52 protein-coding genes and 1 pseudogene (2 of these 53 cut by a window edge) are annotated in these 56,204 nt (G+C 70.9%); 31 read left to right on the top strand and 22 right to left on the bottom strand.

From position 1 onward, the window contains the following. Window positions 1-357, bottom strand: partial view of a hypothetical protein gene (locus WMF39_RS39775; protein WP_437741666.1) — the 5' end (the start) only. Its footprint begins 585 nt before the window's first position; 357 of the gene's 942 nt are visible here — the first part of the coding sequence; its start codon is at window positions 355-357; its stop codon lies beyond the left edge, outside the window. After that, window positions 354-1,256, bottom strand: a complete 903-nt coding sequence (locus WMF39_RS39770) for an SPFH domain-containing protein (protein WP_437741665.1) — start codon at window positions 1,254-1,256, stop codon at window positions 354-356. The genes WMF39_RS39775 and WMF39_RS39770 overlap by 4 nt, the downstream gene beginning before the upstream one ends. A gap of 146 nt (window positions 1,257-1,402) precedes the next feature. Here WMF39_RS39770 and WMF39_RS39765 point away from each other — a divergent pair, with 146 nt between their 5' ends. Continuing rightward, window positions 1,403-2,812: a serine/threonine protein kinase gene (locus WMF39_RS39765; protein WP_437741664.1), complete on the top strand. Its 1,410-nt coding sequence runs from the start codon at window positions 1,403-1,405 to the stop codon at window positions 2,810-2,812. A gap of 34 nt (window positions 2,813-2,846) precedes the next feature. On the opposite strand, the gene WMF39_RS39760 is transcribed toward WMF39_RS39765, so the two are convergent. Further along, complete coding sequence (locus WMF39_RS39760) at window positions 2,847-3,569, bottom strand: polyprenol monophosphomannose synthase (protein ID WP_437741663.1); 723 nt, start codon at window positions 3,567-3,569, stop codon at window positions 2,847-2,849. 362 nt (window positions 3,570-3,931) lie between these two features. Here WMF39_RS39760 and trxA point away from each other — a divergent pair, with 362 nt between their 5' ends. From trxA to WMF39_RS39680, 16 genes are all read left to right on the top strand, one after another. Further along, a complete protein-coding gene (trxA, locus tag WMF39_RS39755; RefSeq protein WP_272102748.1) occupies window positions 3,932-4,255 on the top strand; it encodes a thioredoxin in 324 nt (107 codons plus the stop codon). Window positions 4,256-4,515: 260 nt separating this feature from the next. Next, the gene (gene gap, locus WMF39_RS39750) at window positions 4,516-5,541 is read left to right on the top strand and encodes a type I glyceraldehyde-3-phosphate dehydrogenase (protein ID WP_272102749.1); all 1,026 of its coding nucleotides are present in this window, start codon (window positions 4,516-4,518) and stop codon (window positions 5,539-5,541) included. Window positions 5,542-5,545: 4 nt separating this feature from the next. Then, a complete protein-coding gene (locus tag WMF39_RS39745) occupies window positions 5,546-6,781 on the top strand; it encodes a phosphoglycerate kinase (RefSeq protein ID WP_437741662.1) in 1,236 nt (411 codons plus the stop codon). Then, the gene (gene tpiA, locus WMF39_RS39740) at window positions 6,778-7,620 is read left to right on the top strand and encodes a triose-phosphate isomerase (RefSeq protein ID WP_437741661.1); all 843 of its coding nucleotides are present in this window, start codon (window positions 6,778-6,780) and stop codon (window positions 7,618-7,620) included. Before WMF39_RS39745 ends, tpiA begins: the two co-directional genes overlap by 4 nt. 98 nt (window positions 7,621-7,718) lie before the next feature. Beyond that, window positions 7,719-7,991, top strand: a complete 273-nt coding sequence (secG, locus tag WMF39_RS39735; RefSeq protein WP_104985237.1) for a preprotein translocase subunit SecG — start codon at window positions 7,719-7,721, stop codon at window positions 7,989-7,991. Window positions 7,992-7,997: 6 nt separating this feature from the next. Next, entirely contained in the window at window positions 7,998-9,659 is a 1,662-nt protein-coding gene (locus WMF39_RS39730; protein WP_437741660.1) for a hypothetical protein, read from the top strand. Then, window positions 9,656-10,330 (top strand): acyltransferase, encoded by a 675-nt coding sequence (locus WMF39_RS39725; protein WP_437741659.1) that lies wholly within the window; start codon window positions 9,656-9,658, stop codon window positions 10,328-10,330. Before WMF39_RS39730 ends, WMF39_RS39725 begins: the two co-directional genes overlap by 4 nt. After that, entirely contained in the window at window positions 10,327-11,445 is a 1,119-nt protein-coding gene (locus tag WMF39_RS39720) for a DegT/DnrJ/EryC1/StrS family aminotransferase (protein ID WP_437741658.1), read from the top strand. The genes WMF39_RS39725 and WMF39_RS39720 overlap by 4 nt, the downstream gene beginning before the upstream one ends. Window positions 11,446-11,579: 134 nt before the next feature. Beyond that, window positions 11,580-12,686: a hypothetical protein gene (locus WMF39_RS39715; protein WP_437741657.1), complete on the top strand. Its 1,107-nt coding sequence runs from the start codon at window positions 11,580-11,582 to the stop codon at window positions 12,684-12,686. After that, window positions 12,683-13,240: a hypothetical protein gene (locus WMF39_RS39710; RefSeq protein ID WP_012239950.1), complete on the top strand. Its 558-nt coding sequence runs from the start codon at window positions 12,683-12,685 to the stop codon at window positions 13,238-13,240. Before WMF39_RS39715 ends, WMF39_RS39710 begins: the two co-directional genes overlap by 4 nt. Further along, a complete protein-coding gene (locus WMF39_RS39705; RefSeq protein WP_437741656.1) occupies window positions 13,222-14,022 on the top strand; it encodes a formyl transferase in 801 nt (266 codons plus the stop codon). Before WMF39_RS39710 ends, WMF39_RS39705 begins: the two co-directional genes overlap by 19 nt. A gap of 163 nt (window positions 14,023-14,185) precedes the next feature. Then, window positions 14,186-15,136, top strand: coding sequence for a LysR substrate-binding domain-containing protein (locus tag WMF39_RS39700; RefSeq protein ID WP_437741655.1), 951 nt, complete (start codon window positions 14,186-14,188; stop codon window positions 15,134-15,136). Window positions 15,137-15,247: 111 nt separating this feature from the next. Beyond that, window positions 15,248-16,339, top strand: a complete 1,092-nt coding sequence (ychF, locus tag WMF39_RS39695; protein ID WP_437741654.1) for a redox-regulated ATPase YchF — start codon at window positions 15,248-15,250, stop codon at window positions 16,337-16,339. Between the two features lie 179 nt (window positions 16,340-16,518). Beyond that, window positions 16,519-16,923, top strand: coding sequence for a hypothetical protein (locus WMF39_RS39690; RefSeq protein WP_437741653.1), 405 nt, complete (start codon window positions 16,519-16,521; stop codon window positions 16,921-16,923). Between the two features lie 161 nt (window positions 16,924-17,084). Continuing rightward, entirely contained in the window at window positions 17,085-17,723 is a 639-nt protein-coding gene (locus WMF39_RS39685; protein WP_437741652.1) for a hypothetical protein, read from the top strand. Next, window positions 17,720-18,346 (top strand): hypothetical protein, encoded by a 627-nt coding sequence (locus tag WMF39_RS39680; protein ID WP_437295126.1) that lies wholly within the window; start codon window positions 17,720-17,722, stop codon window positions 18,344-18,346. The genes WMF39_RS39685 and WMF39_RS39680 overlap by 4 nt, the downstream gene beginning before the upstream one ends. Window positions 18,347-18,407: 61 nt before the next feature. Here WMF39_RS39680 and WMF39_RS39675 read toward each other — a convergent pair whose 3' ends face one another. Beyond that, entirely contained in the window at window positions 18,408-18,848 is a 441-nt protein-coding gene (locus WMF39_RS39675) for a DUF4142 domain-containing protein (RefSeq protein WP_437741651.1), read from the bottom strand. Window positions 18,849-18,897: 49 nt separating this feature from the next. On the opposite strand from WMF39_RS39675, the gene tnpA reads away from it, so the two are divergent. The 5 genes and pseudogenes from tnpA (at window position 18,898) to WMF39_RS39650 (ending at window position 22,346) form a co-directional block, all read left to right on the top strand. Continuing rightward, window positions 18,898-19,239 (top strand): IS66 family insertion sequence element accessory protein TnpA, encoded by a 342-nt coding sequence (tnpA, locus tag WMF39_RS39670; protein WP_437740545.1) that lies wholly within the window; start codon window positions 18,898-18,900, stop codon window positions 19,237-19,239. After that, on the top strand, window positions 19,236-19,607 hold the full coding sequence (gene tnpB, locus WMF39_RS39665; protein WP_437740544.1) for an IS66 family insertion sequence element accessory protein TnpB: 372 nt from the start codon (window positions 19,236-19,238) through the stop codon (window positions 19,605-19,607). The genes tnpA and tnpB overlap by 4 nt, the downstream gene beginning before the upstream one ends. Window positions 19,608-19,726: 119 nt before the next feature. Then, a pseudogene (locus tag WMF39_RS39660) lies at window positions 19,727-20,029 on the top strand (IS66 family transposase); the annotation flags it as partial. 199 nt (window positions 20,030-20,228) lie between these two features. After that, complete coding sequence (gene tnpC / locus WMF39_RS39655) at window positions 20,229-21,332, top strand: IS66 family transposase (RefSeq protein WP_437741650.1); 1,104 nt, start codon at window positions 20,229-20,231, stop codon at window positions 21,330-21,332. A 738-nt stretch (window positions 21,333-22,070) separates the two neighbouring features. Further along, window positions 22,071-22,346, top strand: coding sequence for a hypothetical protein (locus WMF39_RS39650; RefSeq protein WP_437741649.1), 276 nt, complete (start codon window positions 22,071-22,073; stop codon window positions 22,344-22,346). Window positions 22,347-22,413: 67 nt separating this feature from the next. Here WMF39_RS39650 and WMF39_RS39645 read toward each other — a convergent pair whose 3' ends face one another. The 7 genes from WMF39_RS39645 to WMF39_RS39615 all read right to left on the bottom strand — a co-directional run bounded on the left by WMF39_RS39645 (window position 22,414) and on the right by WMF39_RS39615 (window position 28,199). Beyond that, a complete protein-coding gene (locus tag WMF39_RS39645) occupies window positions 22,414-22,770 on the bottom strand; it encodes a 2Fe-2S iron-sulfur cluster-binding protein (RefSeq protein WP_437295123.1) in 357 nt (118 codons plus the stop codon). Next, the gene (gene hscA / locus WMF39_RS39640; RefSeq protein WP_437741648.1) at window positions 22,770-24,776 is read right to left on the bottom strand and encodes a Fe-S protein assembly chaperone HscA; all 2,007 of its coding nucleotides are present in this window, start codon (window positions 24,774-24,776) and stop codon (window positions 22,770-22,772) included. Before hscA ends, WMF39_RS39645 begins: the two co-directional genes overlap by 1 nt. Further along, a complete protein-coding gene (gene hscB / locus WMF39_RS39635; protein WP_437741647.1) occupies window positions 24,773-25,309 on the bottom strand; it encodes a Fe-S protein assembly co-chaperone HscB in 537 nt (178 codons plus the stop codon). Before hscB ends, hscA begins: the two co-directional genes overlap by 4 nt. A gap of 54 nt (window positions 25,310-25,363) precedes the next feature. Next, the gene (locus WMF39_RS39630; protein ID WP_437741646.1) at window positions 25,364-25,840 is read right to left on the bottom strand and encodes a HesB/IscA family protein; all 477 of its coding nucleotides are present in this window, start codon (window positions 25,838-25,840) and stop codon (window positions 25,364-25,366) included. 73 nt (window positions 25,841-25,913) lie between these two features. Then, complete coding sequence (gene iscU, locus WMF39_RS39625) at window positions 25,914-26,363, bottom strand: Fe-S cluster assembly scaffold IscU (RefSeq protein WP_437741645.1); 450 nt, start codon at window positions 26,361-26,363, stop codon at window positions 25,914-25,916. A gap of 72 nt (window positions 26,364-26,435) precedes the next feature. Continuing rightward, on the bottom strand, window positions 26,436-27,653 hold the full coding sequence (locus tag WMF39_RS39620; protein WP_437748091.1) for an IscS subfamily cysteine desulfurase: 1,218 nt from the start codon (window positions 27,651-27,653) through the stop codon (window positions 26,436-26,438). A gap of 18 nt (window positions 27,654-27,671) precedes the next feature. Further along, window positions 27,672-28,199: a MerR family transcriptional regulator gene (locus tag WMF39_RS39615; RefSeq protein WP_437741644.1), complete on the bottom strand. Its 528-nt coding sequence runs from the start codon at window positions 28,197-28,199 to the stop codon at window positions 27,672-27,674. 512 nt (window positions 28,200-28,711) lie between these two features. Here WMF39_RS39615 and WMF39_RS39610 point away from each other — a divergent pair. The 5 genes from WMF39_RS39610 (at window position 28,712) to WMF39_RS39590 (ending at window position 34,121) form a co-directional block, all read left to right on the top strand. After that, window positions 28,712-29,818 (top strand): glycosyltransferase family 4 protein, encoded by a 1,107-nt coding sequence (locus tag WMF39_RS39610; RefSeq protein ID WP_437741643.1) that lies wholly within the window; start codon window positions 28,712-28,714, stop codon window positions 29,816-29,818. Beyond that, window positions 29,815-30,279: a serine O-acetyltransferase gene (locus tag WMF39_RS39605; RefSeq protein WP_437741642.1), complete on the top strand. Its 465-nt coding sequence runs from the start codon at window positions 29,815-29,817 to the stop codon at window positions 30,277-30,279. The genes WMF39_RS39610 and WMF39_RS39605 overlap by 4 nt, the downstream gene beginning before the upstream one ends. A gap of 256 nt (window positions 30,280-30,535) precedes the next feature. Then, window positions 30,536-31,348 carry a class I SAM-dependent methyltransferase gene (locus tag WMF39_RS39600; RefSeq protein WP_437741641.1) on the top strand — a complete coding sequence of 271 codons (813 nt, stop codon included), beginning with the start codon at window positions 30,536-30,538 and terminating at the stop codon, window positions 31,346-31,348. 405 nt (window positions 31,349-31,753) lie between these two features. Further along, window positions 31,754-33,319, top strand: a complete 1,566-nt coding sequence (locus WMF39_RS39595; protein WP_437741640.1) for a glycosyltransferase family 4 protein — start codon at window positions 31,754-31,756, stop codon at window positions 33,317-33,319. Between the two features lie 55 nt (window positions 33,320-33,374). After that, window positions 33,375-34,121 (top strand): class I SAM-dependent methyltransferase, encoded by a 747-nt coding sequence (locus WMF39_RS39590; RefSeq protein ID WP_437741639.1) that lies wholly within the window; start codon window positions 33,375-33,377, stop codon window positions 34,119-34,121. Window positions 34,122-34,292: 171 nt separating this feature from the next. On the opposite strand, the gene WMF39_RS39585 is transcribed toward WMF39_RS39590, so the two are convergent. From WMF39_RS39585 to WMF39_RS39565, 5 genes are all read right to left on the bottom strand, one after another. After that, window positions 34,293-35,849: a heparinase II/III domain-containing protein gene (locus WMF39_RS39585; protein ID WP_437741638.1), complete on the bottom strand. Its 1,557-nt coding sequence runs from the start codon at window positions 35,847-35,849 to the stop codon at window positions 34,293-34,295. Then, window positions 35,846-37,111, bottom strand: a complete 1,266-nt coding sequence (locus WMF39_RS39580; RefSeq protein WP_437741637.1) for a glycosyltransferase family 4 protein — start codon at window positions 37,109-37,111, stop codon at window positions 35,846-35,848. The genes WMF39_RS39585 and WMF39_RS39580 overlap by 4 nt, the downstream gene beginning before the upstream one ends. Before the next feature lie 59 nt (window positions 37,112-37,170). Beyond that, on the bottom strand, window positions 37,171-37,980 hold the full coding sequence (locus tag WMF39_RS39575) for a hypothetical protein (RefSeq protein WP_437741636.1): 810 nt from the start codon (window positions 37,978-37,980) through the stop codon (window positions 37,171-37,173). 169 nt (window positions 37,981-38,149) lie between these two features. After that, window positions 38,150-39,703 carry a hypothetical protein gene (locus tag WMF39_RS39570; RefSeq protein WP_437741635.1) on the bottom strand — a complete coding sequence of 518 codons (1,554 nt, stop codon included), beginning with the start codon at window positions 39,701-39,703 and terminating at the stop codon, window positions 38,150-38,152. Between the two features lie 12 nt (window positions 39,704-39,715). Then, window positions 39,716-42,016: a GumC family protein gene (locus WMF39_RS39565; RefSeq protein WP_437741634.1), complete on the bottom strand. Its 2,301-nt coding sequence runs from the start codon at window positions 42,014-42,016 to the stop codon at window positions 39,716-39,718. Window positions 42,017-42,281: 265 nt separating this feature from the next. Here WMF39_RS39565 and WMF39_RS39560 point away from each other — a divergent pair, with 265 nt between their 5' ends. Continuing rightward, window positions 42,282-45,761, top strand: coding sequence for an FG-GAP-like repeat-containing protein (locus WMF39_RS39560; protein ID WP_437741633.1), 3,480 nt, complete (start codon window positions 42,282-42,284; stop codon window positions 45,759-45,761). Here the strand turns inward: WMF39_RS39560 and WMF39_RS39555 are convergent. Beyond that, entirely contained in the window at window positions 45,758-47,020 is a 1,263-nt protein-coding gene (locus WMF39_RS39555) for a hypothetical protein (RefSeq protein WP_437741632.1), read from the bottom strand. The genes WMF39_RS39560 and WMF39_RS39555 overlap by 4 nt on opposite strands. Window positions 47,021-47,078: 58 nt before the next feature. After that, entirely contained in the window at window positions 47,079-49,757 is a 2,679-nt protein-coding gene (locus tag WMF39_RS39550; RefSeq protein ID WP_437741631.1) for an O-antigen ligase family protein, read from the bottom strand. A gap of 332 nt (window positions 49,758-50,089) precedes the next feature. Here WMF39_RS39550 and WMF39_RS39545 point away from each other — a divergent pair, with 332 nt between their 5' ends. Beyond that, window positions 50,090-50,725 (top strand): phenylalanine--tRNA ligase beta subunit-related protein, encoded by a 636-nt coding sequence (locus WMF39_RS39545; RefSeq protein WP_437748090.1) that lies wholly within the window; start codon window positions 50,090-50,092, stop codon window positions 50,723-50,725. Between the two features lie 64 nt (window positions 50,726-50,789). Here WMF39_RS39545 and WMF39_RS39540 read toward each other — a convergent pair whose 3' ends face one another. Beyond that, window positions 50,790-52,097, bottom strand: coding sequence for a hypothetical protein (locus WMF39_RS39540; protein WP_437741630.1), 1,308 nt, complete (start codon window positions 52,095-52,097; stop codon window positions 50,790-50,792). A gap of 322 nt (window positions 52,098-52,419) precedes the next feature. Continuing rightward, complete coding sequence (metK, locus tag WMF39_RS39535; protein WP_437741629.1) at window positions 52,420-53,670, bottom strand: methionine adenosyltransferase; 1,251 nt, start codon at window positions 53,668-53,670, stop codon at window positions 52,420-52,422. Window positions 53,671-53,915: 245 nt separating this feature from the next. Between metK and WMF39_RS39530 the strand changes: the two genes are divergently transcribed. Beyond that, entirely contained in the window at window positions 53,916-54,311 is a 396-nt protein-coding gene (locus tag WMF39_RS39530; RefSeq protein WP_437741628.1) for a YbjN domain-containing protein, read from the top strand. An 18-nt stretch (window positions 54,312-54,329) separates the two neighbouring features. Here WMF39_RS39530 and WMF39_RS39525 read toward each other — a convergent pair whose 3' ends face one another. Further along, complete coding sequence (locus tag WMF39_RS39525; protein WP_231864455.1) at window positions 54,330-54,698, bottom strand: PDZ domain-containing protein; 369 nt, start codon at window positions 54,696-54,698, stop codon at window positions 54,330-54,332. Window positions 54,699-55,102: 404 nt separating this feature from the next. Between WMF39_RS39525 and WMF39_RS39520 the strand changes: the two genes are divergently transcribed. Then, window positions 55,103-56,056: a CDP-alcohol phosphatidyltransferase family protein gene (locus tag WMF39_RS39520; RefSeq protein ID WP_437741627.1), complete on the top strand. Its 954-nt coding sequence runs from the start codon at window positions 55,103-55,105 to the stop codon at window positions 56,054-56,056. 60 nt (window positions 56,057-56,116) lie between these two features. Here WMF39_RS39520 and WMF39_RS39515 read toward each other — a convergent pair whose 3' ends face one another. Next, a protein-coding gene (locus WMF39_RS39515) for an NTP transferase domain-containing protein (protein ID WP_437741626.1) crosses the window boundary here: on the bottom strand, window positions 56,117-56,204 show its end. The gene runs 620 nt beyond the window's last position; only the last 88 of its 708 coding nucleotides appear in the window; its start codon lies beyond the right edge, outside the window; its stop codon occupies window positions 56,117-56,119.

The raw sequence follows: 56,204 nt of genomic DNA, 5'->3' as shown, positions 1-56,204 counted from the left end.
CGCCGCCGGGAGGGCGGCCTCCCGGTAGATCTGGCTCCACCCGCGCCCGACGCCGGGCAGGCGCAGCACCAGCGACAGATCGGCGAGCTCCGTCTCCGGCGTGCGGACCGCGCTCGCGAACGCCTCCTTCACCGCCGCGAGGCGGCTCGGATCCGCGGTGAGCGCCGCGAACTCGGGCGCGTCGACGGCCAGCGAGAGGCGCGACGCGCTCACCTCGCGCGACCCCAGCGTCCACCGCTGGGGCGGGGCGGCGAGCGCGAGCTCCCCGCCGGCGACGAGGGCGGCGAGCCCGCGCTCGCCGCGCGCCTCGAGCAGCGCCGCGACCGCGGCCTTGAGCGCGGTCAGCGCCGGGATCACGCCCCGCCCATGCGCCCGCGCCGCGCCGTCCGCTGCTCCTCGAGCGCCGCCTCCTCCTCGAGGGCCGCCTCGGCCTCGCGCTGCGCCTCGGCGTCGACCGCGCGTTGCCCCTGCTGGACGCGCACGGGCTTCGCCTCGGTGACCGCCGCCTCGGCCATCGCGACCGCCGCGTGCCGCACGTCGTCGTACGGCTTCGCGAGGTCGAAGATCACCTTGGTGTTGCCCTGGCTCAGGTTCGCCAGCGCCTCGAAGCGGCGCAGCTCCATCGCCCCGGGCGAGCGCGCGAGGATGCCCGCCGCCTCCGCGAAGTTCTTCGCGCTCTCCACGTCGGCCTCGCTCTTGATGACCACGTAGCGCCGATCGCGCTCGGCGATCGCGCCCTTCGCGAGCACCTCCTGCATCTGGGGCGGCAGCGCGATGTCCTGGAGGCCGATCATCTCCACGTGCAGGCCCCACGCGGCCGCCACCGCCTCGACCTGCGCGCGCACCTTGGCGGCGACCTCCTCGCGGTGCGCGAGCAGCTCGTCGAGCCGCGTCTCGCCCACCACGTCGCGCAGCACGACCTTCGCGCGATCCTTCATCGCGTTCTCGTAGTTCTCGACGGCCAGCGTGGCCTTCTCCGGATCGACGACGCGGTAATAGACGACCGCATCGACCATCGTGGTCACGTTGTCGCGGGTGATCACCATCTGCTGGAGGAGATCGCGGTTCTTCATCCGCGTGTCGATGCGCCGCAGCTCCTGGATCCCCGGGAGGAACAGCGTCACCCCGGGGGATACGCGGCCGGTCAGCTTGCCGAGCGTGAAGCGCAGCGCGGCTTCCCATTGGTTGATCTGCCGCAGCCCCGACAGCAGGTAGAGCACGGCAAACAGCCCGAGCACGGTGAGGATCAGCGACATCGCTCGCGACTCTAGCAGAGCGGATGGCGCGGGCCGCGCGAGCGGTGCGCGCCGGCGGGCGTCCGGACGTTCGCGCGCGCTCGCGGGCGCCCAGGCGCGGCTTCGACCTGGTGTCGTTGCCCCGGCGGTGTACTCTCGCTCCCTCGATGGGTGCCGAGCCGAGCCAGGCGTTGCGCGACGGCCGCTACGTGATCACGCGCGCCCTCGGCGAAGGGGCTCAGGGGCACACGCTCGAGGCCGTCGACAAGCGGCTCGGCAAGCTCGTCGCGATCAAGCGGTTCCAGATCCGCGGCGCCTCGAGCTGGAAGAGCGTGGAGCTCGCCGAGCGCGAGGCCCGGGTGCTCGCGTCGCTCTCGCACCCGAGCCTGCCAGGCTACCTCGATCATTTCGAGGAGGACGGAGCTCTCTTCCTGGTGATGGAGAAGATCGAGGGCGAGAGCCTGGGCGCGATGCGCCGTCGCCGCGCGGTGCTCGGGCGGGACGACATCCTCCGCTTCCTGCGGGACGCCTCGGCCGTGCTCGACTACCTGCACGGCCGCGCGCCGCCGGTCATCCACCGCGACATCAAGCCGAACAACGTGATCCGCCGGCCCGACGGCTCCTTCGCGATCGTCGACTTCGGCGCGGTCCGCGATCGCATGCGTCCCGAGGGCGGGAGCACCGTGGTCGGCACGTTCGGGTACATGGCGCCGGAGCAGTTCCAGGGCCGCGCGCTGCCCGCGTCGGACGTCTATGCGGTCGGCGCGACCGCGCTCTGCCTGCTCACCGGCGAGGAGCCGGAGAACCTGCCGCACCGAGGGCTCGCGATCGACGTGCCCGCTGCCCTCGGCGATCGAGCCGATCCGCGCCTCGTCCGGGCGCTCTCCGCGATGCTGGAGCCCGACCCGGACCGCCGCGCCGCGCGCATCGCTCCGCTCCTTTCGGGGCTCGAAGCGGGCGGCGCGCCCCCGCGTACGCCGCGCGCTGGCGAGCCTGCGGAGGGCTCCGCGGAGCGCGGGGCGCGCAAGGAGGAGCGGCGCACGCGCAAGGACGAGCGCAAGGAAGAGAAGCGCGCGCGCAAGGACGAGCGCAAGGAAGAGAAGCGCGCGCGCAAGGAGGAGCGGCGCGCGCGCCGGCACGAGGGGCGCCCGTCGCTCGATCGCGGCCTGGTGGGCCTGCCGCTCGTGGCCGCGCTGTTCGGCCTCACCGTCGCGCGCATCGCCGTCGGCCTCGCGCTCGGGGTGATCGTCCCGACGGTGCTGACGCTGCTGTCCCTGGTGTTCGGCCGCGTGCTGCGCGAGAAGGCCGCGCCGAACGTGCGCAGGGCCGGGCGGGTCGCCGATCTCGCGCTGCGCCGCGCCACACGCGTCGTCCGCGGGCACCCGGCGCCAGAGGACGCTGCCCAGCGCGGCCAGGCCGCGGCGGCGCGCGTGCGCTTCGAGGAGCAGGAGGCCCCCGGTCGATCGCGCATCCACGACGGCGACGCCGCGCTGGACGAGGAGCTCGACGAGCTGGAGAGCGACGAGCCGGGCCGCACGCACGCCGCCTCGCGGCCGCCTCGCGCGGGGGAGCGCTGAGCGCAGCGCGCGCTCGCGCTCCGGGGCCGCGCGATCAGATGCGACCGCGCGCGGCGTCGAGCTTCAGGCGGAAGACCTCGACGATCGCCTCGGCGAAGATCCGGCGGCTCATCTTCGAGCGGCCTGCGCGGCGGTCGACGAACACGATCGGCACCTCGACCACGCGCAGCCCTTTGCGCAGCGCGCGGTAGGTCGTCTCGATCTGGAACGCGTAGCCGTTCGAGCGCACGCTGCCGAGATCGAGCGAGAGGAGCGCGCGCCGCGTGAACGCCTTGTAGCCGGTCGTGAGGTCGCGGATGCCGACGCCCAGGATGGTCCGCGCGTAGAGGGAGCCGCCCTTCGAGAGCACGTGCCGCCCGAGGCCCCAGCCCTCGACGCCGCCTCCCGGCATGTTGCGCGAGCCGAGCACGACGTCGGCGCCTTGCGCGATCGCGTCGAGGAACGCCGGCAGGTGGCGCGGGTCGTGCGAGAGGTCGGCGTCCATCTCGAACGCGACGTCGTAGCCGCCGTCCAGGGCGCGCTGGAAGCCCTCCAGGTAGGCCGTGCCGAGCCCGCGCTTCGCCGCCCGGTGGAGCACGCGGACGCGCTCGTCGCGCGCGGCGAGCTCGTCGCCGAGGGCGCCTGTCCCGTCGGGCGACGCGTCGTCGACGACGAGCACGTGCGCCTCCGGGGCCGCCGCGAGGACGGAGCTCACGAACTCGGCGAGGTTGTCTCGCTCGTTGTACGTCGGCGTGATGATGAGGGTTCGGGGGGCCATCCTGGCTCGGCGCCGCGCGAGCGGGCGCTCGCACGCGGGATCGTGCGCGCCGTGCAGCGTCGCGCGCCAGGTCCGCGGGCGTCCGCTCGCGCTCAGGCCTCCGCTGCGTCGGCCAGCACGGGCGCTCCGGCGCCGGGCGATCTACCAAAACGACGGCGCAGGCGGAAGGTTCCGCGGGTGCGCCGCGAGCGCCTTGTGGGTTGCCGGAGGCGTGCGCGCCGGGTACTTTCCTTTCCCGACAGGGCGGTCCGCTCTGCATCGGGCCGACAGGCCGGCGCGGCCTCGGTCAACTCACGGGGCGCGCCCCGCGCACGACAGGCGCGGCCCCGAACATGAACAGCGCGGCACCGACGGAGACAATCATGGCAGGCGAGCACGTCGTCACCTTCACCAACGAGAATTTCGAGTCCGAGGTCATCAACTCCCCGATCCCGGTGCTCGTGGACTTCACGGCCACCTGGTGCGGACCCTGCAAGCAGCTCGCGCCGATCGTCGAGACGATCGCCAAGGAGTCCCAGGGCACGCTGAAGGTCGGCAAGCTCGACATCGACGCGGCGCCCAAGCTCGCCCAGAAATACAACGTCCGCGCCGTTCCGACGTGCATCCTGTTCCGGGGCGGCGAGAAGGCGGGCTCGTACACCGGCGTCGCGAGCAAGGAAAAGCTCCTCCGGGAGCTCGGCGTCTGATCCGCGGCCGCGCGTGACGCCGGCGTGACAGCGCCCGGCGCGACAGAGCCCGAGCGCGCCGGCGCTCCCCTTCCCACAGACCGAAACCACCCCAAATACCGACCGAAAGCCCTCCCGGCGAGGCGCCGCTCCGGCCAGCCGGCCGCGGCCCCGCCGCCGCCGGCGCTCCACGTCGCCGGCGCCCCGTGGCTGAGGCTTTGCTTGACCGTCGCGCGCGAGGTGACTACGACTCGCGCCGGCCACTTTCCCAGGAGTTCGTGATGGCGACGAAGATCGCAATTAACGGTTTTGGGCGCATCGGACGCTGCATTGTCCGCGCGCTTTACGAGCGCGGCGTGAAGGATATCGAGCTGGTCGCCATCAACGACCTGACGGATCCGGCGACGCTCGCCCACCTCTTCCAGTACGACTCGATCCACCGCGAGTTCAAGGCGGCGAAGGTCGGTCACGGCGACAAGCACATCAGCATCGGCGATCGGAAGATCGAGGTCCTCGCGCTGAAGGATCCGGCCGAGCTGCCGTGGAAGAGCCTCGGCGTCGACATCGTCCTCGAGTGCACGGGCCTCTTCACGGACAAGGCGAAGGCCGCCGGCCACATCAACGCGGGCGCCAAGCGCGTGATCATCAGCGCGCCGGCCAAGGGCCACGACCTCACGGTCGTGATGGGCGTGAACGACGAGCTCTACGACGCGCAGAAGCACACGGTCATCTCGTGCGGCTCCTGCACGACGAACTGCCTCGCCCCCATCGCCAAGGTGATGCTCGACAACTTCGGCATCGTCCGCGGCCTGATGACGACGGTCCACTCGTACACGAACGACCAGCACCTGCTCGACATCCCGCACCGCAAGGGCGACCTGCGCCGCGCGCGCGCCGCCGCGGTCAACATGATCCCCTCGAGCACCGGCGCCGCGAAGGCGCTGTCCGAGGTCATCCCGGCGCTCAAGGGCAAGTTCGACGGGCTCGCGATCCGCGTCCCCACGGTCGACGTCTCGCTCGTGGACCTCACCCTCGAGACCGAGAAGCCGATCACGAAGGAGAGCATCCACGCCGCGATGAAGCAGGCCGCCGAGCAGGGGCCGATGAAGGACGTCCTCAACTACACCGATCGGGAGCTCGTCTCGGGCGACTTCATCGGCTCGCCCGCGTCCAGCACCTTCGACTCGACCATGACGTCGGTCCTCGGCGATCGCTTCGCGAAGATCTTCTCGTGGTACGACAACGAGTGGGGCTTCTCGAACCGCATGATCGACCTCGCGCAGCTCGTGGCGAGGAAGGGCGTCTAGCGCCGTGAAGCTCACCGGAATCCGCTCCGTCGAAGACCTCGCCGCCGCCGGGGACGCTGCTGGCCTCAGCGGCAAGCGCGTCTTCATCCGCGTCGACTTCAACGTCCCGCTCGACAAGAAGACGGGCAAGATCACGGACGACTCGCGCATCCGCGAGGCGATCCCGACGATCAAGCTCGTCATGGAGGCGGGCGCGAAGGTGATCCTCGCGTCGCACCTCGGCCGCCCGAAGCCGGGCAAGACCGAGGGGCTCTCGCTGGAGCCGTGCGGGGGGCGGCTCAGTGAGCTCACGGGCTACGAGGTCCACCTGCCGGACGACTGTGTCGGCGACTCGCCCAAGAAGGTCATCTACGACCTCAGGGCGGGCCAGATCTGCCTCCTCGAGAACCTCCGCTTCCACGAGGAGGAGGAGAAGGACGACGAGGGGTTCGCGCGCCAGCTCGCCGAGCTCTGCGACGTCTACGTCGACGACGCCTTCGGCGCCGTGCACCGCGCCCACGCGTCGGTGCACGCGCTGCCGCGCCTCATGCGCGAGCGCGCCGCCGGCCTCCTCCTCCAGAAGGAGCTCAAGGCGCTGACCCGGCTCGTCGATCGCCCGGAGAAGCCTTACGTCGCCGTCCTCGGCGGCGCCAAGGTCTCCGACAAGATCGACGTCGTCGAGGCGCTCCTCAACGTGGTCGACACCCTGTGCATCGGCGGCGCGATGGCGAACACCTTCCTCGCCGCGCAGGGCAAGAACCTGCAGAAGAGCCGGATCGAGGAGGACAAGCTCCCGCTGGCGCGCACGATCATGAGCAAGGCGCGCGATCGGGGCATCCAGCTCCTCCTGCCCGTCGACGCCGTCGTCGCCACGAGCATCGACGCGACGCAGGGCGCGCCCGCGTCCGTCGACGCGATCCCCGAGGGCACGATGGCGCTCGACATCGGCCCCCGCTCGATCGAGCAGTTCGGCCAGGCGATCGAGCGGGCGAAGACGGTGTTCTGGAACGGCCCGATGGGCCTCTTCGAGACGCCGGCCTTCTCCAAGGGCACGTTCGACGTCGCGCGCATCATGAGCGGCGCCTCCGGCTTCACGGTGGTCGGCGGCGGCGACAGCGCGGCGGCGGTCAAGCAGGCCGGCGAGCACATCGCCAAGGGCTTCGATCACATCTCGACCGGCGGCGGCGCTTCGCTCGAGCTCATCGAGGGCAAGCGTCTCCCTGGCGTCGAGGCGCTCCGGTCGGCCGAGGTGAGCGAGTGAAGCCCGGGAACGATGGGGGCACGTCCGCGGAGGCGGGCGCCGCCCCGCGGGCGGCCTCGCGTCGTCCGCTCATCGCCGGCAACTGGAAGATGAACGCCGGGGGCCAGGACGCGTGTCCTCTCTCGGCGGCCGTCGCCAAGGCGACGCGCGAGCTCACCCGGGTCGAGGTGGTGGTCGCTCCGCCGTTCACGGCGATCGCCGCCGTGGCCCACGAGCTCGCGGAGGCGAAGAGCGAGGTCGGCATCGCCGCGCAGAACATGAGCGCCGAGGTCTCCGGGGCGTTCACCGGCGAGGTCTCCTCGGGCATGCTCAAGGACGCGGGCGCGACCTGGGTGATCCTCGGGCACAGCGAGCGGCGGCAGCTGTTCGCCGAGACCGACGAGTCGGTCGCCCGGAAGGTCGCCTCGGCGATGGCCGCCGAGCTGCGCCCCATCGTCTGCGTCGGCGAGACGCTCGAGCAGCGCGAGGCGGGTGAGACGCTCGCCGTGGTCGAGCGGCAGGTCCGCGCCGTCCTCGACGAGCTCGCGAAGCAGCCCGGCTTCGGCGTCATCGCCTACGAGCCGGTCTGGGCGATCGGGACCGGCAAGGTCGCGCGCGCCGAGGACGCCCAGGAGGTGCACGCGTTCATCCGCGGCCTGCTCGCGAAGGCCTCGGAGGACCTCGCGGGCGTCACGCGCATCCTCTACGGCGGCAGCGTCAAGGCCGACAACGCCGAGGCGCTGCTCGCCCAGGACGATATCGACGGCGCGCTGGTCGGCGGAGCTTCGCTCGACGCCGCTGGCTTCGCCAAGATCGTCGACGCCGCTCACCGACTGGCGGAGCGCGCGGAACAGGGGTAGATCGCAGGCCGCTCCCGTCTCGCCGCGGGAGCGCCGGCCTGCCCACTTGCCCCTTGGACCCCTCGCGCGGTCCAGACTCACCCAGCTGAAAGACGCCGATGCTTCACACGTTCCTCAACATCGTGCACGTGTTCGTCTGTCTGTTCCTGATCCTCGTCGTGCTCCTCCAGCAGGGCCGCGGGGGCGGGATGGGCTCGGCCATGGGCGGCGCGACGGCGCAGGTGTTCGGCGGCCGCGGCGCCGGCAACTTCATGACCCGCCTCACGGCCATCTGCGCCGCCGTCTTCATGGCGACGAGCGTGTCGCTCGCCTACCTCTCGTCGGCAGGCGACCGCGAGCTGCGCGAGTTCGAGAAATCCCAGGAAAAGTAGGCTCGCGTGCTAGGGCCCGCCCCCGCGCCGGGGAGGGAAGCGGGTAGGGCGCTCGACGCGAGGCCGTCCGTGGAGGCGGCGTCGGCCGTCTCCGTCCCTTTCGCGCGCGACCTTGCCCTCGTCGCCCTTGCCAAGGCGGTCGTTTCCGCCCTGGTCCTCGCGCTCGGCTTCCGGGCGGTGAGCGATGACGACTTCGCGCGCGTGGTCCTCGCGCAGGCGTGGGCCCACGCGCCCCGGCTCGACCCGACGGGGACGAGCTGGCTGCCTGTCCCTTTCTGGCTCAACGGCGCGCTCTTCTGCGTTCTTGGGCGCCTCTTCGCGCCGACCCTCGAGGTCGCCCGCGCCATCGCGTTCGCCCTCGGCCTGGCTTCGGCCGCGCTCGTCCACCTCGCCGCCCGCTGGATCACGGGTGACCGCCGCGCCGCGCTCGCCGGCGCGCTGCTCGCCGGCGCCTTCCCCTGGAGCGCTTGCCTCGGCGTGGCGACGGTCCCCGAGCTGCCGACCGCCGCCCTCTCGCTGTTCGCGGTGGCGTCGCTCGTCACGCCGCCGGCCGGGCCTGCGCCCCCGGCTGGGCGCGCCCTCCTCGGCGCGTTCGCGCTCGTGCTCGCGACGCTCTCCCGCTACGAACCCTGGTCCGTCGCCGTCGCCTTCGCGGCGATGGCGCTGCTCGCTGCCGCCCGCCTCGGCCAGGGCCGCGGCGCGCAGGCGAAGCTCGCGCTCGCCGCGCTCTTCGCGCTCGCCGGGCCCGCCGCGTGGATCGCGTGGAACCGCGTCGCTCACGGCGACGCGCTGCATTTCCTGGCCCGCGTCGCCTCCTACCGCAACGCGATCGGCCCGGGCGGCGACGGCTCGCTGCTGCGGCTCTTCGCGTACCCTGCCGCGATGGTCCGCGAGGAGCCGGAGCTCTTCGTGTGGCCCATCGCCATCGCCCTCGTCGCATGGCGTGCCCGCCGCGGCGCTGCGCCGGCGGCGGCCCGACCGCTTCCACCGCTCCTTCGCGCGGCCCGTCCGTACGCGCTCCCCGGCGCCGTCGCCGCCTTCCAGATCGCGGCGCTCTCGCTCGCCCTCGTGCGCGACGGCGCGCCCACCCACCACCCCGAGCGAGCGACCCTCCTCGCGTTGCTCTTGCTCGCCCTCGCCGTCGGAGATCTCTCGGCGCGCGCCTTCCGGGGCGCCTCGGCCGGCGCGCGGCGCGCCCTCGGCGGCGCGCTGCTGGTGGTGCTGGCCCTCGGCGCCCTCTTCCGCCCGCACCTGCGCCGCGAGCACTTCAATCCGCGGAGGGACGAGGTCGCCATCGGCCGCGCCGCCGCGGAGCTCACGCCTCCTTCCGCGCCCCTCCTCCTCGAGGTCGTCGACTATGGCCACCTCGCGGCGCTCGCCGCCCTGGGGCGTCCCGAGGGGGTGCACCCCGATCGCTCGATCGATCCCCGTGATCCGCCTGTCCGCTCGAGCTTCGAGGACCCCGCCTCGCTCGCGCGCCGCGCCGCGGGCCTGGGCGCCGCCTACCTCATCGGGCGCGTCAGGCCGCCCGTCATCGATTTCGCCGGCCCGCCGCTCGCGACGCGCGGCGCCTGGGGGATCTGGCCGGTGCCGGCAGGCGGCGCGCTCGGGGCCTTGCCGGAGGGTGGCTCCAGGGGCCCCGCGCACCCGGCGGACAGGGCGCCATGAGCGAGCCCGCAAAGCCCTTCTTCGCGCACCCGTCTGCGTGCATCGACGAGCCCTGCGACATCGGCGAGGGGACGAAGGTGTGGCACTTCTGCCATGTCTCGGCGGGGGCGCGGATCGGCCGCGCTTGCGTCCTCGGCCAGAACGTCTTCGTCGCGGGTACCGCCGTCATCGGCGATGGCGTCCGGATCCAGAACAACGTGTCTCTTTATGACGGCACGCTGGTCGAGGACGACGTGTTCCTCGGCCCGTCCGCGGTGCTCACCAACGTCGTCAACCCGCGTGCCCCGATCGACCGACGCGCGTTCCTCGACACGACGCGCATCCGTCGCGGCGCCACCGTGGGCGCCAATGCCACCATCGTCTGCGGCGTCACGATAGGGCGCCATGCGTTCGTCGGCGCCGGCGCGGTCGTCACGCGCGACGTGCCCGACTATGCGCTCGTCACCGGCGTGCCGGCCCGGCGTACCGGCTGGATGAGCCGCCACGGTCACAAGCTCGTCGCCTCGCGCGACGGCCTCCTGCGCTGCCCCGAGAGCGGCTATCGCTACGAGCGCCGCGGCGACATCGTCCGTTGTCTCGATCTCGACGAGGACGCGCCGCTCGCCACGACCCGCGCCGCGGCCACGCGCCATTACCGCGATCCCCTCTCCGCGGAGGACACCGACGGATGACCGCGCCTGTTCCCTTCTTCGATCGGGCCCGCGGCGATCTCGCCATGCAGGACGAGCTCTCCGCCGTGTTCCAGTCGGTCCTCCGGAGCGGCCACTACATCCTCGGTCCGGAGGTCGAGGCCTTCGAGTCGGAGTGCGCCGCGTACCTCGGCGTCCGGCACGCGATCGGCGTCTCTTCCGGCACCGACGCGCTGCTCGTCGCGCTGATGGCGCTCGGCGTCGGCGCGGGCGACGAGGTCGTGTGTCCCGCCTACACGTTCTTCGCGACCGCGGGCGCCATCCATCGCACCGGCGCCACGCCGGTCTTCGCGGACGTGCTCCCTGGCTCGTTGAACCTCGACCCCGCCTCCACGGCGCGCGCCGTGACGGAGCGCACCCGGGCGATCCTCGCCGTCCACCTCTTCGGCGGCTGCGCGCCCATGGACGAGCTCCTCGCGATCGCGGGCGGCCGCGGCCTGCCGGTCATCGAGGACGCGGCCCAGGCGTTCGGCGCCGAGCGCGGCGGCCGCCGCGCCGGGGCGCTCGGGCTCATGGGGTGCTTCTCGTTCTTCCCGACCAAGAACCTCGGCGGTTTCGGCGATGGCGGGCTCGTGACCACCGATCACGACGAGCTCGCGGAGCGCGTCCGGGCGCTCAGGGCGCAGGGCGCTCGGAAGAAGCACCATCACACCCGCGTCGGCGGCAACTTCCGGCTCGACGCGCTCCAGGCGGCGCTCCTCCGGCGCAAGCTCCCGCGGCTCGACGCGCTCCTCGAGCGGCGGCGCGAGCACGCCGCGCGGTATGCCGCGCTGCTCGGCGGGCGAGATCTGCCCCTCGCGCTGCCGGACGCCGGCGCTGCGGGGCGCACGTTCAATCAGTATGTGATTCGCCTGAAGGATGCCTCTCTGCGCGATCCGCTGCGGAGCTCGCTTGCGGAGCAGGGCATCGGCACCGAGATCTATTATCCCGCGCCGCTCCACCTCCAGCCCTGCTTCGCGCGCCTTGGCCCGCCGGAGGGCTCCCTTCCGGTCGCTGAGGCGGCGGCGCGCGACACGCTCGCGCTCCCCATCTTTCCCGAGCTCACGGGCGAGGAGGTCGCCCGCGTGGCGGCCGCTATCGCCTCGTTCTTCGGTTGAGCCGGGCGCCTCGGCGCAGCGGCGTCAAGGCACCTCGGCTGCACCTCGCGTCGAGAGCGGCGCGCGTGCGCCATGGCGCCGGGCTTCGGCTTGCCGGATCGCGCGAGCGGGTGCTAGCGTGCGCCGCGCTGACGATGTTGCCGGCTCGCGCCATCACCCCGACTCCTTCCAGCGATCACCTCGCGCTGGGGGTCTCTGTACGGGAGCGGGCTCCGGCGGTCTCGACCGTGCACCACCTCGACGCCGACGGCACGGTCTGGGCGAGCCATGGGCGCGTCGTGCTGCGCCGCGCCCGCGGCGTCGGCGCGTTCGAGCCGTTTTGCCGGTTTCCCGCGGCGATGCCGCGTGACGCCATGGCGTTCCAGCGCCTGCTCGTCCGGGCGGCGCGCGCCGACAAGTGCAATGTGTACCGCACGTCGCGCGGAGTCGTCATCGGGGTTCGCGCGGGGACGATTTACCGGCTCGAGGAGGGGCGCGATCCGGCGCCGCTGGGCGCGATCGCTGGCGACTGCGTCCTGCACCGCGGGATCGCGGAGGACCCTCTCGGCGCCGCGTACCTCGGCGAGTACACGAGGAACGAGCGCCGTGGTCCGGTGCGCGTTCACCGGGTCGCCCCTGACGGCGACCGCGTCGATGTAGCCCACGAGTTCTCCGCGGGGTCGGTGCGGCATGTTCATGGCATCTTCGCCGACCCGTTCGACGTCGGCGCGGCGTGGGTGACCACCGGTGATCTCGACGGCGAGTGCTACCTGTGGCGAACGCGCGACTGGTTCCGCACGATCGAGAGGTTCGGGGACGGCACGCAGCGCTGGCGCGCCGTGCAGCTGTTCTTCACCGCGGACCACGTGTGCTGGTTGACCGACTCCGAGGTGACGCAGAACCATGCATGCCGCGCCGATCGACGCTCGCTCGCCCTCGAGGTGGGCTGTGCGATCCCCGCCTCGGCGTGGCACGGGGCCCAGCTCCCAGGTCCGGTGCTCATCGCGCTCACGGTCGTCGAGCGCGGCGCCGGGGTTCACCGCGACACGGCCGCCGTCCTCGCGAGCCGCGACGGGATCACCTGGCGGGAGCTCGCCTGCTTCCGCAAGGATCGATGGAGTCCTTACTGGTTGTTCAAGAACGGTGTCCTCACGCTGCCGTCTGGACATCTGCGTCAGGACGATCTCTGGTTGAGCGGAGAGGCGCTCGTGGGGCTGGACGGGAGCAGCGTGCGTATCGCGATCGACGGGGGCTTGCCGTGACCCTGCGCGATCGCGTGCTGGCGGGCGTCCGCGCCGCCGCGGTGTGGCTCGATGATCCCGCCCGGGGGCGCGAGCGCCGGAGCCGCCTCGAGGCCGCGCTGCGACGGGCGGCGTCCGGGGTGACCCGCGCCGCGCCGGCGCGCGCCGAGGGCGCCCTCCGCCCGGCGCTGGAGCAGCGCCGGTGGCGCGCTGGCGCGTGCGCCGACATCGAGGCGGCGCTCGCCGCAGGCGACGCTCGGGGAGCCGAGGAGCTCGAGCGGCTGCTTCGTCATGTCGAGCTGCGTCGCGGCGACGCCTTGGCGGAGATCGAGCCGCCGCAGGATCGCGCCGGCGTCGCGCGTGAGCGCGCCGCGGTCTGCTCGCTGCTCGCGCGGCAGGCGCCAGCGCGCCGCGACTGGCGGCTGCTCAACGCCGCCCTCAAGCTCGCGGATCGGTTCGCGCCGGGGATGTCGCGGCGGGTCGGACCCGAGGTCGCCGCGGACTGGGCTGCGGCGCTCCGCGACGTCGAATCCGCCCTCGCGGAGCTGGAGGCGCAATGCGCATCGCGCTCCTAGCGCCCGTGCACACAAGCATGTACGCGCGGCTGCTCGCGTGGCGGCTCGGTCGCACCGACGGCATCGAGCTGACCGACGTCCTGCTGCGAGCGCCTTACCAGCTCGACCGGCTCCGCGACGAGCTTCGCCTCACCACGCCCGGCCGCGTGCTCGCCAAGGTCACCGGCAAGGTCCTGGTCGGCAGCCTCTCGTCCCCTCGCGAGGGGGAGCGATCGGTGCGGGACATCGCCGCCGAGGAGGGGCTCCCGGGGGCGTCCCTGCGAGACGTCGCTGCGGCGATCGGCGCGCGGTTCCACGTGGTCCAGAACCACAACGACGACCGGTCGCTCGCCGCGCTCCGGGCCGCCGCGCCCGACCTGATCGTGTTCGCGGGCGGCGGCCTGCTTCGCGCTCCGCTGCTGGCGATTCCCAGGATCGGTGTCCTCAACGCCCATGCGGGCGTCTTGCCCAGGTACCGTGGCATGGACGTCGCGCTGTGGCCCTTCCTCGAGGACGGCCCGCCCGAGCTCGGGGTCACCGTGCACCTCATCGACACGGGCGTCGACACAGGGCCCGTCCTGCTGGTCGAGCGGTTCGCGCTCGAGCCCGGAGACGACCACCCGGCCGTGATGAGGCGCGTCGAGCGCGTCGGGCTCGAGCTCATGTGTCGCGCGGTGCGCGGCCTGCGCGACGGGACCTTGACGCCTGCCCCCCAGGCCGCCGACGCGGGGCGCCAGCATTTCGTGCTGCACCCTGCGATCGCGGCGATCGCGGCGCGGCGGCTCCGGGCGCTCGCCCGCTGATCACGCCCCCGCATCGCACGCGCACCGCCGGCTCCTCGGCTGCGAGATGCTCCCCCTCGCCGGGGCCCCGGGTCGATGACCCGCCGCGCGCCCTCATCCGGCGGCTCCTTCGCGCGGCGCTTCGCGACCGGTGAACCTGAGCCCCGGAGCGTACAATCGGCGCGTGAAGGCGAGGATTCGTGAGCTCGGTTCATCGATCGACCCGTCCGAGGCCGCGCACGCCCTGCGGCTCCTGGTGGCGATCGCGGATCTGCGCTCGTTCTCCGCGGCGGCCGAGCGGCTGGGTCTCACGCCCTCGGCGGTGAGCAAGGCCGTCTCCCACGCCGAGGCTCGGCTCGGCGTGCAGCTCGTGCAGCGCACGACGCGCCGGGACTCGCTGACCGATCTCGGCGAAGCGTACGTCGCGCGCGGCCGGCAGCTCCTCGCCGACGTCGAGTCGCTCGAGCGCGACATCGCCGCGCGCGACCAGGCGGTGCGCGGTCCGCTGCGCGTCGCGGCGCCCGCGGTCTACGGCGCGTGCCGCGTCGCCCCGCTCTGCGCGCGCTTCCAGGCCGAGCACCCGGGCGTCACCGTGGATCTCCGCTGCGGCGATCGGCTCGCCGATCTGGTCGAGGAGCGCATCGACGTCGCGGTGCGCATGCTCTCCGCGCTCCCGGCCGAGCTCGTCGCGCGGCCGCTCGAGGACGACCGGCGCGGGCTCTACGCGAGCCCGGGCTACCTCCGCCGCCACCGCGCGCCGCGCGCCGCGGCGGAGCTCGGATCACACGCCGGGCTCCGCTACGGCGCGGGCGGCGCGTCGCACGTCGCGTTTCGTCTCGTCGAGCCCGGCGGCGCCGCGGCGACGGCGCGCTTGCCCGCGGTCTTCTCGAGCGACAGCGTCCTCGCCGTGCTCGAGGCGACGCGCGCCGGCCTCGGCCTGGCCGAGCTGCCCGCGTACCTCGCCGCGCCCGACGTCGCCGCGGGCAGGCTGCGCGAGGTGCTCGCCGGGTGGCTCTCGGTGCGCCGCCAGGTCGTCGCGGTGTACCTCCCGTCGCGCTTCCTGCCCGCGCGGGTGCGCGCGTTCGTCGACCACCTCGTCGGCGCCCTCCGCGCGCCCGGCCGCGCGCGGCGCTGACGGCGGACGGCGGCGCGGGCAAACCGGGAATCTCGTTTGGCGTTTGGCGCTGCGGCGGTGCTGCCCACGGGGCCGGGCCGCGCGACCCTGCCTGTGCTAGACGTGCGCGCCATGAGCGTCGAGGTTGGCATCGTCGGACTGCCCAACGTGGGCAAGAGCACCCTGTTCAACGCGCTGACGGCCGCCAAGGCCGAGGCGCAGAATTACCCCTTCTGCACGATCGAGCCCAACGTCGGCGCCGTCCCTGTCCCTGACGACCGGCTCACGACGCTCGCGAAGTTCATCAAGACCGAGAAGATCATCCCTGCCATGGTGCAGGTGGTCGACATCGCCGGGCTCGTGCGCGGCGCGAGCACGGGCGAGGGGCTCGGGAACAAATTCCTGAGTCATATCCGTGAGGTAGATGCCATCCTCCACGTGGTCCGCTGCTTCACGCTCGCGGACGTCGTGCACGTCGACGGCGGGGTCGACCCGCTCCGCGACATCGACACGATCGAGACGGAGCTGATGCTGGCCGACCTCGGCTCCCTCGAGGGGATGCTGGAGCGCACGCGGAAGCAGGCCAAGGGCGACAAGGAGCTCCTCCCGAAGATCGCGCTCATGGAGAAGTGCCTCGAGGCGCTCCAGGCCGGCAAGCCCGTCCGTGGGCTCTCCTTCGACGACGAGCAGCGGAAGGTCGTGAAGACGTTCGGCCTGATCACGGCGAAGAAGGTCCTCTACGTGGCGAACGTCGACGAGTCCGACGTCTCCGGCACGGGCCCGCTCGCGACGAAGGTGCGCGAGCGGGCCGCCTCCGAGGGCAGCGGCGTCGTGCCGGTCTGCAGCAAGCTCGAGGCGGAGCTGAACGAGCTCGCGCCCGACGAGCGCAAGGAGATGCTCGAGAGCCTCGGCATGAAGGAGCCCGCGCTCTCGACGCTCGCGCGCGAGGCCTACCGGCTGCTCGGCCTCCAGAGCTACTTCACGGCCGGTCCCAAGGAGATCCGCGCCTGGACGATCCCGATCGGGTGTACGGCGCCGCAGGCCGCGGGGGTCATCCACACCGATTTCGAGAAGGGCTTCATCCGGGCGGAGGTCTACAAGGTGGACGACCTCGTCGAGCACAGGACCGAGGCCGCCATCCGCGCCGCTGGCAAGCTGCGCGTCGAGGGCAAGACGTACGTCTTCCAGGACGCCGACGTCGCGCACTTCCTCTTCAACGTCTGAACCGTCCGTCCCACGAGCGCGCCCGCCGCCGTCGCTCTCCCTGAGCGCGCCCGGTGCGCCCCTGCTTCGCGGGCGGCGCGGCATCGCCGTTGCTCCTCCGGCGTTCGCGCAGGCGCGGTGTGCCGGCCACGACCGCCGGCGCTCCGCGGACCTCGCGCTTCTCGGACGGAGGCAGGACGGTGCCCAGGGCGAGCGTCGGCGCGTGGTGTGTGCTGGTTCTCCTCTCCTCGTGGGGGAGCGCCGCGGCGGGCTGCGTCGCGGATGCCACCGACGTCCCGCCCGAGGAGGCGGGCGCCCCGGACCCGGGCGGCGGCGCGGCGCGGGCGCCTGTTCCGCCCGCGCTATGCGATTTGCCGCGCGGGTTCTCGGAGGGCGCGCCGCCCCGCTTTCCAGCGGTGCCCGCGCCGGCCATCGGCCACAGGCCATCTGCGGAGCCCGGCGACGACGTCTTCGGCCGCTTCCTGCGATCCACCGTCGTCTTCTGTGGGCCCGACGAGCAGCCGTATTTCCTTCACTATCGCTTTTACCTCACTGGCCCGTTCTCGGGCCGCTGGCTGCGCCCGCCGCTGGTCCAGCCGCTCTGACCGCGCCCCACTGCCCAGCCCGCCTGGCGGCCGGAACCGTCGCCGTTCGTCGCCGTTCTTTGGACGATCGCGCCGATGGCCGCGGCGCCACGTCCGGTTTTTTGACCCCCTGGATCCGCTCGGCTACCTCCTTCGCCTTCACGGGACGAAAGGACGATCATTTGGGCGCACTCAAAGGATCCATCTCATTCTCGAAGTTCTATGTCCGCGGCGAGCTCACCGAGGGGTTCCGCGACAGGTTCGTCGAGCGAATCCAGCTCCGCGCGTTCCGGCCGCTCACGGTCGAAGAGGACGCGGAGCAGCGCGCCGGGTGGTGCTCCATCGAGAATCCGCTCGACTGCGAGCTCGATCACGGCAAGATCTTCTTCAACTCGTACATCAACCTCGGGCTCAGGACCGATCGCTGGCAGGTGCCCTCGGCGCTCTTCAAGGCGCATTTCGCCGAGGCGGAGCGGGAGCACCTCGCGAAGCGCGGGCGCGAAAAGCTCGGGCGGCGCGAGAAGGAGGAGCTCCGGGCCGTCGTGTCGAGGAAGCTCCGCGCGCAGCTCATGCCGGTGATGAAGGTCGTGGATCTGTCCTGGAACCTGGAGGCCGGCGTCGTCCGGTTCTGGAACCAGTCGCCGCGCGCGCACGAGGGGCTCTCGGAGCTCTTCGAAGAGACCTTCGAGCTCGATCTCGTGCCGGAGAGCCCGTATACCGCCGCCCGTGAGCTCGGCTTGTCGGCCGAGCAGCTGGCCGCGTTCGAGCTGCTCAAGCCCACGGTCTTCCACGCTGAATCGACCCTTGGAGGTGCCCTGTGAGCCTCGCTGAGCTGATCGAGCAGCGCCGGTTCGTCGGCCGCGAATTCCTTGTCTGGCTCTGGTTCGAGAGCGAGCTCTTCGAGGGCCGCTTCTCCCTGGACGCCCTCGGCGTCTGCGAGCTCTGGCTCGAGGGGCAGATCACGCTCGTCCAGGAGAAGGAGCAGAGCCGGCTCAAGGGCGCGGCGCCGAGCAGCGCCCCCGAGGCCCACGAGGCGCTGCGCCAGGGCAAGCTCCCGTCGCACGCGCGCGTCCGCGTCACGCGCGGAGAGCTCGAGTATGCCTTCCTGTTCAACGCCGACGCGTTCTCGCTCTCGGGCGTGAAGATCCCGAGCGTCGTCAAGGACGCCGCGGACGAGCAGTTCTACGAGCGCATGTACCTCATCGAGGAGCTCGAGACGCTCTTCACCGCGCTCTACGGCGAGTTCCTCGCGCTCCGCCTCGGCGCCGCCTGGGAGTCCGGGGTGGCGCCGTTCATCCGCACCTGGGTCCGGGGCGAGCCCGTCGACACGGCCGCGTATCAGAAGCTCCGGGGCAAGCTCGCGCCCGTCCGCGGCGCGGCGAGGTCGAGGACGACCCCGCCGCCAGCGGAGAGGCCCGAGCGCGCGGCGCGCGTCGTCGCCTGAGCGCGCCGGCCGCCGTGCGCCGGCCACGCCGCGCAGGGCCGGCGCGCTCGCGCAGCCACGTCTACTTCACCTTGTCATAGACCTGCCTCGCCATCGCGAGGTGCTCCCGCAGCAGCGGCAGCCCCGTGGCGGCGAAGCGCCTCACGTCGGCGTCCTTCGCCTCCTTCGTGGCCTCCTTGAACTCCTCGACGTCGTCCTCGTGGTCGTCGACCATCTCGCTCATGTACTTCCGGTCGAACTCGGCCCCTGTCTTCCTGGACAGCTCGTCGACCTCCTCGCGCTGTTCCTGAGAGAGCTCCTGCGGCACGGGCACGCCCTTCTGCTGCGCGAGCGCCGCGAGCCGCTTGTTCATCGCCGAGTGGTCGTCGATCATCCGCTGCGCGAAGCGCTTCACGTCCGGGCTCGCGGCGCGCTGCTGCGCGAGCTGCCCGAGCCGCACCTCCAGCAGCCCTCCCTGGCCGGCCTCCTCCACGAACTCCCGTACGCGTTCTGCGGACCACATCCTGTCTTCGAGCCTCTGCGCCGCTTAGAAACCCGCGCCGGAGGTACCGATGGACGAGAGCACACGCACCTGGCGCGACCGCGTGGCGCGCTGGCACAAGAGCGGGCACTCCGCCCGCGTGTTCGCGGAGCAGGAGGGGGTCAACGCCGGCACACTGTACTCCTGGAGCCGCCGACTGGGCATGAAGCGGAGCGAGTACCGGCAGCGCTCGGAGAAGGCGACGCTTCCGACGCTGCTGCCCGTGGTGGTCGCCCCGCCAGCATCCACGACGCCCTCGCCGGGCGCGGCGCTGGAGATCGTCTTGCCGGACGGGGCGGTCGTCCGCGTCCCGCCGTCGTTCGACGAGGTTACGCTGGCGCGCGTTGTTCGTGCGCTCGGGGGGGCGCGATGATCCCTGGCCGCGTCTCGATCTACGTTGCCACCGAGCCGCTCGATCTACGGCGCTCGTTCGATGGTCTCGCTGCCGTCGTGCGCGAGGTGCTGCGACAAGACCCGCTCTCCGGAGCGCTGTTTCTCTTTTTCAACCGGGCAGCCGATCGCTGCAAGGCCCTTTGGTGGGACCGCAGCGGGTACTGTCTACTTTACAAAAGGCTCGAGCGTGGGGCGTTTCGAGCCCCGCGTGCCGTCACTCCGGGAGCCACGAGCGTCCTCATTGACGCCGCCGAGCTCGCGAAGATCCTGGAAGGCATCGCCCTGTCGCCTTCGAAGTTGCGGCGAGCGGTCCCGTTCGCCGAGACCGCACCGCCTCCGGTCCCCTGATCTCGCCTGACAGCCTCGCACGCTCCTGGGTAGCCCCACGGTTGCATTGCCTCGAGCGACATAAATTTTCCTCCACAAGCCCCTTCAAAAAGCAAGAGCTCACGAGTACTTACCGCGCCGTGAGCAAGCCGGTCGAAGAGCAGATTCGCGAGCTCAAGGACAAGCTCGCGCGCGCTGCCCACGAGCGGGACGAGTACCGCAAGCTCTACGAGCTCGCCAGCATCGAGCTGGAGCGGCTTCGCCGGCACATCTTCGGCCAGAAGGCCGAGCACGTCGACCCCGGGCAGATGCAGCTCGCCTTCGATGCGATCGTGCAGATGCTCGCGGGCACCGGGGCGCAGCCGGATGCGGGCGCGACCGGCTCACCCGACGGTCGCGATGGCGCGGCGCCGAACGGCTCCTCCGGAGGCGGGGACAAGGGGCGCCAAGCTCGCCCGCACGGGCGGCAACGGCTGCCCGAGCATCTGCCGGTCGAGCGGATCGAGCTGTTGCCGCCGGAGGCGCAGGACGAGCGCGCGACCGCGCTTGTCCGCATCGGCGAGGAGGTGTCGGAGACGCTGGAGTGGCGGCCCGCGAGCTTCGTGCGACTGCAGATCGTGAGGCCGAAGTTCGCGGTCAAAGGTGAGCCCGAGCAAGGCGATCACGATCGCCGACGTCCCCGACAGCCCTGTCCCGCGCAGCCTCGCCGGTCCGGGGTTGCTCGCGCACGTGCTGGTGAGCAAGTACGCCGACCACTTGCCGCTTCACCGGCAGGAGAAGATGTTCGAGCGCTGGGGCCTTCACCTCTCGCGCTCGACGCTGTGCGGCTGGGTCGAATCGTGCGCCGGCAAGCTCGCGATCGTCGTCGAGGCGATGGCCAAGGACGCCCTGAACGCGCACTGCATAGCCATCGACGCCACCGGCGTGCTCGTGCAAGCAAAGGAGAAGTGTCGGCGGGGCCACTTCTGGGTCCTGGTGGCGGACCGAGATCACGTCCTGTTCCGTTTCACGCCGCATCACAACCAGGATGGTCCGAAGGAGTTCCTTCGCGGCTACAAGGGCTATGTCCAGGCCGACGCCTCGAACGTCTACGAGCAGCTCTTCCGCACCGAGGGGGTGACCGAGGTCGGTTGCTGGGCCCATTGCCGGCGAAAGTTCTTCGAGGCGATGACCTCCGACCGGGACCGCGCGACGGTAGCCATCGGCTTCATTCGCAAGCTCTACGCGATCGACAAGGCGACCAAGGAGCTGGCTCCGAACCGTCGAACCGAGCAGCGCCGGACGGATGCCGAGCCCGTGCTCGTGGCCTTCCGCGCGTGGCTTGAGACAGAGGACCTGCTCGTCCTCCCGAGGAGCCCCATCGCAGGCGCCATCGGCTACGCGCTCAACCAATGGACCGCGCTCACTCGCTTCCTCGAGGATGGTCGGCTCCGCCTGGACAACAACCGGAGCGAGCTTGAGCTCCGCCGTGAAGCCGTGGGCCGTAAGAACTGGCTCTTCGTGGGCAGCAAGGACGGTGCCGAGTGGAACGCCACCATCGTGTCGCTCATCGCCTCCTGCGCGCTGCACGGCATCGAGCCCTGGGCCTACTTGCGCGACGTGCTGATCCTGCTGCCCACCTGGCCTCCCGAGCGGGTCATCGAGCTCGCTCCCAAGTCCTGGAAGCAGACCCTCGAGAACGCCGACGCTCGGCAACGGCTCGCGGCCAGTCCGTGGCCCCGGGCGCCGGACGCGACGCCCAGCTGATCGCTCCTCAGCGTCGCCGTCCGCTGCCGTGGGCAACGTCGCCGCCTTGCCGCCCGCCGGGCGCACCGGTCGCCGGCTTTGGCGCGCTGGTGCCGGCTCTTCGGCGCTTGCGCGGTCGACGCGTGGCTTCCGGCGCCTTGTCAACGATTCGGGCCCGGCAGAGGCATCGGCGGCGCGCGGCTTCGCCGCCGCACGCCTGCGGGCGACTTGCACGCGGGCGGCGACGTCGGCGTCGACTGCCGGTTCCCCGACTCGCTGGGCCAAGCCCCCCTTCGTCGCAGGCCGCTCTTGCTCTCGCATCGCGTCGCGAATCTACGGTGACGGCGCGCACCTCGCGACGATGTGGTCTACAGAACGGATACAACTCCCGATCCGATTCGTTGAGCTTGGTCTGGTTGGCTCGGGCTTGCTCCCCTGCCGGGCGCTGCCCCTCTGCAGCTGTGGAGACCGGCAAGGACGCTGCCGCCATCATGATGGTGAATAGAACAGGCTTGAGCATCTCCTTCCCTCCTTGTCCTGGCGGTCGTCCACGACCGCGCGGCCGCGCCGAGCGCTCCATCGTCCCGCGACGGCCGCGCTCCACGGCTCGGCGCCTCCGGTCGAGCCGCCCGCCGTTTGTCGTGAGGTCGGGGCGCTCTGGCAAGGGGCGCAGCGAGCAGGTGATCGCCTCCGACTGGAAGGGCAAAAGGCTCCCGAGAACTGGGCCCCGGCCGATCGCTCCATCTACGGTTGGCGCCTGTGGTCGGCGAGTTCTTCAAGCGCCTCACGAACGGCGTCGTCTTCCTCCTCGCCGCCCTGACCTTCTTCCTCGTCCCCATCGGCAGGAAGACGGCCGCGCAGCACCTCGTCGCGATCGTCTCGACACCGCCGGCCAGGGAGGCCGCCTCGGCCTTCGCCCACATCGCTCGGCGCATCGCCACCGAGGCGAGCACCGAGCTGGACAAGCTCCGCCGCCCGCCGCCCTCGCAGCGCGAGCCGAAGCCGGCGACCGCGAAGGTGAGGCCGCCGCCGTAGCCGTCCCCGCCGTCGTTGCGGGTTGATCGCGCCGGGCGGCTCGCGCTGCTCGGCCCGCGCCGGGGGCTCAGCCCTTGCGCGGATCCTTCACGTTCGGGTGCTCGTTGTAGAAAGCGTCGAGGCTCTCGCGGGAGATCTCCGCCTCGATATCGCCGTCTTTCAAGATCTTCGCCTGACAGCCGAGGCGGCTCGTCGACCGGACGTCGAAGGCCTTGTCGAGGATGTCCTCCTCGTCCTCCTCGGCCTCGCTGAGGAGCTCGCGCCCCTTCGTGACGTAGACGTGGCAGGTGGAGCACGCGCAGACGCCGCCGCACGCGTCGCCCTCGGGCGCGCCCACGGACTTCGACGCCTGGAGGACGGACGAGCCCACCGGGGCCTCGACCTCCCACGCGCGTCCGTGCGCCAGAAATCGGACCTTGGCCATCAGCTCCTCCTCGCCTCGACGCCGGCCTTCGCCGCGCCAGCGCCGCCCGCCTCGACCTGCGCGTGGCTCGCGTCGTCCCCGCCGTGCTCGGCCAGGTGCGCGTCCACGCCCTTCGCCGCGGCGACCTTCGCCTCGACGTCCTCGACCTGCTTGCCCGCGATCGCCCTGGCCACGGCGCGGTCCATCCGCCGCCCCGCCCACCCGTGCGTCGCCTCGTCGAGCGCCTCCGTGCGCGCCAGGATCAGCCCCGGCTTGTCCCCGCGGATCGCCGCGTCGAGGCCCTTCAGCGCGCCCTCGATCGCCTCGCGCTCACCGGGATCGAGCAGATCGGCGTCCGCGGAGAGCGCCTTGCGCGTCGCCATCGCCACGCGCTCGCCCTCGACCCGCGCCTCGACCAGTCGGCGCTTGAGAAGGTCCTCCTCCCCGTGGTCCAGCGCCGCGAGGAGCATGGTCTCGACCTCCTCGTCCGTCAGCCCGTAGCTCGGCTTGACCTCGACCTTCTGCTCGACCCCCGTCGTCTGCTCGCGCGCGGTCACGCCGAGCAGGCCGTCGGCGTCCACGCGGAACGTCACCTCGAGCCGCGCCATGCCCGCGGGCATCGGCGGGATCCCCTTCAGCACGAAGCGCGCGAGCGAACGGCAGTCGGCGGCGAGCTCCCGCTCGCCCTGCACGATGTGCAGATCGAACCCGGTCTGGTTGTCCGCGTAGGTCGTGAAGACCTGCCGCGCCCCCGCCGGGATCGTCGTGTTCCTCGGCAGGATCTTCTCGGCGACGCCGCCCATCGTCTCGATGCCGAGCGACAGCGGCAGCACGTCGAGCAGGAGCACCTCGTCCGCGCGATCCATCGAGCCGGCCAGGATGTCGGCCTGGATGGCCGCGCCCAGCGCGACGACCTCCTCCGGATCGATGTCCTTGAGCGGCTCCTTGCCGAAGAGGCGCGCCACGTAGTCGCGCACGTGGGGCACGCGCGTCGCGCCGCCCACGAGGATCACGCCGTCGAGGTCCGCGGCCTGGACGCCCGCGTCGCGGAGCGCGCGGCGGCACGCGACGCCGGTGCGCTCCAGGAGCGGCGTGATGAGCGCGTTCAGCTCGTCGCGGGTCACGGTGACCAGCTTCGACGCCGGGCCGCCCGTCGCCTCGGCCGCCTGCACGGGCAGCTCGATCTCGATCTGCGTCGCATCGGTCAGCGCGTGCTTGATGCTGCGGGCGGTGTCGAGCGCGAGCCGCACCACCTCGGGCGTGCGCCGCGTCGCGCCCATCTCCTCGAGCAGCCGCTCCGCGAGCGCCCTGTCCATGTCGTCGCCGCCGAGCGAGCTGTCGCCCCCCGTGGACTTCACCTGGAAGACCCCGTTGTCGAGCAGGAGGACGGTGACGTCGAACGTCCCGCCGCCGAGGTCGTACACCGCGAACAGGCCGTTCTGCTGCTTGTCGAGCCCGTACGCGAGCGCCGCGGCGGTCGGCTCGTTGAGCAGGCGCAGCACCTCCAGCCCAGCCAGCCTGCCGGCGTCCTTGGTCGCCTGCCGCTGGGCGTCGTCGAAGTACGCCGGCACCGTGATCACCGCGCCGCCCACGGAGCGGAGCTCGCGCTCCGCCGAGGTGCGGAGCTCCTTCAAGATCTCCGCCGACACCTCGACGGGCGTCACGACCGCGTCCCGCACCTTGAAGCGCACGCTCTTCGCGTCGTCGGGGCCCTTCGGCTCCGCGAACTCGTACGGCCCGAGCCGCCGCGTCTCCGGATCGTTCGCGCCGCGGCCCATGAAGCGCTTCACGCTGACGATGGTCTCGCGGGGGTGGCTCTGCGCGAGCCGCCGCGCGCTGTCGCCCACGACCGCGCGGCCGCGCTCGTCGTAGTGCACGACCGACGGCACCAGCCGCTCTCCATTGCAGTCGTCGATGACCACCGGGCGGCCGTCGCGCACGCGGGCGACGAGCGAGTTCGTCGTCCCGAGATCGATGCCGATCGGGCTGGGCCTTGCCTTGGGGTCGAAAATTTCGAGGAGGGTCATTTCAAATCTGCGAGCTCTTCTTCGATGGCGCTCACTTCTTCGAGGAACCGCCGGATGTAGCGGAGCTCGCTGAGCAAGGCGAGCACGCCCTGCAGCTGCTCCGGATCATTCCCTGCGGCGGCGAAGGCGCCCTGGATCGCCGTGAGGGTCGCCTGCTCGCGCGCGAGCATCGCCTCGCCGAGCCGCGCGATCCGCGCGGGATCGCGCCCCTTCGCCGCCTCGGCGAGCTCTTCGCGCGACTCCATCATCTCCATGAGCAGGGCGGGGGAGGCCTTCTGCTCGCCCTCCTCGCCCCGCGCGACCCCGGCGCGCTGGAGCAGCGCCTCGGCCCGGCGGATCGGATCCTTGAGGACGCGCAGGGCGTCGTTCGCCTCGATCGCGCGGCCGAGCGCGAGCCGGCGCTCGGCCGCTGGGGCGCCCGCGTAGCGATCGGGGTGGAGCGCGCGGGAGAGATCGCGGTGGCGCTGCTCCAGCGCGCGCAGGTCGAGGTCGAACCGCGGCTCGACGCCCAGGGTATCGAAGGGATCGGTCATGGCGTGCTCTGGGGAAGGCGCCTCGGAGACGGGGCGGGCGCTCCCTGCGGCGGCTCAGGCCACCGTGAACGAGTGCCCGCAGCCGCAGCGCGTCGCCTCGTGCGGGTTCTTGAACTTGAAGCCCTGGAACATGAGCGTCTTCTCCCAGTCGAGCACCGAGCCGCCCAGGTAGAGGATGCTCTTCTTGTCGCAGAAGACGCGCACGGTCGCCTTGTCCGGCTCGGCGAACTCCAGGACGAGGTCGCCGGACCGGGGCGGCTTGTCCTCGAACTCGATGACGTAGGAGAACCCGGAGCAGCCGCCGCCGCGGATCCCGACCCGGATGGCGCCCTCGGGCGTGCCGCGCTTGGCGAGCTGCGCCCGGATGGCCTGCACCGCGGCGTCGCTCACCGAGAGCGTCCGCTTCGACTTTGCCTCCGGCTCGCCCGAGGCCCCGTCGCTGCGCGCGGGCGCGCCGTCGGCCGTCGCGGCGGGCGCGGCGTGCGGCCCGGTGTCCGCCGCCTTGGTCGTGGTCTGCTCACTGCTCTGCATGCGTCGTTCCTTCTCCGGTTCCGGTTCCGGTTCCGGTGCTGTGGGCCGCCTCCGCCCCGAAGCCCCGGCGCTGTTACTCCGCGCTCGCCGTCGCGGCGGCCGCGGCGGGGACCGAAGGCGCCGCGCCCGCGAGCTCCCTCTTCGCCTGCTGCTTGGCGCGGAAATCGGCGATGGCGCTCTTGATCGCGTCCTCGGCGAGGACCGAGCAATGGATCTTCACCGGAGGCAGGTGGAGCTCCTCGGCGATCATGCTGTTCTTGATCGTCTCGGCCTCGTCGATCGTCTTGCCCTTCAGCCACTCGGTGGCGAGCGACGACGACGCGATGGCCGACCCGCAGCCGAACGTCTTGAACTTCGCGTCCTCGATGACGCCGCCCTCGCCGACCTTGATCTGCAAGCGCATGACGTCGCCGCAGGCCGGAGCGCCGACGAGCCCGGTGCCGACGCTCTCGTCATTCTTGTCGAGCGTGCCGACGTTGTGGGGGTTCTCGTAGTGCTCGATGACCTTATCGCTGTATGCCATGGCTCTCTCCTCGACCGTTTCCTTTCGTCTCGAAACCTTGCTCTGTCGGGCCGGCGGCGCCCGCGCCGCTCGTCAGTGGGCCGCCCACTGCACGGTGTTCAGGTCGATCCCCTCTTTGTGCATCTCGTAGAGGGGCGACATGTCGCGCAGCTTGTTCACCTTCCGGATCACGAGGTCAGCCACGTAGTCGACCTCCTCCTCGGTGGTGAAGCGCCCGAGCCCGAACCGGATGGACGAGTGGGCGAGGTCGTCGCCGATGCCCATCGCGTGGAGGACGTAGGAGGGCTCCAGGCTGGCGCTCGTGCACGCCGAGCCGCTCGAGACCGCCACGTCCTTGATCGCCATCATCATGGCCTCGCCCTCGACGAAGCTGAACGACACGTTGAGGTTGCCCGGCAGCCGCCGATCGGGCGAGCCGTTCAGCTGGATGGCGTCGAGCTCCTTCCAGAGCCGGTTCCTGAGCCGCTCGCGCAGCGACAGGATGCGCGCCGACTCCGCCTCGCCCTCCTCCAGGAGGATCTCGGCTGCCCTGGCGAACCCGACGATGCCGGGCACGTTGAGCGTGCCGGACCGCATGCCGAACTCGTGGCCGCCGCCGTCCATCTGCGCGGTGATGCGGACGCGCGGCTTCGACCTGCGCACGTACAGGAAGCCGATGCCCTTCGGGCCGTAGATCTTGTGGGCCGTCACCGACGCGAGGTCGACCCCCATCTGCTCGACGTTGAACGGGACCTTCCCGACCCCCTGCACCGCGTCGGAGTGGAGGAGGATGCCCTTCGATTTCGTGATCTTTCCGATCTCGGCGATGGGCTGGACGGTGCCGACCTCGTTGTTGGCCAGCATGATCGAGACAAGGATCGTCTTGTCGGTGATCGCCCGGGCGACGTCGTCCGGGTCGACCATCCCGTACTTGTCGACCTTGAGGTAGGTGACCTCGTAGCCCTGTTTCTCGAGCCGCTTGCAGGTGTCGAGCACCGCCTTGTGCTCGATGACGCTCGTGATGATGTGGTTGCCCTTGTCCTTGTAGAACTCGGCGACCCCCTTGATGGCGATGTTGTCGCTCTCGGTCGCGCCGGAGGTGAAGACGATCTCCTTGGGGTTCGAGGCGCCGATGAACCTGGCGAGCGTCTCGCGAGCGTGGCCGACCGCCTCCTCGGCCGTCCAGCCGAAGACGTGGCTCCGGCTCGCGGCGTTGCCGAATTTGCCGTTGAAATACGGCAACATCGCGTCGAGGACACGCTGATCGACGGGCGTCGTCGCGTGGTAGTCCATGTAGATCGGAAGCTGGATAGCCATGATGTTTCTCGCTCAGCGGTGATTCGAGCCGTGGCGGCAATGCCCATTGCCGCGGATCCCGGCGACGAGCTCGGGCTCAGCCGTGCTCTTGTCGTGGAGGTTACAGTTCGTACAGGCGGCGACGAGCTCTGCCGGGTCGCACGCCTCGCAGGTGTCGAGGTAGGCGAGGCTCGCCACGAGCTCGTGCTCGAGGGTCTTGAGGTGCGCGACCTGCTCCCGCACCTCTTCGAGCTTCTGCTGGTAGACGTGGCGGATCTGCGCCATCGCGCCGGGGGCCGAGGGGGACGACTCCCAGGTCGAGACGATCTGCTGGATCTGGCTCAGCGACAGGCCGAGGTCGTGGAGCTTGCCGATCCACCGGACGCGGGTCAGGGCCGCGTGATCGTAGAGCCGGTAGCGCCCCTTGGAGCGGGCGTGCGGCGTGAGCAGCCCCACCTCTTCGTAGTGGTGGATCGCCCGCACAGTTTTCCCGGTTGCCTTGGCGATGTCCCCCACCTGAAGGAGGCGCTCCTCCTCCTCGGCGCCACCGAGAGCCCCCATCAGGTCGTCCGTTCGGGACGTGCCGGACGTGACGGGCCCCGCGATGCTTTGCTCGTGGGCTAGCGGAAGGTGGTGGCGGGTGGTCATCGGGTGGTCATCGGCCCGTCGCGCTCGAAACCGTGCTCGGTTGAAACCATGACCCTTACGTGCGCGTGAGGGTTGGGGACCTTGTAGGTCGGAGCGCCAAGACTGTCAACCGGGTCGTACGGGGCCAGCGTGAAACAGCGGAAGGAGGCGGAATCGGTGGCCGCTCGAGGTGCCGGAGGGCAACGTCACGGGCCACCGGCCGCGGCCGCGAGAGGCGGCCGCGCCGCGGCTGGTCGGGGCGGCGGGAGGGCGCGCCTGCAGAGCCCGCCTCCACCGCCCTGTGCCGAGGCAGGCTGGCTGCTTTCCTGGGGTCGCGGGCCGTTCGGCGCCGATCCGGTGCTGTCGGCCCGGCGCTCGGCGAACGGGCGTTCCCGCCATCCATCGCCGCACAGGTATGGTATCACCTCCGCGACGATAGCGACGCGATGGCAGACAAGAAACGAATCCTGTTCGTGGGCTCGTTCAATCCCCCGGCTGACGGGAAGATGGGTGGGCAGTACTTTGCTTGTCGCTCTCTGATCGAGAGCGATCTGAAAGACGATTTCGATTTCCTCCTCGTCGACTCCACCCTCGACAGCATCCGGGTGCAATCGGCGCGCCGCAGGCTGCACAGGATCGCGCCGAGGGTGCTGAGGTGCGTCAGGGCGCTGCTCTTCTCGAGGGTGGATGCGGTCCTCTTGTTCTCGAGCTCGGGGCTGAGCTTCGTCGAGAAGGGATCGATCGGGCTCCTCGGTAAGCTGCTCGGCAAGAAGGTCGTCATCTTCCCTCGCTCGGGGCCGATCGTCGACAACGTCGCCAGGAGCAGGCTGTACAGGTCGTACCTGAGCGCCGTCGTGAGATCCTGCGATGTCGTGATATGCCAGAGCGAAACCTGGCGGAGCTTCTTCCAGAGCCTGGTCCCCGAGGCGTACGGGGACAAACTCGTCGTCATCGAGAACTGGCTGCCCGACTCCAGCTTCGGCGACGTGGGACACAAGGCATACCCTCGGGCCATGGACAGGCCCTTGAGGCTGCTCTATTTCAACCGGATCGAGAGGCAGAAGGGTATTTACGATTTCCTCGAGGCCATGCTCCTCTTGCAGCGGGCGAACGCCTCGGTCAGCGCCAAGATCTACGGAGACGGAAGCGAGCTGGACAACGTGCGCAGGTTCATTGCCGAGAACCAGCTCGCGAACACCGAGTACATGGGCTGGCTCTCGACGGACAAGAACGAGGTCATCTCGTCTTTCGATCTGTGCGTGTTCACCTCGCACAGCGAAGGGTTCCCGAACGCCTTGCTCGAGGTCATGGCCCTCGGGGTCCCCGTCGTGTCCAGCAGGGTGGGCGCCGTGAACGATCTCGTGGTGTCCGGGAGAAATGGGCTCCTGGTGGACGTCGGGAGCCCGGGCCAGATCGCCGAGGCGGTCCTGACCGTCCTCCGCGAGCCGGCGCTGCTGGAGGAGTTCTCGCGGCGCTCGCTCGAGAGGGTGAGGCAGACCAACAGGATGGGTCATGCCGTGACCAAGTTCAGAGACCTGTTATCGACGCTATGAAGAACCCTTCTGTGCTGCTGTATCGGCTGGGAAACTTCTTTTATCGAAACAACCTGACCTTCGTCGCCACGCTCATCACGTGGTTGAACAGGTTCGTGTTCGCGGTCTTCGTTCCCTCCTCGGCCACGATCGGGGCGAATTTCAGGCTCGCTTACTGGGGGCTCGGGGTCGTGATCCACACGAGGACGGTCATCGGCGACAACTGCCTCGTCTGCCAGAACGTCACGATAGGGAGAAACTTCGGCAGCCAGGGCGTCCCGCGCCTGGGCAACGACGTCTATGTCGGAGCGGGGAGCGCGATCTTCGGCGACATCGCCATCGGGGATAACGTGATCATCGGAGCCAACAGCGTCGTGAACAAGGACGTGCCGTCCAACTCCGTCGTCGCCGGGAATCCGTTCAGGATCATCGCGTCCGACAGGAAGCTCAAGTACTACGAGCTGGATAACCCGAGCGCCTGATCCGCAGGATCGGGTCGGCCGGACCGCGTGACCGGGCGCATCTCCACGCGCGCCCTGTTCCATGGCGCGCGTCCATGGCGCGCGTGGCCCGCGCGCGCCTGCATCGCCACGGGCGCCCTGGCTTCGCCGGGCCGGGGAGCGCCCGGGGCGACGCGCTGCGACATTCGTCCAGATTTGTCCTGGACCGAGCTGGGAAACCGTGATTCCTTTCGCGAGGCACCCGCCCCGCCGGCGGCCCTGCCCTAGCGAGGACGTGATGAGCAACGCGGCGTCGTCGGCCGGAGACAAGGCAGGAAAAGCGCATTGGAATCAAGTGTGGTCGAACCGGTCGCTCCCGAAGCCGGTGGATCCGCACGCGCGTGGGCTTCGGCAATACGTGCGCCAGGCATTTCATCGGGAGTTCGTTCGCGCGTTCGAGGGCATGGGCACGAAGGGGCAACGCCTGCTGGAGATCGGCTGTGGTCGTTCCGCCTGGCTCCCCTACCTCGCGCGTGAGTTTGGCTTTCAGGTCAGCGGGCTCGACTATACCGAGATTGGATGCGCGCAGGAGCGGGACATCCTCGCGAGCGCCGGCATCCCTGGCGAGATCGTGTGCGCCGATCTGTTCGAGCCTCCGGAGCGCTTCGTGGGCGCCTTCGACGCGGTGGTGTCGCTCGGCGTGGTCGAGCACTTCGAGGACACGGCGGGCTGCCTCCGCGCATGCGCGCGCTACCTGCGCCCGGGCGGGCGCATCGTCACGGAGATCCCGAACATGCGCGGGCTCGTGGGGTGGGTGGCCAAGGTCACCGACAGGCCCACCTACGACGTTCATGTTCCGCTGGATCGCGAGGCGCTGGTGAAGGCGCATCGCGACGCGGGCCTCCATGTGCTGCGGAGCGACTACATCCTTCCGCTGGACGTCAGCCTCTTCGGCGTGGGCAGCATCGGGTCGCGCTGGCTCCGCCTGCCGGCGGTCGGCGCTGCCTCCGCCGTTGCTGAGCTCGTCTGGGCGCTCGACGCGCGCGGCCTGGCTCCCCGACCGAACGCCGTCACGTCCCCGTACATCTTCTGCGTCGCCGAAAAGAGCTGATGGCCCGACTCCATCACACCATGGAGTCTCGGGCCAGAAAGCGCACACCAGGCGCGGGCTCCATCGCTGTTATGGAGCGCCACGCGCCTCGCGAGGGGCTCCAAGCCTTGCGGGGACGAAAAGGGCCCGCCGAGGCCGCGTCTCTGTCCCGATGAAGGCGTTTCCGCTTTCACGGCAAGCCCCGCCACGGCCGAGTCCGGCATAACGACATTGTCACCAGGTCGACGCACCATGGTAGACACTCACAGGTAAAATTGTTCGATGTGACTGTAAATTGTAGGCGGCGGCAGAATATTCCAGATGCTCGCCGCATTCCAAAGCCTGCTCCTGGGTTGTTCCGTGTGCTGACTTGGGGTACTAGGTGCGCACCAACAACGGGCTGTCCGCCATGGTGATAAGCTATGAATGTCGCCCGCCGCGCCGCACCTTAGGGGTGCGGGATTTCCAGAGGAGCGAGCGATGGTAAGTACGCTCACGGCGGTCATTCTGGCGCTGGTGCTCTCGTGGGCAGCGACGCCGCTCGCGCGCCGCTTGGCGGTGACGGTGGGGGCAGTGGATGAACCGACCGCGCGACGCGTACACACGCGGCGCGTCCCGCGCCTGGGCGGGCTCGCGATCGTGGCGGGTTTCGTGCTGCCGCTGTTCATCCTGGTCGCGCTGAGGACGCAGATCGGGCTGATGTGGTTCTCGCAGCGCTCGCTGGTGGTGGGGCTGCTGGCTGGAGGGCTGGCGATCGCCGCGGTCGGCGCCTGGGACGATACGAAGGGAATGCGCGCGCGGCACAAGCTGGCCGCGCAGGTCCTCGTCGCGTCGATCGCCTGGGCCTTCGGGCTCCGCCTCGAGTGCGTGACGCTGCCGTACTTCGGGCATGTATCGTTCTGGCCGCTCTCGTTCCTGGTGACGATTCCGTGGTTCGTCGCCATCATCAACGCGGTCAACCTGATCGACGGGCTCGACGGGCTCGCGGCGGGCGTCGGCTTCTTCGCCTGCGTCGCGAACTTCATCACCGCGTACCTCGGCGGCTACCCCGGCAACATGGTGATCTGCCTGCTCGCGGCGACGCTCGCGGGCGCGATCGTGGGGTTCCTGTTTCACAACTTTCACCCCGCGACGATCTTCATGGGGGACACCGGGAGCATGTTCCTTGGGTTCATGCTGGCCGCGATCCCTCTCTTCGGCGTGGGCACGCACAAGGGCGGCACTGCGCTCGCCGTCATGGTGCCGCTGCTCGCGCTGGGCCTGCCGATCTTCGACATGATCTCGGCGATGGTGCGGCGTTATGTCGCTCGCCGGCCGATCTTCTCCGCCGATCGTTCGCACATCCACCACAAGCTGCTCGACAAGGGCCACTCCCATCGCAGCGCGGTGCTGATCCTGTATGGGCTCAGCCTGCTGTTCACCGTTGTCGCGCTGGTGGCGTATGTCGGCCGCTCGCTCGAGATCGGGTTCGCCCTCGTCGCCTGCAGCGTGGTGCTCTTCATCGTGGTGCGCACGGCGGGCTCGCTCCCGCTCTTCGGGGCGCAGCCGCAGGACCCCCGGCGCGCCCGCGAGGCCACCGTGGAGGCGCTGCGCCGCGCTGTGCCGTGGGCGCTGATGGAGATCGAGGCCGCGAGCGGCGTGGACAAGCTGCGCCCGGTGCTCGAGCGCTTTGCGGAGGAGGCGAAGCTCGTCGCGCTCGAGGTGAGCTCCGCCGGGGCCAACGGCAGCGCGCGCGTGAAGCCCTGGAGCTGGGAGCAGGACGCGGCGACGGCGCAGCAGCTCCGCGAGGCGGTGGTCGCGGTGTTCCCGATCCAGCTCGAGGGCGAGACCGTCGAGCTGCGCTTCCGCTGGGATAGCGAGGAGTGCGCGGTCAATCCGCAGGCCGACATGCTGCTGCAGCTCGTCGTGGACTCTGCAGAGCGCCTGCTGCTGCGCCGGCCGCCGCCCCGCACGCGGGATTCGCGCCCGCACGGGCGCTTCTCGGTGGTGTGAGGGCCGCTATCCCGCGCTGATGTGTTCGTGCCGCCGGACTGATTGAGGAGATATCGTGGATATTGCCCGCAAGATCGTTGGTCTCAACTGCAAGACGAACGAGCTCTATTATCGTTTCAGCGATCATGCGCATTACTGGAAGGTCTACCAGGGCATCGTGGACGAGGCGGTCGCGCCGGCGACGGACATCATCCACCTCGGCTGCGGGCCGCTGTGGTTCGGCAAGGTCGCGACGGTGCCTCTCGACGGCAAGACCATCTACGCGGTCGATCCGGATGAGGAGGCGCTCGCGCGCAACCCGGCGCAGCGGCATATCTGCGCGTACGGCGAGTCGATCCCGCTGCCCGACGGCTGCGCGGACGTGATCGCCGCGGACCACCTGCTCGAGCACCTCGAGCGGCCCGAGGCGGTGCTGCGCGAGGCGCACCGCCTGCTGCGGCCGGGAGGGCGGTTCGTGTTCACGGCGCCGAACCTCCTCTCCTATTCGGGCCTCGCGACCCACCTCACGCCGCACTGGTTTCATACGCTCTACGTCGGGATGCTGCGCGGGACGAGCGGCAGCGACAATGCCAAGCCGTACCCGACGTACTTCCGCATGAACACGGTCTGGGCCGTGAAGCGCCTCGCGAAGGCCGCGGGCTTCCGCGTCGACAAGCTCGCTACCGGGGTCGACCACCCGAGCTACACGGTGTTGATCCCCGGGCTCCACCAGGCTGCGCTGGCGCTGCACCTCGTGCTCGACAAGGTCGAGGCGCTCGCGCCTTTCCGCATCACGCTCACAGGCAGCCTCGTCCGCGAATAGCGCACGGCCTGCAGCGGTTTCCGCCCCCCTCTGCACCATGCCGAGCAGAGCGGCGGTCTCCCGCACAGGAGACGGGCCCAGATCGGCGTTTTCGGCGCGGAAGCGCACTCCTGTGCGCTGAGCACCGAAAACGTCGAGGTGGGCCCGTATCCGAAGCGGGTGACCGCCGCTCTAAAAACGGATGCGAAAGCCGGCGCGCCAGGCGTCGCGCACGTCACCGCGCCCGGAGAACACCGTGGCCGCCTGGGGCTTCCGGAAGCAGGAGTGCCACACGCCCGGGCTCCGCTCGGGCGTGAGCTGGATGCCCTCGATCTCGATGGGCTGGCGTCGCAAGACGGCCTCGTCGAGCCTGAGCCGGGAGCAGGCGCTCGTCCTGCCGCCCAGGATGTCGTCGAGGACCACGAGCTCCCGAGCGGACAGCTCCACCGTCCGGCGATGCCGGGGGGCTCCGGGGAGAGCTCGATACCCGTCGTGTTCAGCCTCGACGGCGACGTGCGTCGAGGCGCGCTCGAGCCTGCGCACCCCGGCGCGCGCCCGGCGGCCGACGCGGAAGGCGCTCCACACCTCGCTCGAATCCACGTCGCCGAGCTCCACCGTGTTGTGGACGCGCGTGGAGCGGGTGGTCTGCCGGTCGCCGTCGGTCTTGTAGCTGGAGACCCCGTAGTCGACGACAGCGCGCTCTCCGTGGAGCCATAGCTCGAAGGTGAGCGCGTCCGCGTGCACGTGCCCGGGCTGATAGGAGGCTCCATCCATCCCCGCGTCGAGCGCGAGCCAGGCCCGGTCGCCGAACCGCAGGATCACCCAGCCGGTGGCCGCGAGGTGGTCGAGCGACGGCGTGTCGTCCGGCGGCGCGCCGGGGGCTGCCCGCCCGCCACCGGAGGCCCTGCCCGGCGTGAAGAGGCCGAGGTCCTCGCCGAGGGCGAGGACGTGGTCGAGCTCCGGCGCGGCGTCGAGCGACGCATCGTTGAAGAGCGGGTACGAGCCGTCCGGCGCGCGTACGGCGGCGGCCCACTCGAGCGCCCTCTCCGCCGTGGTCCTCCAGCGCTCGGGCACCTCGCGGCCGGCCGCCTGCGCGAGCTCGATGGCCTCGAGCAGCCCGGCCGTCAGCGCGAGGTGGTACGACGCGGAGAGCTCGAAATGGCCGCCGTCCGCGAGGAATTGCTCCGGCAGCTGCCACGCCAGGATCGCGGAGCCGAGCCGCCACCACGCCTCGGCCTCGGGCCCCTGGGCCACGGCGCCGCCGCACACGAGCCCGATCGCGTTCTCCAGGAGGTGATTGGCGAGCAGGTGAAGCTCGAGGCCGAGCGCGATGGCCCGACACGCGCGCGCCAGCTCGGCAGAGAGCCCGGGGCGGCCGAGGCGCGCCGCCGCCGCGAGCCGGCGGGCGCGCACCGACGCGGGAAACGGGTGTGACGCGATCGGGTCGTCCCACGCGCTCGGGGCGGGGAGGGTCGGCTCGGCACCGAGCTCATAGCCGTAGGCGCGCTCGTAGGCGTGCAGGAGCGACCCTTCGGGAATGGCGGCCAGCCGCGCGCGCCCGCGCTCCTTCTCCGCGTCGGCGAAGGCCGCGAACCGCGGGCTCGACGGGGCAAAGCCCGGCCGGAGGCGAGGCGCCAGCGCCGCGCTCGGCCCCCCGCCGAGCGCGCGGTGGCCGAGGGCGATCGGGCGGGCGAGGACCTGCAGCGGATGGAGCTGGACGAGGGTGCGGGCGATCCGCGGGAGGTTCATCGCTTGCTCCTGCTCTGGCCTTCACGAGAGCGCGAGCGGGAGAGCACGCGCTCCAGCACATCGACATACTCGCGCGCGAGCATGTCGCGCTCGAACGAGCGCATCACATAGGCCCGCCCTGCCGGCCCCATGCGCCTTCGCCGCTCGGGATCGGAGGCGAGCTCGACGATCGCCCGGGTCATGGCCGGTACGTCTTCCGGGGGAGCGAAGACGCCGGCGCTCGCCTCCTCGACGATGGACCGCGCTTCTCCGTCGACCGAGATCACGATGGGCCGCTCCATGGCGAGGATCTCGAAGATCTTGGACGGGATGACCGTGTGAAAGAGCTCGGTCTTGCGCAGGGGAACGAGGCAGATATCGGCGGTCGCATACACCTCGGTGACCGCATCGCGCGGGAGGGCGCCGAGGAACGTCACGTTGGAGAGCCCGAGCTCCCGGGCGCGCGCCTCCAGGCTGGCCCGCTCCGCCCCCTCGCCGACGAACAGGAAGCGAATGTCGTCGCGGGCGCGCAGGCCGCGCGCCACATCGAGCACGGCAGAGAGGCCGTGCGCCATGCCGTGCGTTCCGACGTACGCCACGACGAGGCGGTCGCCGAAGCCGAGCTTCTCCCGGAGCGGCGTGTCGCGCGAGGCGGGGGTGAAGCGCCCGAGGTCCACGCCGTTCCTGATGACGTCGATCTTGTCGGCGGGGACTCCTCGCTGGATGAGCCGCTCCCGGAAGCTCTGCGTGACGACCACGATCCCGTCGGACGCCTCGTAGAGGTGCTCCTCGACGCGCGTGAGCCCGCGCACGATCGCGTGCCCGGCCGACAGCGCGCCCACGGCCACGATCGACTCGGGCCAGAGGTCGCGCACCTCGAACACGAACGGCAGCCCGCGGAGCCTTGAGAGCCCGTAGCCGGCCACGGCCGCGAGGAACTGGGGGCTCGTCGCGATGAGGATGTCGGCCTGCGGTAAACCGAGCTGCGCGAGCGAGAGCGCAGACAGGGCGAAGGACCCATACGCGAGCGAGCGGCGCACCTTGCCCCGGTTGGCGGCGGCGTAGATCCAGGTGCGGAGGACCCGGACCCCGTGGAAGTCCTCTTCCACGCGGAGCCGACCTCGATAGGCAGCCGGGATCACCCCTGTCGGGTGGTTCGGCATGCCCGTCAGGACCGTGACCTCGTGTCCGGCACGCCGCCAGGCCCGGGCGAGCTCGGAGACACGCGCGGCGGGGGCCCCGGACTCGGGGGGAAAGTAGGGAGAGACGTAGAGGATGCGCATGAGGGCTTCAGGAGGTCCGTGCGTGGGAAGCGAGCTTCGCTGCAGATGAACGAGGGGCTTCAGCAGCTCAGGATGAGCTCCTTGATCTCGGTTCCGCCATGGATGCTGTCGATGTGCACGAAGCCGCCCTCCGTTCGCGCGAACAGCGAGGCCTTCTCGGCGTCGCGGTTGTCGATCACAAGGAGCAGCCCGTCAGGCGCGAGCGCGCGCCAGAAATTGCGCGCGGCTCGGCGGATCTGATCGTCGGAGAAATAGGCGCGGTTCAGGATGTTCGCTGCCTTGACGACCGTCGGCGCGGGGCCGTCCCACGGCTGGAAGATGTCGTGGGGCCTGAGGCGCACGCGCGCGTCGCGGCGCGCGATCTCGCGGAGCCGCGGCTGGACGAGCGATACCTCCGGATAGGCCGGGTCGAACGGCGGGATGGCGCCGCGCCACCCGGGGAGCACCCAGCGCGGCCAGCGGCGCGATCCCGCCGCTGCGGGATAGAACAGCAAGCGCGGGGTGGCGGCGAGGACGCAGGCGCCGTCCGCATCATAGAAGAACGCGCGCCCGCGGTCGTCGGCGCGCACCCGGAGCGAGAGCGCCCTGTCCGTCACATAGTACGCCTCGAAGGCGTCGCCGAGCGCGGTGATCAGATCGAGCGCCGTGCTCCCGTCGGAGGCACCGACATCGAGGACGACGGGGCTCTTCTGGCGGAGCGCTCCCACGAGGAGGGCGTCGCTCTGCCGGTGCCTGCCCGGCCGCGTCGTCTTGTAGGTGCCGCCCAGCAAAAGGACGGAGATCCGCTCCGAGAACACCTCGGGCGACGTGATCTCCTCGGGCCGGAGAAGGGCCCGCGGGTCCGGGAAGCAGACCCTGCGAGGCAGCATGCGCGCCGGCCAGCCTGAACGGTTCAAACGAAAGGGAAATCTCATGACGATAGGGACCTGGCTTCTCCGCTCTTCATGTTCCGACGCCGCGCGCCGCGCGGTCCATCCTGCGGCTTGCGGGCGCGCGGTCCCGCGTTGTCCTCGCGCCGGCCAACCCCGGTCGGCGCGGCTACCGCCCCAGCGCCGACGAGGGCCCGAGGCGCGGCTCGCGCGGGCGCTGCCCGGATCTCCGGCGTGTCGGGCCTAGGGCGGCCAGCCCGCGCCGCAGGTGCGCGACCACCGAGGTGAGCACGACCGCCGCGAGCAGCGCGATCCCCAGCGACACCGTGATCTTGAGCAGCGCGGTCAGCTCGCCGCGAAACTGGTTGTACGCGAACGAGGCGAGGTTCACCGCCGCGGCGCGGGCGAGCAGGGGCGAGCCGCGCGCGCCGGCCACGAGGAGCGGCATCATGAAGAAGAGCGAGCTGAAGACCGCGATCTCGATGGCCGTGCCGGCGAGCCCGAAGTTCAGGTACCCTTCGGCGGCGGCGCCCATCGCGAAGCCGGCGCCGCGGCGCGCGAGGTCGGGGGCCGTCCACATGGCATATCGCTGCGCGAGGCCGAGCGGTCGCTCGCTCCAGAGCGGCTTGGGCACCAGGATGAGGAACGCGTTCACCCAGCTCTCGCCTGGGTAGCTGATGATGGGCGGCTGCTCGTTCACGACGCTGACGAGGTTGGCGTAGACGCGCTGGAGCTCTCCGATCTCCAGCGGGTTCTCGATCCGCTCGAGGTACGCGCTGGCCGACGATATCTGCGCGTCGAGCCCGCTGCCCTGCTCGGCGCGGGCGCCTTCCACGACGATGCCGTAAAAGAGGACGCCCACCATTCCGATGGCCAGCCATACGCGTCGGATCTGGATGCCGAAGGCATGCACGGCGAGCGCGACGGAGAGGACCGTCCAGACGAGGGGGCCCCGCCGGCCCATGATCGTGTTGAGCAGGAAGCTCACGAAGAAGCAGAACCCCGCGAGCGAGACCACCCTCGGTACGGCCAGCCCCGCCTTGCGGAGCGATACGACCCGGAGGAGGAGGTAAACGACGGCCACCCCGATGAGATGCCAGCCGCCGGTGAGCAGCCCTTTGCCATCCGCCTCGAGGTGATTGGAGGCGTAGTTCATCGAGAAGAACCGCCCCACGCCGATCGTGGCGATCCACGTGACCACGAGCCCCAGGCCCACCATGCCGACGAGGATCGTGGCCCAGTCCTGGTCCAGCGTCGCCTTGGGCCTGTGCGCCGGGACCAGGCGCTGCAGGTCGGGTGCTTCCTGGGGGCGGCTCAGCGCGGTGCAGGCGAGGGCGCACCCGACCGCGCCGGCATAGGCCACCCGCATGGCTGCCGTCTCATGGCTCGACAGGGAGAACTCGCGGGAGATGAGGAGGCGCAGGATGGGTGAGTAGGCGACGCTGAGGAAATAGGCGGCTGGTATGTAGGTCTCCGGATCCAGCGGATGGAACCGGGGGCCGCTGGCGCGGGCGAGCGACGGGGCGGCCAGCAAGAGCAAGAGGCCGATCGTCCATCCGCGGCCGTCGCCGAGCGCTCCCTCGAGGATCGGGCCGAGGGCCGCCAGCGTCCCGACGAGGAGCGTCGCGGTCATCCGGCCGAGGGGCGTCTTCGCCCGCCGCGCGGGCGCCGCGCCGGGGGCGCGCGCAGCGCCGCGCGCGCGGGGGAGTCTCAGCGAGGGCAACGGCGGCGCTCCTCAGTTCGGCAAGGGGGGTGGAGAGGGGGGCGGAGGAGCGTCCGTCGGGGCCGGGGGCGCCGGCTCGGAGGGCGCGTGGTAATAGCCGTCCTTCCTGTCGCCATAGTAGTGGTAAACCCCGTACTCTTGGCGCTTCAGATCGACGGCGTTCAGCACGACGCCCACGGTCTTGCCGCCGACGTCGAGCAGCGCGCGGATCCCATAGCGCGCGAAGTCGTGCCTCGTCGCGGAGGCGCGCACGACGAGGACCGTGCCGTCGACCAGCGTCGACAGCACGGCGCCGTCGGTGACCGCGACGATGGGAGGGCTGTCGATGATGACCCGGTCGAAGCGGCTCTGGAGCTTCTGGAGCAGCGCCTGGAAGCGAGCGCTGTGCAAGAGCTCCGCCGGGTTCGGCGGGATCGGGCCTGCCGGGATGACGTAGAGGTTCTCCACCTCGGTCTTGAGCGCGCTCTCGTCGTCCACCACGGAGTCGTCGAGCAACGCGCTGGTGACGCCGAGCTCCGGGCTCTTGCCGAAGATCTGGTGGATGCGCGGCTTGCGGAGGTCGCAATCGATGAGGACGACCTTCTGTCCGGCCTGCGCCATGGCGACCGCGATGCAGCAGCACACGGTCGTCTTGCCCTCGCTGGGGCCGGCGCTGGTGATGAGGAGCGTCTTGTAAGGCCGGTCGGGCGACATGAAGAGCAGGTTGGTCCGGATCGCGCGCGCCGCCTCGGCGATCCCGCTCGTCGGCTGATCGTGCACGACGAGCTCGCGCCGGCCCAGCGGGGGCGCGGCCTTGCCGCGGTGGCGCGCCCTGCGGCGCTGGGCGTCCTTCTGGTCCCGCTTGTCGAACTCCGGGAGGAGCCCGAGGAAGGGTAGCCCGAGCTCCCGCTCGACCTCATCCGGCGTCCGCAGCGTGCGATCGAGCATCGCCCGCGCCAGCGCGGCGCCGATCCCGAGGAGCAGCCCGGCGAGGATGCCTATCCCGATGTTGACGCCGACGCGCGGCCGCAGCGCGGTGAGCGGGAAGTTCGGCCGATCGAGGACGTGGATGTTGTTCACCCGCAGCATTCGCTGGAGATCGCTCTCCTTCGTGCGCTCCAGGACGAGCTGGTACAGCTTCTCTGTGTTGTCCTTCGTCCTGCGGAGTCGATCGTACTCGATCTTGAGTGAGTTCAGCTCGAACGCCTGCTTCTTCGCGTCCTCGAGCAGCCCCACGAGGCCACCCTCCTGGCGCTTCACGATGGCGAGATCGCGGTTGACCGCGCCCTGAACGTTCTTGATCTCGGCGACCAGCGCGCTCCTGTTGGCGGCGACCCGCTCGGTCGCGGCGCGGACGTCGGGGTGGTTTTCACCCTTGCCGGAGCCGATGAGCGCGTCGCGCTCACGGACGCACTCCTCCTGGCGCGCGCGCAGCATCTGGAGGACCGGGCTCTGGATGAGCTCGGAGGCGGGGAGGTCGAGCGGGGTGTTCGGGTCGAGCTTCGACAGCTCGTGGCTCCGGGCCGCGAACTCTTCACGTTTCGTGCGCACGGACGTGAGAGCGTCGTTGATCTGCTTCATCTCCTCGCGCAGCAGGTTCGTCTTGTCCTCGAAATCGACGTCGAGGATGTTCTTGCTGAGCTTGTATTCGTGGAGCGACGTCTCGCTCGTCTCGAGATCGTTCTTCAGCTTGTCGAGCTGCGCCCGGAGCCAATCGACTGCTGAGTTCGTCGAGGCGACCGCGTCATCGAGGTTCTGCTCGATGTAGATGTCCATCAACGTGGTGAGGATGCGCTGAGCCCGCTCGCGATCCGCGTCGTTGTAGCGGATCACCGCGAGGCGGCTGTCCTTCACCGGCTCGACAACGAGCCGCTCGCGCAGGAGCTCCGCGGCCTCCTCCGGGGTCACGGACATCGGCCCGGGCGAGGCCGCGTCCTTCGGGAGGTCCTTCAGAAAATAGGCATCGTTCTGCAGGTTGAGCTGGGCGACGACCGCCAGCGCCACCCGGATGGACCGGATGACCTTGTACTGGGTTTCATAGTACTCGCGGTTATTCCAGTACGAGCCGGCGCCCATGTCGACCACGGTGTCGACCCCGCGGCCGAGCGGCCGAGGAGGGTTCGGATCGAACTGCACCGTCGCCGCGGATTGATAGATCTTCTTCTGCCCGAGCGTATAGAACGTGACGCTGAGGGCGACCAGGAGCAGGGTGGTCAGCGCGATGGCCCAGTGCTTGCTGACCGTTCGCCAGGTGACGACGAGGTCGAACGCGCGCTCGCCTGCGGTGTCGTCGCGGAGAGCGGTCGTGGAGGGGGCTCTGGATTCGTCGGCCATAAGTCATGCGCTCGAAGCGCCTTCGTGGAGGGTAGAGGTCCGCGCGGAGGGCTAAGGTGCCCGCGGCGTCTCCAAAATTCAAGCCGGGGTTCTCAACAGGGGGACGATGTGGCATAATGTGCGCATCGTGACAATGCGCGGCCTGGCGTCGGCCTGGCGTCGGAGAGGCGGGGTGCGGCACATTCTCGCGCGGTGCGACGCTCGCGCCGATGGAGTACACTCCGGCCGCGCGTTCGGAAGCGGAAAACGCGCTCAGGCAGTCAGAATGGAACGATCGTCCTTCATGGCGCGCGGCGCGGTCGCGAGCGCGGTTTGCTCTGCGCTCCTCCTCGAGGGGGCCTCGGCCTTCGCCGACTGGCCATCTGCCCGTCACGACGCGCAGCGCACGGGCGCCACGTCGTCCACGAGCAATATCGTGAAGCCGGCGCCCTACTGGCGGGCGTACCTCGGCGGTGTCCTCTCGACAGGCCGGGTGCTCGCAGGGGACGCGAACCAGGACGGCGATATCGACCTGCTCTTTGTGTCCGGCGGCCGCGTCGTCCTCTCCGATCCGCTGGGATTCGTCCGCTGGAGCACCCCATCGCTGGGAATGCAGACGCTGCACTCCGTCGACGATCTCGACGGAGACGGGCGGGTCGAGATCGTCGCGCTGAGCGGCGCGGGCGCGGCGGTCATCGATGGATCGAGCGGAGCCATCCTGTGGCGCGAGGACGCCTCTGAGCTCGGAACGCTCGGGGCCGCGCGCCTCGCCGATTTCAACGGCGACGGTTATCTCGATCTCTTCCTGGACGAGTGTGGCTGTTGCACCGTGCGCACGGACAGCCCGGGTGTCATCTACAGCTTCGCGGGGGGGTTCGGCGCTGTCGAGCGGTTGCCTCCTCCTCCGCGGCGCGTGCATTGCAACGCGACGATCGACACGGTGGGCGACTGGAACGGAGACGGCGCGGACGATCTCCTCGTGTCCTCCTATGACCAGCTATTCCTCGTCTCGGGATCGGGGGACGTCTTCGCGGAGTCGGCCAGCATCGGCGTCCACCTCGGCGGGGCCGTCTGCGAGGCGGTGACCATGGGCGATCGGGCGAGCCCCGGTCAGCACGCGCTCTGCTTCCAGAATCGGGTCCGCGGCAACCAGGGCGCGCGCGAGGTCACCCTGCTCGCGTACAGGCCGGACGAGAGCCCGTCGCTCGCTGTGGTCTGGCGAAAGACCCTCAGCCCCAATGACGGCGGCGACGCCCGCGCCCCGACGCGCCTCGCGTGGGATCTCGACGGCGACGGCGCGCTCGAGGTGCTGGCGAGCGGCAAGGTGGGCGAAACCTGGACGTCCTTCGTGCTCGATGCCGCCACGGGCGCCGCGCTCGCCACCATTCCCGACGCGATAGCGCAGGGCGCGGTCCAGGGAGACGCCGGCTCCGAGCAATGGATCGTCACGTCGCGCGAAGAGCGCGTGTCGGCGTACCGGTTCAGCCGCGCCGCCGGAGGCTCGCTGGAGCGGCTCTGGTCGCTGGACGGCGAGCGGGTGCGCACGCGGCTCGACTGGGCGAGATCCCGCAGGACGAACCTCGCCTTCTCGCTGGTGACTCCGGATCTCACGGGCGACGGACGCGGTGAGCTCGTGCTCGAGTCGACGTCGGAGCCCGTCGGGCTCACAGCGGTCGACATGCAGGGGGGCGGGACGACGGTCGCGGCCGTCTACTCCGTCGAGCCCGGAAGCGGCATCGCGGCGCTCGAGCTGCCCGTCGCGAGCGCTCCGGCGTGGCCGCGGCTGGTGGTCTCCCGGGCCGATGGGTTCCTCACGCTGCTCGACGCGTCGTTCGAGCCCTCGAACCTCGTGCGGGAGGGGCGCGACGTCCTGCCCGGGATGCGCGTCGGCGGCTTCTACACAGGCCCGGGCGCCTTCGTCAATTTTGGCCGCGCCCCGCTCGCCGCGAGGTTCTCTCCGGAGGACGCCGCCGCCAGCGTCGTGGTCGTCGACAGCCGGGGCGACCTCGTCCGGGTCGCGTCCGACGGCGCGAGCAACGTGGCGCCGGCCAAGCCCGCCTGGCGCGTGAGGGACGCGTTTGGCGCGTCCATCGCCCCCGCCGAGGGGAGCTCGCCCGCGACGCTCGCGTGCTTCAGGCGGCTGCACCCGCTCACCGACCCGGTGAAGTACGCCGTCGCGACGCTCGACGCGAACGGCAGGCAAACGAGCGAAACTCCGCTCGAGAAGCCCCCCGCGTGGGACGTGCTGCACGGGGATCTCGACGGAGACGGCGCGCGCGAGCTCGTGGCGGTCACGGTGGATCCGAGCCTGCACACCGAGGTCGTCGCGATCGATGGGGGCGGCGGAGAGCGGTGGAAACACCGTATCGACGCCTCCGCCGGCACCCAGGCCGTCGCGATGGCCGACTGGAACGGCGACGGCGCGGAGGACGTGGCGGTCGCGATCAACAGGGCCAAGGTGCTCTCGGGTCGGAACGGCAGCCCCCTCGGCGAGAACCCGGAGACGCTGCTCTATTTCATGCCCATCCTCGCCGATGTGTCGGGAGATCATCGGCTCGAGATGACCCTGCAGGGGGGGTATGCCCCCGCGCGGGCGCTGCCGCACGACCTGAGCGCCGCGCTGTGGAGGGGCGCGGAGGACATCCGTCCCTACCCGCACGGCGCGATCGCGAGCTGCGACGGCAAGACCGTCCTCGTCGAGGGGTCGTTCATGAATCCGGCGCGGCTGACGTTCTCCGTGCTGGACGCCGCCAGCGGGGGGCAATCGAGCTTCATCGTCCTCGCGGGCGACGGCGCGTTCGACGCGGAGGACGCCGCAGCACAGGCGGGCGCCCCGATGGGCCAGCTCGGAGATGTGGCCATCTCGCGGAACCTGACCGGGCGCGCGTCCGCCGGTCCGACCGCCATCGTCGGCTCCACGAACGGCTTCCTTTATGCGGTCGACGCGTGCTCGGCGCGCCTCGTGTGGTCCTATGCTTTCGGCAGCCCCGTCGGCTCACCGAGCCTCGCGGACACCGACGGTGACGGCCACGACGACATCCTCGTGAGCGTGGCAGATGGCTACCTCTACAACATGCGACACGAGATCCTGCCGGCCCCCGAGTTCGTCTGGGATGTCGATCCGGGCAGCGGCGAGCGGGGCGAGGACATCGACGAGATCGAGACCAGGGACACGCTCCACATGAGGTGGTCGAAGGTCGATGGCGCGACGTCGTATCAGGTGACGGTCGTGGGCGGGCAAGGCGATTACCTGAGCTCGCCTGCGTGGCAGGACGTGGGCGACGTCGTAGAAGCCTCGGTCGGCGGGTTGCCGCTCCTCGACGGGGCGAAGTACTACGTCGGCGTGCGTGCGGTCTCTGCCGCCGGGCTCTCGCCGGACCGGGGGTCGGACGGCGTGATCGTGAGGATGCCGCAGGGCGAAGGGGGAGGCGGCGGTGGAGCCGGAGGCGCTGGCGGCGGCGGAGCAGGAGGCACCGGCGGCGGAGCAGGGGGCGGCGGCGATGGCGGGGCAGGGGGCACCGGCAGCGCAGGCCCTGGCGGAGCCGGCGCGGCCGGATGGGACGACACGCTCCTGTACGGCCGTGGTTGCGTGTGCACCGAGGCGCCGGGGCAGCGCCCGGCCTCGTGGACGGCCGGCCTCGGCGCTATCGCCCTGGCGCTCGTCGCCCTCGGCAGGGCCCGCGGGACGGCGAGCGCGCCGCCGAGCCGCCGCGCGACCAGGGCACCTCGCGGGCGCTGGCCGCGCGACGCGCGGCCGGCGCGTTAGAAGCTCACGCCCCCGCCGAGCGCCAGCGTGAGCGCGAACGCTGCGATCAGCAGGAGCATCGCGCCGAGCGTGTACCGCCGCACAGGCGCGTCGATCACGAAGGCGAGGCGCGCCACGCCGACAAGCACCGAGGGGCCGAACACACCGAAATGGCGGACCAGGGGCGCCGGCGCCAGCAGGAGCCATCCGGCCACGCACGCGCTGCTCAGCACGCTGCCCGCCGCGAGCACGCGGCGCGAACCCGGGCCGGAGAAGTAGATGCACATGGCGTCCGTGACGAGCGGAGCCACCGCAGAGACCAGCATCGTCATCGTCATGGCGTCGCGGGCGGCGCCCGAGTGCGGCAGGCCGGGGATCCGGACCGTGAAGATCACATAGATGGCCGCGCCGAGGAGCGAGAGCAGGGCGGCCGGAGGCAGCCAGGCGCGCACGGCGCGCGCCTGCCAGGTCGCCTCGTCTCCCGACCTGCTCGCGCCCGCGACCGCGCGCGCCGCGAACGCCTGCGACGCCTGGGAGAGCACCGCGGCGAACGACCAGTAGAGCACCTGCTGCCCCACGCGATGGTCGCCGATGAGCTTCAGGTTGGCGCTGAGCGAGATCGGGTAAACGATGACGGTCGAGAAGTTCGCGATGGAGTACGGGACCGCGCGCCGGACGACGAGCATCGCGTAACGAGCGGCGCGCCGGAGCCGGGTCGGGCGCAGGAGGAGCAGCGCAGGCGAGGCGCCGGCGATCCCGATCGCGACGGCGACGGCATCGGGGCGCCCCGCAAGCGCGGCCAGCATGGAAGCGCCCGGGGAGAAGACGAGGAGCACCGCGAGCGCGTGCAGATACCGCCCCTGGAGCTGCCAGCTCGGCCAGATGCTCGGCGCGGCGGCGGCGAGCAGCGAGCACGCGCTGAAGAGCGCGGTGACCAGACCCGCCGTCCCGCCCAGCCCGGTGGTCAGCTCATGGGCGAGCGTGCAGCTGAAGGCGAACACGGCGACGAGCGCGAGGGCGCCGCCCACGAGCGCGCGGCCCCCCCTGGTCGCGAAGGCGCGCGCCCGGCGCGCGAGGGTCGGCGCGAGGCCGGCGGAGACCAGCGCGACGACGACCATCCCGCGCGACGTGTAGTTGGCGAGCGCGGCGAGCGCCGCGGGGTCGGCCGACAGCGCAAGCACCCACTGGGCCGCGAGCGAGACGGCGCGAGGCAGGATGACCGCGAAGGCGACCCCGGCGCCGCCGTGCATCCCAGCGCGCAGCAACGACGACAGCTTCACAGGGCGATTCGAAGGAGAGGGAGGAAGGCGAAGATGGCCACGATCGTGCGCAATCTACCTACGGGCTGAGCGAAGGCGCCAGCGCCTTCGCCTTCTCCTCGAGGACCCGCTTGCGCAGCGCAGGGTCCTGCCCCCCGCGCCGCTGCAGCAGGCGCTCCAGCGCCTTCGACGCCTCGATGTGCGCGCCCGCGCGGCTGGCGGCGTCGGCCAGCTTGAGGAGGCGCTCCTCGGTCGGCTCGTCCTGCGCTGCCCGCGCGTAGTAGGTCACGGCCGAAGGATGGTCTTCACGCGCCGCGAGCAGGTCGCCGGCCCAGGTCGACGTCGCCGCGCACGCCGCGAGCGTGGTGCACGACGCGGAGAGCAGCTCGCGGAGCGCGGGGAGGAGCTTCTCGGACGAGGCCATCTGCGCCGCCGCGACGACCCGCAGGCGAAGACAGCCGGCCCGGTTGTCCAGCCGCTCGCAGCTCCCCGAGAGCAGCTGCTCCGCCTCCGCGCTCTTCTTGCCCAGGAGGAGGAGCCGCGCCCTCAGCTGGACCGCGAAGAACGAGTCGTCGTCGAGGCCCTGCACCGCCGCCGCGTGCGCCTCGATCTCCCGCTCGCAGGCGGCCCTCCGCCCGTCGTCACCGCCGCAGCGGGCGGAGCCCGGGGCCTCCAGCATCGCGAGCAGCGCATCGCCGGCAGCCCAGTGCGCTCCGACCCGCGCGCGGTCGCGCGCGATCGCCTCCTCCGCGCAGCGCAGGCGCAGGTCGACCTCTTCCCGGCGGTCGCCCGCGGTGGCCATGCGCTCGAGCACCTCGACCCCGGCCTTGCCTTCCGGCACGGCCCGCAGCAGCTCCTCCCACGTGTGGGTCCACTGCCGGGCGAGCCCCGCGGCCGTGTCGGTCACGCGGGGGTCGTCCTCCACGGCGAGCCGCAGGCTCAGGAGCGCCTGCTCCTTGGCGCCGCGAGACGCGAGCACCTCCGCGAGCAGGAGGTGGGCGCGCCCGTGGCGGCGTGAGCGCTCGAGCGTGCGCTGGAGCCATGGGATGGGGCTCTCGCCGCTGCCCCGGAGCGCGGCGACCGCGCCGAGCAGCGGGAAGTACGGCTCCGCGGGGTGGCGGAGGATCGCCGCGCGGAGCTCCTCGCGGAAGCGTGGCCAGCCGGCGCCGCTCGCCGCGCCGGCGTCGCTCTGCGCGCGCAGCGACCGGCGGTCGTGGTCGACGTCGCGCCAGCCGAAGCGCACCATCAGGGAGACGAGCGCGAGCGCGGAGGCCGCGGCGCAAGCCGCCGCCTGCCACGGCCGCCACCGCTCCGGGCCGGGCGCGCCTGCCAGAGCCTGGTGCCGCGGCCGCTCGCCATGGGCCTCACCCCAGAGCGAGCCCAGGGTCGCCGCGAGCGCGATGCTGACGCCTGGCACCTCGAGCCCGAGATCGAACAGGTTCTGGAGGACGAGCGCCGCGCAGCCGACCCAGGCGCCCAGCGCCGCCGTGCTCGCGCGTAAGGCGATCTTGCCCGGGCGAAACGCGACGCCGAACGCGACGAGCGAGGCCGCCGCGACCGGAGCACCCCACTCCGCAGCCCACTGGATCACGACGTTCTCGGCGTGTGTGAACACGATGTTCCCCGGCGACTGTCGGTACGCCGGGAACACCGTCTCGAACGCGCCGCGCCCGATGCCGAGGAGCCAGTGATCCGCGAGCAGCGGGAGCGTCGAGCGAAAGAGCGACAGCTTGTCGAGGTTGTCGTCCGCCATCTCCGCGAGCGTGCGGTTCGTCGCGGCGAGCGCGGCCAGCAGCGCGCCGCCGCCGATGGCCACGCTCAACAGCCACGCCGCCGCGCCCCGGCCGCGGGCGCCGGAGCGGTGCCTGCCGCGCCGCCGCCGCGAGAGCAACGCGAAGAGGGCGAGGCCGAGCGGCAGCACGAGCAGCCCTCCGCGGGACGACGCGATGATGCCGACCCCGACGATCGTGGTGAGCCCGACGCCGGCGACCCAGGGCGGCAGGAGCGGCCTGCTCGTGAGCAGCAGCCCGACCCCCGAGAGGATGCCGAGGTTCAGGTAACCGGCGAGGTTGTTCGGGTTGAGCAGCGGCCCGACGTGCCATGACGCCACCGAGAACCGCGGTTGATACAGGCCGAAGACGGTCGTCGCGCCGAGCAGCCCGTGGGCGATCGTCGTGAGCGCGGCGAGGAACGCGCTGCCGAAGACCAGGGTGATCCCGAGCTTCGCGCCGCGCCGCGCGCCGACGAACGCGGCCGTGAGGAAGACGCCGGTATAGGTCAGCCATTTCACCGCCTCCACCAGCGTGGCGCCGGGGTCGAGCGAGACGCTGGCGTACCGCGGCGCCGCCTCGCCGAGCGGCATCAGGGAGCGCGACCAGATGTCGGCGCTCGCCGGCGAGAGCCGCTCGAGCCACGCGAGCGGCAGCGGCGCGGCCTGCAGCAGCGTATACGCGGTCAAGCCGAGCAGCGTGAGCGCCGGCAGCGTCTTCACGGGAGACGGCTCGCCGGCGAGCGCGCTGGCGCGGAGCGAGAGCGCGGCGGCGATCGCCACGACCGCGGACACCAGGGCCAGCGTCGGCGCATGGACAGCGCCGATGGCGAGCACGGACCCGGCGACGATGGCCCCGAGCAGCCACGGGATCACGCGCTCGGCGAGCGGTGGTGCGGCGCCTCCTGGGCGGCTCCGCGCCGCGGCGCCCATCGAGCGCCGGAGCTCGGCGGGCGACCTCAGCTTCGGGCGTGTGGAGTCCGTCGTCACGGCCGGCCAGGGTAGTCGATCTGCGCCGCAGAGGGACGGGATCGCTCACCGCACCATCGAGTCGACCTGCGCACTCGCGCGATTGACCGAGAGAGTGTGAGATGACGAGCATCCATCCAGGAGCGCTGTCGCGCGGCGGCGCACGGCGGCGCGCGCCGCCGCGCATCAATGGGCCTTCCTTCGCGTTCAACGCCGAGCGGTTGATCACGAAGGGGTCGTCCAAGGCGCTGATCGAGCTCGCGTCCAGCCACGCCTCTGGCGAGCAGCTCGCCGATACGACCTGCGCCGAGGAGGCGCTCGCGCAGCCTCGCCGCTCGTGTAGAGTGCGCCGCGTGCTCACGCTCTCGGCGCATCCTCTGCTCGAAGTCGCCGCCTTCGTCACGACGTTCCCCGCGCCGCTCGGCGAGCTGCGGGGGAGCGACGCGCTCCGCGGCCTCCTGTCCGACAAGGCCTCGGCCCCGTTCCGCTCGGACGACGCCGTGCGGTCGGCGGTCCGCGATCTGCTCCGGCACGGCGGCTACAAGCCGACAGGCCGGGGCAAGCCGGCCTCCGAGTACCTCATCCGCGCCGCCGAGGGGGGATCGCTCGCGGCCATCAACGCGGCCGTGGACGCGTGCAACGCCGTGTCGCTGCACACGGGCCTGCCCATCAGCGTGATCGATCTCGATCGCGCCCGCCCGCCGCTCCGCATCGAGGTCGCGCCCGCTGGCTCCCGCTACGTGTTCAACGCCTCGGGGCAGGAGATCGACCTCGAGGGGCTCCTCTGCGTCTTCGACGCGGACGGCCCGTGTGCGAACGCCGTGAAGGACGCGCAGCGGACGAAGACGCACGCGGGGACGACGCGCACGCTCTCGGTCCTCTGGGGCAGCCGCGCGCTGCCGGGCCGCGCGGCGGGAGCGGCCGCCTGGTACAAGGAGCTGCTCGCCGGCGTCGGCGCGGCGACCTCGGACGCGCCGATCGCGGCCTGATCGCCCGGCGCGCGGGCCATCGCCTCCCACGCACGCCGGCGCGCCGCCGCTGCCGCGATGCGCCCTACGGCGCCGGCGCAGGGGGATCGGGCAGCGTGATCACGCTCTCGTCCTTGTCGGTGAGCCACCGCCAGTTGTCGACGAGCCCGGTCGAATCGAGCTGATGGTCTCCGGCGTCGTACGCCCCCCATCGGATCTTGATCTCCGTGTTCGGCTCCACGGGCACCGAGGTGACCAGCCAGCTCGTACCCGCGCGGCCCTCGAACCCCGTCCCGAGCAGCTCCCGGATCCCGCGGGTGCACGCGTACACCCTGCCGTCGAGATCGCAGGGAGGGCCGCTCTCGCAGGCGCAGACGTCGATGAAGGTGCTGTTGACGCTCATCGCGTTCCACTGGCTGTCGAAGAGGATGTGACCATCGAGGAGGTTGGCCGGCCGCGGCGAGAGGAACGCGACGAAGTAATCGTTGAAGCTGTCGCAGACGACGGGCCAGTCGAACGTGACGTAATTGACGTTGAACGCGAAGCCGCGGACGTTCGACGGGACCCGGAGGGTGATCTCGACGGCGGTCGGGTCGGACGGCTTCGCGAGCACAAGATCGTCACAGCCGCGGGGGTCCTTCGGGAAGTCTTCGGGGAAATCACCTTCGTACTTCTTGTCGAAGCCTTGCGGGCTCTCGAACCCCTCGTCGCCGTCCTGCCGCGCCGTGCCGCTCGAGAGGGCGAGCAGCCGCGCGCCCGCCCTCGGCGGGACGTTGCGCCCGAACGCGGGGAGGATGCCGTGCCCGAGGTGGAAGTTGGCGAGCAGCTCGGCTTCCTGCGGCGGCGGCGCGCCGTCGACCATGACCCAGGCGGCGGAGACCACGCCCCAGTCGCGGGGCCCGGACGACATCTTGCACAGCTCGACCGCCCTCGCGGCGTTGAGCGGATCCAGGTCGTCGAGCGGGATCCCGTCGTCGCACGGCTCGGGCACGTTGTCGGGGATGCCGTCGCAGTCGTCGTCCACGGGCTCCGGCGAGGCTCCCCCTTCTCCACCGACCGTCGGGAGCTCGAGCGCTCGCGGATTGATCAGCGCGTTGCAATCGTCGCAGTCGCCTTCGAGCTCCGTGAAGCCGTCGCCGTCGTCGTCGACGTCCGGCGAGCCGCTGCAACCCGCGCCCGCGCCCCCCGCACCCACCCCCGCGGACGTGGCGACGGTCGTCGCGTCGGCCGTCGTTTCGGCTGTCGTGGTCGGTATCCCGCCGGTGCTGGAGGCGCTCGCGGCGCCGCCCTCCCCGACATCAAGGCCGCCTACCGGTCCGATGTTCCCGGTGCAGGCCGTGCCCAGACACCCTGCCGCAGTGATGAGGCTCAAGAAATTCAACCAAGGTTTCATCGGTGCTCCTCGAGGTCGCATGGAACCAGGGAGGTTCGGTCGATCCGGCGATACGGGAGTCGTCGATGATTTTATCAGCAGAAGCGGCCGCAGCAGTCAGCTCATCCCGGCAAAGGCTGGTGCTTTTTTGTGAGGTGAATGCCCACATCGTGGCACCCGTATCCGACCCAGGCGCCATGGTCACGAGCGTTCCAGGAGACGCGGGTCGTGGCGACAAAACGCAGAACGCCGGCGCTTCCACAGCGCCGGCGCTCTCGGCCTCTCCGAGGGGCCGTCCACGGTTCGCCCCGCTCACACGCAGCGGGCGGAGCGCTCTGAACGATCAGGCCTGGGCGCCCACTTCCTTCTTGCCCTTGCGCTTCGGCTCCTTCTTGCTCCCGGAGCCGTTCGTGGTCGCGGGGACCGCGGCGAGCGTCGGGCGCAGCAGGTCCTCGGCCAGCTTGGCCGCGCGGTCCGTCTTCTCCCAGGTGAACTCGTCACGCCCGAAGTGGCCGTACGCGGCCGTCTTTCGGTAGATGGGCTTCAGCAGATCGAGCTGCTCGATGATCGCCTTCGGCCGCATGTCGAAGTTCTGCATGATGTACTTCTCGAGCACGTCCTCACCTACGCGGCCCGTGCCGAAGGTGTTCACGTGGACGCCGACCGGCTGGGCGACGCCGATGGCGTAGGCGATCTGCACCTCGCAGCGCGCCGCGAGCTTGGACGCGACGACGTTCTTCGCGACGTAGCGCGCGTAGTAGCAGGCGGAGCGGTCGACCTTCGTCGGGTCCTTGCCGCTGAAGGCGCCGCCGCCGTGCCGGCCCATGCCGCCGTAGGTGTCGACGATGATCTTGCGGCCGGTGAGGCCGGCGTCGCCGAAGGGGCCGCCGACCACGAAGCGGCCGGTGGGGTTCACGTAGATCTTCGTGCTCCGATCCATCAGCTTGGCCGGGATGCACTTCTCGATGATCAGGCTCCGCACCGCGTCGACGATCGTCTTGTGCTTGACCTCGGGGCCGTGCTGCGTCGACACGACGACGGCGCTCACGCGCACGGGCGTCTGATCTTCGTACTCGATCGTGACCTGGGTCTTGCCGTCGGGGCGCAGCCAGTCGAGCTTCTTGGATTTGCGGAGATCGGCGAGCTTCCGGGCGAGGCGGTGGGCATAGCTGATGGGGGAGGGCATCAGCTCCGACGTCTCGTCCGTCGCATATCCGAACATGAGCCCCTGGTCGCCTGCCCCCTGCTCCTTGAAGAGGCCCTCGCCCTCGGTGACGCCGCGGGAGATGTCGGGCGACTGCTTCTCGATCGCCGTGAGCACCGCGCACGTCTCGTAGTCGAAGCCCATCGCGGCGTCGGTGTAGCCGATGTCCTTGATGGTGTTGCGCACGACGACCGGCATGTCGACCCACGCCGAGGTGGTGATCTCGCCGGCCACGACGGCCATCCCCGTCTTCACCAGGGTCTCGCACGCGACGCGGGCCGTCGGATCCTTCTCGAGGATCCCGTCGAGAATGGCGTCGGAGATCTGGTCGCACACCTTGTCGGGGTGTCCTTCGGTGACGGACTCGGATGTGAACTGGTAACGGCGCATGAATCGCTCCTTCGGCGGACTCGAAATCGGACCTCTACGCATAGTTCGAGCGCGGGGCACCGTCAACGCGAGCCGCGGCCTTCCGCGGACAAAAGCGCCGGCCGGACGAGCTGCCTCCGGGCTGTCGGTGTGGACGCGAGGTGGACGCGAGACCGGACGAGCGGGGGGGCGTCGGGCCGTCGATCCGGCGCGCTCCCGGCCGACGCGCTCCCGGAGGCGCGCCGTCAGAGGCTATGATGCGGCGCATGACGTTCGACGAGATCAAGGCGTGCCTCGAGCGCGAGGGCTGGGCTGTGGAGGTCGTATCCAGCGACACCATGCGCAGCGACTTCCAGGGGGCCGAGCGGCTCTTCCCGCTGTTCGTGCGGCTCTCGCCCCCCTTCGTCGTCTTCGCGGTGATCCCGTTCGTGCGGCTCCCGATGGAGCTCGAGGAGGGCGACGGGATCGTGCGGCGCCTGCTCCAGCTGAACCGCGAGATCAACATGGCCAAGCTCTCGGCCGACGAGGAGGGCGACGTGATTCTCAGCGTCGAGTACCGCCTCGAGGACCTCGATCCGAGCGAGGTGCGCGACGCCGTCGATGTGCTCTCTTTCTACGCGAACAAGCACTATGCCGAGCTCGTGGCGCTCGCCGCGCAATGAGCGGTCACCGGCCCCGCTTCAAGGCAGGATCTGCTCTTCTCTGGGCTTGAGCCCCTCGTGCGCCCTTAGCTCGGTGCGCACGACCCGGACGCGCCGCACGTCGCGCCCGCGGACGACGGTGAGCTCGACGGCGCTCCCGACGGCCCCGCGGAGCCGATCGCGCACCGCTGCCGACGAGAGATCCCGGACATACACGCCATCAATCATCATGATCTCGTCGCCCGGGATCAGCCCCGCTCGCTCGGCGGCGAGGCCCGGCGGCACGTCGCGCACGTAGAGCGCCAGCGACTCGTTATCTCGCCCAAGGACAGCCCCGATGGATCCCACGCTCGCGGTGCACCCCGCGGCCACGAGCAGGAGCGCCGCGCTCCAGGACCTGTTTGCCACCGGGGCACCATAGCGCCGAGGAGCCCCGGCGCGCCGCCATTCTCGCAGGGCGCTCCCGGAGCGCGCGGCGGGACGCGGCCGCCACGTCAGACCGGCTCCAGCGGGCGCGCGCGCTCGTCGAACGTCGCAGCGCCGCAGGCGAGAGAATGCGATTTTACAGGAAGGGAGCGCCCGAGTGTGCCTGTCGCGTCCGCACGCGAGGTGCGAAACTCGGTTCTCGGTGGGGCTTCAGGAGCGCAAACAACTACGCGGCTGGTCGCCGGAGGCGCGGGATACGCCCTGGAAAGCGCGGCGTGGCGCCGGGACGCGGGCTTGCAACGATCTGTCACGTCATGTCCATCGAGAGGTCGCAATCCAGTTGGTCCCCGGGGGCGGCTGCCCTAGAGTCCGGGCCGGGATCGCCGATGCCTGAACCGCGCGCTGCTGCCGAGAGCTCGACACCTGCCGCCCAGTCCGGCGGTGTGCCCGGCGGCTGGAAGATGCGCATGGAGGACCCGCTCAATCGCTACTATCGGTACCCGATCGCGCGCTGGATCGTGCGGGCGCTGATGAGGACGCCGGTCACGCCGAACCAGGTGACGCTGGTTCAGCCGCTCTTCGCCGCGCTGGCCGGTTACCTGGTGACGTTCGATGATCCGAGGCACCTCATCGCCGGGGCGCTCGTGTTCGAGCTCCGCTCCATCCTGGACTGCGTGGACGGCGCGCTGGCGCGGGCGAAGCGGATGGTGAGCCCCGCCGGGCACGCCATTGACGGCCTGGCCGACTGGCTGGGCGTCGTCTTTCTTTATGCCGGCATCTTCTGGCACGTTCACCTTCACCCGCCGCCGGAGGGCCCGTGGAGCGCGACGGTGTCCACGAACGCACTCCTGCTGATCGCGCTGCTCCAGGGGGCGCTGCGCTCTTTCTCCGCGGACTACTTCAAGCTCAAGTACTGCTCGATCTTCGAGACGGGCACCGACGAGACGGCGGACGTGCTGCGCCGGAAGATCCAGGCGCTCGGCCCCTCCTCCTCGTTCTTTGCCCATTTCGATGTCTTCATCGGGCGCATGGGGCACCTCGCGTTCGAGCACGAGTGGTTCGATCCGCGGCGGAGCCAGTCCTCGACCAGCGCGGATCAGGTAAAACAGCTGATCCGGGAGGAGGCGTCGCCGCTCACGCGCCTCATCGGCGCGCTCTGGGCGATATCGAACGGCGACGCGTTCCTGTCGATGGTGGTGCTGACGCTCCTCGTGAACCAGCTCTGGCTGGGTCAGGTCTTCTTCGCGACGGGCGGGGTCGTCTGGATCGTCGCGGTCGTCTGGCTGAACGGCTGGTTCCTCCGCGGCGCATCCCGGCGCGCGAAGCTGGCCGTGGCCTGAGCTCGGCTCCCGGCTGTGCCGCCGAGCTCAGATCCGCGTAGTCCCCCTCAGAGCCCGCTCCTAGAGAGCGCTTGCCAGGCGGCGGGCTTTCTCCACGTCTTCTTCGAAGTCGATCTCGGTCCAGGGCAGGTCATCGACGCGCTCGATA

This window comes from Sorangium sp. So ce1504 (genome assembly GCF_051521635.1).
Classification (GTDB): domain Bacteria; phylum Myxococcota_A; class Polyangia; order Polyangiales; family Polyangiaceae; genus Sorangium; species Sorangium cellulosum_B.
Note: the sequence above shows the minus strand (reverse complement) of the source record. Positions and strands in the feature narration are given on the sequence as shown.

What these genes read in the sequence shown, in the direction of transcription:
- WMF39_RS39610 (WP_437741643.1), top strand. Translation starts at nt 28,712, where the DNA reads ATGGCAGACAAGAAACGAATCCTGTTCGTGGGCTCGTTCAATCCCCCG.
- WMF39_RS39645 (WP_437295123.1), bottom strand. Translation starts at nt 22,770, where the DNA reads ATGGCCAAGGTCCGATTTCTGGCGCACGGACGCGCGTGGGAGGTCGAG.
- iscU (WP_437741645.1), bottom strand. Translation starts at nt 26,363, where the DNA reads ATGGCATACAGCGATAAGGTCATCGAGCACTACGAGAACCCCCACAAC.
- WMF39_RS39720 (WP_437741658.1), top strand. Translation starts at nt 10,327, where the DNA reads ATGACCGCGCCTGTTCCCTTCTTCGATCGGGCCCGCGGCGATCTCGCC.
- WMF39_RS39725 (WP_437741659.1), top strand. Translation starts at nt 9,656, where the DNA reads ATGAGCGAGCCCGCAAAGCCCTTCTTCGCGCACCCGTCTGCGTGCATC.
- WMF39_RS39595 (WP_437741640.1), top strand. Translation starts at nt 31,754, where the DNA reads ATGTCGCCCGCCGCGCCGCACCTTAGGGGTGCGGGATTTCCAGAGGAG.
- WMF39_RS39765 (WP_437741664.1), top strand. Translation starts at nt 1,403, where the DNA reads ATGGGTGCCGAGCCGAGCCAGGCGTTGCGCGACGGCCGCTACGTGATC.
- WMF39_RS39565 (WP_437741634.1), bottom strand. Translation starts at nt 42,016, where the DNA reads ATGGCCGACGAATCCAGAGCCCCCTCCACGACCGCTCTCCGCGACGAC.
- hscA (WP_437741648.1), bottom strand. Translation starts at nt 24,776, where the DNA reads ATGACCCTCCTCGAAATTTTCGACCCCAAGGCAAGGCCCAGCCCGATC.
- WMF39_RS39675 (WP_437741651.1), bottom strand. Translation starts at nt 18,848, where the DNA reads ATGTGGTCCGCAGAACGCGTACGGGAGTTCGTGGAGGAGGCCGGCCAG.
- tnpA (WP_437740545.1), top strand. Translation starts at nt 18,898, where the DNA reads ATGGACGAGAGCACACGCACCTGGCGCGACCGCGTGGCGCGCTGGCAC.
- ychF (WP_437741654.1), top strand. Translation starts at nt 15,248, where the DNA reads ATGAGCGTCGAGGTTGGCATCGTCGGACTGCCCAACGTGGGCAAGAGC.
- gap (WP_272102749.1), top strand. Translation starts at nt 4,516, where the DNA reads ATGGCGACGAAGATCGCAATTAACGGTTTTGGGCGCATCGGACGCTGC.
- hscB (WP_437741647.1), bottom strand. Translation starts at nt 25,309, where the DNA reads ATGACCGATCCCTTCGATACCCTGGGCGTCGAGCCGCGGTTCGACCTC.
- trxA (WP_272102748.1), top strand. Translation starts at nt 3,932, where the DNA reads ATGGCAGGCGAGCACGTCGTCACCTTCACCAACGAGAATTTCGAGTCC.
- WMF39_RS39630 (WP_437741646.1), bottom strand. Translation starts at nt 25,840, where the DNA reads ATGCAGAGCAGTGAGCAGACCACGACCAAGGCGGCGGACACCGGGCCG.
- WMF39_RS39540 (WP_437741630.1), bottom strand. Translation starts at nt 52,097, where the DNA reads ATGAAACCTTGGTTGAATTTCTTGAGCCTCATCACTGCGGCAGGGTGT.
- WMF39_RS39560 (WP_437741633.1), top strand. Translation starts at nt 42,282, where the DNA reads ATGGAACGATCGTCCTTCATGGCGCGCGGCGCGGTCGCGAGCGCGGTT.
- WMF39_RS39770 (WP_437741665.1), bottom strand. Translation starts at nt 1,256, where the DNA reads ATGTCGCTGATCCTCACCGTGCTCGGGCTGTTTGCCGTGCTCTACCTG.
- WMF39_RS39605 (WP_437741642.1), top strand. Translation starts at nt 29,815, where the DNA reads ATGAAGAACCCTTCTGTGCTGCTGTATCGGCTGGGAAACTTCTTTTAT.
- WMF39_RS39580 (WP_437741637.1), bottom strand. Translation starts at nt 37,111, where the DNA reads ATGCGCATCCTCTACGTCTCTCCCTACTTTCCCCCCGAGTCCGGGGCC.
- WMF39_RS39600 (WP_437741641.1), top strand. Translation starts at nt 30,536, where the DNA reads ATGAGCAACGCGGCGTCGTCGGCCGGAGACAAGGCAGGAAAAGCGCAT.
- WMF39_RS39530 (WP_437741628.1), top strand. Translation starts at nt 53,916, where the DNA reads ATGACGTTCGACGAGATCAAGGCGTGCCTCGAGCGCGAGGGCTGGGCT.
- WMF39_RS39520 (WP_437741627.1), top strand. Translation starts at nt 55,103, where the DNA reads ATGCCTGAACCGCGCGCTGCTGCCGAGAGCTCGACACCTGCCGCCCAG.
- tnpB (WP_437740544.1), top strand. Translation starts at nt 19,236, where the DNA reads ATGATCCCTGGCCGCGTCTCGATCTACGTTGCCACCGAGCCGCTCGAT.
- WMF39_RS39705 (WP_437741656.1), top strand. Translation starts at nt 13,222, where the DNA reads ATGCGCATCGCGCTCCTAGCGCCCGTGCACACAAGCATGTACGCGCGG.
- secG (WP_104985237.1), top strand. Translation starts at nt 7,719, where the DNA reads ATGCTTCACACGTTCCTCAACATCGTGCACGTGTTCGTCTGTCTGTTC.
- WMF39_RS39760 (WP_437741663.1), bottom strand. Translation starts at nt 3,569, where the DNA reads ATGGCCCCCCGAACCCTCATCATCACGCCGACGTACAACGAGCGAGAC.
- WMF39_RS39615 (WP_437741644.1), bottom strand. Translation starts at nt 28,199, where the DNA reads ATGGGGGCTCTCGGTGGCGCCGAGGAGGAGGAGCGCCTCCTTCAGGTG.
- WMF39_RS39575 (WP_437741636.1), bottom strand. Translation starts at nt 37,980, where the DNA reads ATGCTGCCTCGCAGGGTCTGCTTCCCGGACCCGCGGGCCCTTCTCCGG.
- WMF39_RS39585 (WP_437741638.1), bottom strand. Translation starts at nt 35,849, where the DNA reads ATGAACCTCCCGCGGATCGCCCGCACCCTCGTCCAGCTCCATCCGCTG.
- metK (WP_437741629.1), bottom strand. Translation starts at nt 53,670, where the DNA reads ATGCGCCGTTACCAGTTCACATCCGAGTCCGTCACCGAAGGACACCCC.
- WMF39_RS39715 (WP_437741657.1), top strand. Translation starts at nt 11,580, where the DNA reads ATGTTGCCGGCTCGCGCCATCACCCCGACTCCTTCCAGCGATCACCTC.